At 68.7% G+C, this 56,987-nt stretch carries 53 protein-coding genes and 1 riboswitch (2 of these 54 only partly in view); of the genes, 25 read left to right on the top strand and 28 right to left on the bottom strand.

Annotated elements, in window-relative coordinates; all coding sequences use genetic code 11:
- The 4 genes in view from E4M00_RS16690 to der are tightly spaced (at most 6 nt apart) and all read left to right on the top strand, a layout consistent with a single transcriptional unit that may run on beyond the window.
- Positions 1-202 carry the 3' end of a pseudouridine synthase gene (locus E4M00_RS16690; RefSeq protein WP_240037244.1) on the top strand. The gene continues 638 nt to the left of window position 1, outside the view, so only the last 202 of its 840 coding nucleotides appear in the window; its start codon lies off the left edge, out of view; the stop codon is at positions 200-202.
- Positions 203-1,288: a prephenate dehydrogenase gene (locus E4M00_RS16685; RefSeq protein ID WP_135121602.1), complete on the top strand. Its 1,086-nt coding sequence runs from the start codon at positions 203-205 to the stop codon at positions 1,286-1,288.
- 6 nt (positions 1,289-1,294) lie between these two features.
- Positions 1,295-1,978: a (d)CMP kinase gene (gene cmk / locus E4M00_RS16680; RefSeq protein WP_135121601.1), complete on the top strand. Its 684-nt coding sequence runs from the start codon at positions 1,295-1,297 to the stop codon at positions 1,976-1,978.
- Complete coding sequence (der, locus tag E4M00_RS16675; protein WP_055902769.1) at positions 1,975-3,486, top strand: ribosome biogenesis GTPase Der; 1,512 nt, start codon at positions 1,975-1,977, stop codon at positions 3,484-3,486. Before cmk ends, der begins: the two co-directional genes overlap by 4 nt.
- 183 nt (positions 3,487-3,669) lie before the next feature.
- Here der and E4M00_RS16670 read toward each other — a convergent pair whose 3' ends face one another.
- From E4M00_RS16670 to E4M00_RS16660, 3 genes are all read right to left on the bottom strand, one after another.
- Positions 3,670-5,118 carry an MDR family MFS transporter gene (locus tag E4M00_RS16670; protein WP_135121600.1) on the bottom strand — a complete coding sequence of 483 codons (1,449 nt, stop codon included), beginning with the start codon at positions 5,116-5,118 and terminating at the stop codon, positions 3,670-3,672.
- Positions 5,119-5,250: 132 nt separating this feature from the next.
- Positions 5,251-5,559 (bottom strand): hypothetical protein, encoded by a 309-nt coding sequence (locus E4M00_RS16665; RefSeq protein WP_135121599.1) that lies wholly within the window; start codon positions 5,557-5,559, stop codon positions 5,251-5,253.
- A gap of 10 nt (positions 5,560-5,569) precedes the next feature.
- Positions 5,570-7,027 carry an MFS transporter gene (locus E4M00_RS16660; RefSeq protein WP_420813459.1) on the bottom strand — a complete coding sequence of 486 codons (1,458 nt, stop codon included), beginning with the start codon at positions 7,025-7,027 and terminating at the stop codon, positions 5,570-5,572.
- A 182-nt stretch (positions 7,028-7,209) separates the two neighbouring features.
- On the opposite strand from E4M00_RS16660, the gene E4M00_RS16655 reads away from it, so the two are divergent.
- A complete protein-coding gene (locus E4M00_RS16655; RefSeq protein ID WP_135121624.1) occupies positions 7,210-8,385 on the top strand; it encodes a thiolase family protein in 1,176 nt (391 codons plus the stop codon).
- 111 nt (positions 8,386-8,496) lie between these two features.
- Entirely contained in the window at positions 8,497-9,288 is a 792-nt protein-coding gene (locus E4M00_RS16650) for a 3-hydroxyacyl-CoA dehydrogenase (protein WP_135121598.1), read from the top strand.
- Between the two features lie 28 nt (positions 9,289-9,316).
- Here E4M00_RS16650 and E4M00_RS16645 read toward each other — a convergent pair whose 3' ends face one another.
- From E4M00_RS16645 to E4M00_RS16635, 3 genes are read right to left on the bottom strand one after another with little or no spacing between them, the layout of a single operon-like run.
- Positions 9,317-10,288 (bottom strand): hypothetical protein, encoded by a 972-nt coding sequence (locus tag E4M00_RS16645; RefSeq protein ID WP_135121597.1) that lies wholly within the window; start codon positions 10,286-10,288, stop codon positions 9,317-9,319.
- Complete coding sequence (locus E4M00_RS16640) at positions 10,285-10,626, bottom strand: PadR family transcriptional regulator (RefSeq protein ID WP_056164747.1); 342 nt, start codon at positions 10,624-10,626, stop codon at positions 10,285-10,287. The genes E4M00_RS16645 and E4M00_RS16640 overlap by 4 nt, the downstream gene beginning before the upstream one ends.
- Before the next feature lie 40 nt (positions 10,627-10,666).
- Positions 10,667-12,118 (bottom strand): helix-turn-helix domain-containing protein, encoded by a 1,452-nt coding sequence (locus E4M00_RS16635; RefSeq protein ID WP_135121596.1) that lies wholly within the window; start codon positions 12,116-12,118, stop codon positions 10,667-10,669.
- 124 nt (positions 12,119-12,242) lie between these two features.
- On the opposite strand from E4M00_RS16635, the gene E4M00_RS16630 reads away from it, so the two are divergent.
- Positions 12,243-14,114 carry a phosphoenolpyruvate carboxykinase (GTP) gene (locus tag E4M00_RS16630; RefSeq protein WP_135121595.1) on the top strand — a complete coding sequence of 624 codons (1,872 nt, stop codon included), beginning with the start codon at positions 12,243-12,245 and terminating at the stop codon, positions 14,112-14,114.
- A gap of 100 nt (positions 14,115-14,214) precedes the next feature.
- Here E4M00_RS16630 and E4M00_RS16625 read toward each other — a convergent pair whose 3' ends face one another.
- The 3 genes from E4M00_RS16625 to E4M00_RS16615 all read right to left on the bottom strand — a co-directional run bounded on the left by E4M00_RS16625 (position 14,215) and on the right by E4M00_RS16615 (position 17,548).
- Positions 14,215-15,123 (bottom strand): hypothetical protein, encoded by a 909-nt coding sequence (locus E4M00_RS16625; protein ID WP_135121594.1) that lies wholly within the window; start codon positions 15,121-15,123, stop codon positions 14,215-14,217.
- A gap of 187 nt (positions 15,124-15,310) precedes the next feature.
- Positions 15,311-17,257, bottom strand: a complete 1,947-nt coding sequence (locus E4M00_RS16620; protein WP_135121593.1) for an ABC transporter ATP-binding protein — start codon at positions 17,255-17,257, stop codon at positions 15,311-15,313.
- 75 nt (positions 17,258-17,332) lie between these two features.
- Positions 17,333-17,548: a hypothetical protein gene (locus tag E4M00_RS16615; RefSeq protein WP_056164738.1), complete on the bottom strand. Its 216-nt coding sequence runs from the start codon at positions 17,546-17,548 to the stop codon at positions 17,333-17,335.
- Between the two features lie 161 nt (positions 17,549-17,709).
- Here E4M00_RS16615 and E4M00_RS16610 point away from each other — a divergent pair, with 161 nt between their 5' ends.
- Genes E4M00_RS16610 through E4M00_RS16600 form a run of 3 tightly spaced genes read left to right on the top strand, consistent with a single transcriptional unit; the run spans position 17,710 to position 20,320 of the window.
- Positions 17,710-18,648: an ABC transporter ATP-binding protein gene (locus E4M00_RS16610; protein WP_135121592.1), complete on the top strand. Its 939-nt coding sequence runs from the start codon at positions 17,710-17,712 to the stop codon at positions 18,646-18,648.
- Complete coding sequence (locus tag E4M00_RS16605; protein ID WP_135121591.1) at positions 18,645-19,490, top strand: ABC transporter permease; 846 nt, start codon at positions 18,645-18,647, stop codon at positions 19,488-19,490. Before E4M00_RS16610 ends, E4M00_RS16605 begins: the two co-directional genes overlap by 4 nt.
- Positions 19,487-20,320 (top strand): ABC transporter permease, encoded by an 834-nt coding sequence (locus E4M00_RS16600; RefSeq protein WP_240037243.1) that lies wholly within the window; start codon positions 19,487-19,489, stop codon positions 20,318-20,320. The genes E4M00_RS16605 and E4M00_RS16600 overlap by 4 nt, the downstream gene beginning before the upstream one ends.
- A 59-nt stretch (positions 20,321-20,379) precedes the next feature.
- On the opposite strand, the gene E4M00_RS16595 is transcribed toward E4M00_RS16600, so the two are convergent.
- Positions 20,380-21,720: an MFS transporter gene (locus E4M00_RS16595; protein WP_135121590.1), complete on the bottom strand. Its 1,341-nt coding sequence runs from the start codon at positions 21,718-21,720 to the stop codon at positions 20,380-20,382.
- Between the two features lie 189 nt (positions 21,721-21,909).
- Between E4M00_RS16595 and E4M00_RS16590 the strand changes: the two genes are divergently transcribed.
- Positions 21,910-22,386: a DUF2269 family protein gene (locus E4M00_RS16590; RefSeq protein ID WP_135121589.1), complete on the top strand. Its 477-nt coding sequence runs from the start codon at positions 21,910-21,912 to the stop codon at positions 22,384-22,386.
- Positions 22,387-22,461: 75 nt separating this feature from the next.
- Here the strand turns inward: E4M00_RS16590 and ribH are convergent, their stop codons facing one another.
- The 5 genes from ribH to E4M00_RS16565 all read right to left on the bottom strand — a co-directional run bounded on the left by ribH (position 22,462) and on the right by E4M00_RS16565 (position 27,224).
- Entirely contained in the window at positions 22,462-22,938 is a 477-nt protein-coding gene (ribH, locus tag E4M00_RS16585; RefSeq protein WP_135121588.1) for a 6,7-dimethyl-8-ribityllumazine synthase, read from the bottom strand.
- A complete protein-coding gene (gene ribA, locus E4M00_RS16580) occupies positions 22,935-24,242 on the bottom strand; it encodes a GTP cyclohydrolase II (RefSeq protein WP_135121587.1) in 1,308 nt (435 codons plus the stop codon). The genes ribH and ribA overlap by 4 nt, the downstream gene beginning before the upstream one ends.
- On the bottom strand, positions 24,239-24,946 hold the full coding sequence (locus E4M00_RS16575; protein WP_135121586.1) for a riboflavin synthase: 708 nt from the start codon (positions 24,944-24,946) through the stop codon (positions 24,239-24,241). The genes ribA and E4M00_RS16575 overlap by 4 nt, the downstream gene beginning before the upstream one ends.
- 9 nt (positions 24,947-24,955) lie before the next feature.
- Positions 24,956-26,002, bottom strand: coding sequence for a bifunctional diaminohydroxyphosphoribosylaminopyrimidine deaminase/5-amino-6-(5-phosphoribosylamino)uracil reductase RibD (gene ribD / locus E4M00_RS16570; protein ID WP_240037241.1), 1,047 nt, complete (start codon positions 26,000-26,002; stop codon positions 24,956-24,958).
- Positions 26,003-26,077: 75 nt separating this feature from the next.
- Positions 26,078-26,201, bottom strand: a riboswitch (FMN riboswitch).
- 18 nt (positions 26,202-26,219) lie between these two features.
- Entirely contained in the window at positions 26,220-27,224 is a 1,005-nt protein-coding gene (locus tag E4M00_RS16565; protein WP_135121585.1) for a sugar-binding transcriptional regulator, read from the bottom strand.
- 109 nt (positions 27,225-27,333) lie between these two features.
- Between E4M00_RS16565 and E4M00_RS16560 the strand changes: the two genes are divergently transcribed.
- Positions 27,334-29,091 carry a glycerol-3-phosphate dehydrogenase/oxidase gene (locus E4M00_RS16560; RefSeq protein WP_135121584.1) on the top strand — a complete coding sequence of 586 codons (1,758 nt, stop codon included), beginning with the start codon at positions 27,334-27,336 and terminating at the stop codon, positions 29,089-29,091.
- A gap of 28 nt (positions 29,092-29,119) precedes the next feature.
- Here E4M00_RS16560 and E4M00_RS16555 read toward each other — a convergent pair whose 3' ends face one another.
- From E4M00_RS16555 to sdhC, 9 genes are all read right to left on the bottom strand, one after another.
- Positions 29,120-29,851 carry an HAD family hydrolase gene (locus E4M00_RS16555; RefSeq protein ID WP_193555604.1) on the bottom strand — a complete coding sequence of 244 codons (732 nt, stop codon included), beginning with the start codon at positions 29,849-29,851 and terminating at the stop codon, positions 29,120-29,122.
- Positions 29,848-30,426 carry a GNAT family N-acetyltransferase gene (locus tag E4M00_RS16550; RefSeq protein WP_135121583.1) on the bottom strand — a complete coding sequence of 193 codons (579 nt, stop codon included), beginning with the start codon at positions 30,424-30,426 and terminating at the stop codon, positions 29,848-29,850. Before E4M00_RS16550 ends, E4M00_RS16555 begins: the two co-directional genes overlap by 4 nt.
- On the bottom strand, positions 30,426-31,436 hold the full coding sequence (gene trpS / locus E4M00_RS16545) for a tryptophan--tRNA ligase (protein WP_135121582.1): 1,011 nt from the start codon (positions 31,434-31,436) through the stop codon (positions 30,426-30,428). The genes E4M00_RS16550 and trpS overlap by 1 nt, the downstream gene beginning before the upstream one ends.
- Before the next feature lie 37 nt (positions 31,437-31,473).
- Positions 31,474-32,307, bottom strand: a complete 834-nt coding sequence (locus E4M00_RS16540) for an exodeoxyribonuclease III (protein ID WP_135121581.1) — start codon at positions 32,305-32,307, stop codon at positions 31,474-31,476.
- Between the two features lie 50 nt (positions 32,308-32,357).
- Positions 32,358-33,629: a YihY/virulence factor BrkB family protein gene (locus E4M00_RS16535; protein WP_240037239.1), complete on the bottom strand. Its 1,272-nt coding sequence runs from the start codon at positions 33,627-33,629 to the stop codon at positions 32,358-32,360.
- Between the two features lie 123 nt (positions 33,630-33,752).
- Positions 33,753-34,520 carry a succinate dehydrogenase iron-sulfur subunit gene (locus tag E4M00_RS16530; protein ID WP_055902843.1) on the bottom strand — a complete coding sequence of 256 codons (768 nt, stop codon included), beginning with the start codon at positions 34,518-34,520 and terminating at the stop codon, positions 33,753-33,755.
- A 2-nt stretch (positions 34,521-34,522) separates the two neighbouring features.
- The gene (sdhA, locus tag E4M00_RS16525; RefSeq protein WP_135121580.1) at positions 34,523-36,337 is read right to left on the bottom strand and encodes a succinate dehydrogenase flavoprotein subunit; all 1,815 of its coding nucleotides are present in this window, start codon (positions 36,335-36,337) and stop codon (positions 34,523-34,525) included.
- A gap of 11 nt (positions 36,338-36,348) precedes the next feature.
- On the bottom strand, positions 36,349-36,813 hold the full coding sequence (locus tag E4M00_RS16520) for a succinate dehydrogenase hydrophobic membrane anchor subunit (protein WP_056164712.1): 465 nt from the start codon (positions 36,811-36,813) through the stop codon (positions 36,349-36,351).
- A gap of 11 nt (positions 36,814-36,824) precedes the next feature.
- Complete coding sequence (gene sdhC, locus E4M00_RS16515) at positions 36,825-37,244, bottom strand: succinate dehydrogenase, cytochrome b556 subunit (RefSeq protein ID WP_082510098.1); 420 nt, start codon at positions 37,242-37,244, stop codon at positions 36,825-36,827.
- Positions 37,245-37,447: 203 nt separating this feature from the next.
- On the opposite strand from sdhC, the gene E4M00_RS16510 reads away from it, so the two are divergent.
- The 11 genes from E4M00_RS16510 (at position 37,448) to E4M00_RS16460 (ending at position 49,064) form a co-directional block, all read left to right on the top strand.
- Complete coding sequence (locus E4M00_RS16510) at positions 37,448-38,560, top strand: mannose-1-phosphate guanylyltransferase (protein ID WP_056164709.1); 1,113 nt, start codon at positions 37,448-37,450, stop codon at positions 38,558-38,560.
- A 69-nt stretch (positions 38,561-38,629) separates the two neighbouring features.
- Positions 38,630-39,697: a BMP family lipoprotein gene (locus tag E4M00_RS16505; RefSeq protein WP_135121579.1), complete on the top strand. Its 1,068-nt coding sequence runs from the start codon at positions 38,630-38,632 to the stop codon at positions 39,695-39,697.
- Between the two features lie 186 nt (positions 39,698-39,883).
- Positions 39,884-40,981, top strand: a complete 1,098-nt coding sequence (locus E4M00_RS16500; protein WP_135121578.1) for a BMP family lipoprotein — start codon at positions 39,884-39,886, stop codon at positions 40,979-40,981.
- A 162-nt stretch (positions 40,982-41,143) separates the two neighbouring features.
- On the top strand, positions 41,144-42,664 hold the full coding sequence (locus tag E4M00_RS16495) for an ABC transporter ATP-binding protein (RefSeq protein ID WP_135121577.1): 1,521 nt from the start codon (positions 41,144-41,146) through the stop codon (positions 42,662-42,664).
- Complete coding sequence (locus E4M00_RS16490; protein ID WP_193555603.1) at positions 42,661-43,956, top strand: ABC transporter permease; 1,296 nt, start codon at positions 42,661-42,663, stop codon at positions 43,954-43,956. The genes E4M00_RS16495 and E4M00_RS16490 overlap by 4 nt, the downstream gene beginning before the upstream one ends.
- Positions 43,953-45,251, top strand: coding sequence for an ABC transporter permease (locus tag E4M00_RS16485; protein ID WP_240037237.1), 1,299 nt, complete (start codon positions 43,953-43,955; stop codon positions 45,249-45,251). Before E4M00_RS16490 ends, E4M00_RS16485 begins: the two co-directional genes overlap by 4 nt.
- Positions 45,248-45,670 carry a cytidine deaminase gene (locus E4M00_RS16480; protein ID WP_135121576.1) on the top strand — a complete coding sequence of 141 codons (423 nt, stop codon included), beginning with the start codon at positions 45,248-45,250 and terminating at the stop codon, positions 45,668-45,670. The genes E4M00_RS16485 and E4M00_RS16480 overlap by 4 nt, the downstream gene beginning before the upstream one ends.
- Before the next feature lie 100 nt (positions 45,671-45,770).
- Positions 45,771-47,069 carry a thymidine phosphorylase gene (locus E4M00_RS16475; RefSeq protein WP_135121575.1) on the top strand — a complete coding sequence of 433 codons (1,299 nt, stop codon included), beginning with the start codon at positions 45,771-45,773 and terminating at the stop codon, positions 47,067-47,069.
- Between the two features lie 124 nt (positions 47,070-47,193).
- Positions 47,194-48,309 (top strand): adenosine deaminase, encoded by a 1,116-nt coding sequence (locus tag E4M00_RS16470; RefSeq protein ID WP_056165014.1) that lies wholly within the window; start codon positions 47,194-47,196, stop codon positions 48,307-48,309.
- Between the two features lie 42 nt (positions 48,310-48,351).
- Positions 48,352-48,795 carry a PTS sugar transporter subunit IIA gene (locus E4M00_RS16465; RefSeq protein ID WP_135121574.1) on the top strand — a complete coding sequence of 148 codons (444 nt, stop codon included), beginning with the start codon at positions 48,352-48,354 and terminating at the stop codon, positions 48,793-48,795.
- A complete protein-coding gene (locus tag E4M00_RS16460; protein WP_135121573.1) occupies positions 48,792-49,064 on the top strand; it encodes a PTS sugar transporter subunit IIB in 273 nt (90 codons plus the stop codon). Before E4M00_RS16465 ends, E4M00_RS16460 begins: the two co-directional genes overlap by 4 nt.
- A 10-nt stretch (positions 49,065-49,074) precedes the next feature.
- On the opposite strand, the gene E4M00_RS16455 is transcribed toward E4M00_RS16460, so the two are convergent.
- The gene (locus E4M00_RS16455) at positions 49,075-50,769 is read right to left on the bottom strand and encodes a phospho-sugar mutase (RefSeq protein WP_135121616.1); all 1,695 of its coding nucleotides are present in this window, start codon (positions 50,767-50,769) and stop codon (positions 49,075-49,077) included.
- A gap of 8 nt (positions 50,770-50,777) precedes the next feature.
- On the bottom strand, positions 50,778-51,611 hold the full coding sequence (locus E4M00_RS16450) for a purine-nucleoside phosphorylase (RefSeq protein ID WP_135121572.1): 834 nt from the start codon (positions 51,609-51,611) through the stop codon (positions 50,778-50,780).
- Positions 51,612-51,766: 155 nt separating this feature from the next.
- Here E4M00_RS16450 and E4M00_RS16445 point away from each other — a divergent pair, with 155 nt between their 5' ends.
- Positions 51,767-53,206: an NAD(P)H-quinone dehydrogenase gene (locus E4M00_RS16445; protein WP_135121571.1), complete on the top strand. Its 1,440-nt coding sequence runs from the start codon at positions 51,767-51,769 to the stop codon at positions 53,204-53,206.
- Positions 53,207-53,312: 106 nt separating this feature from the next.
- Here the strand turns inward: E4M00_RS16445 and E4M00_RS16440 are convergent, their stop codons facing one another.
- Entirely contained in the window at positions 53,313-55,079 is a 1,767-nt protein-coding gene (locus E4M00_RS16440; protein ID WP_135121570.1) for an acetyl/propionyl/methylcrotonyl-CoA carboxylase subunit alpha, read from the bottom strand.
- A 100-nt stretch (positions 55,080-55,179) separates the two neighbouring features.
- Positions 55,180-55,827 (bottom strand): Maf family protein, encoded by a 648-nt coding sequence (locus E4M00_RS16435; RefSeq protein ID WP_135121569.1) that lies wholly within the window; start codon positions 55,825-55,827, stop codon positions 55,180-55,182.
- 37 nt (positions 55,828-55,864) lie between these two features.
- Between E4M00_RS16435 and E4M00_RS16430 the strand changes: the two genes are divergently transcribed.
- Positions 55,865-56,987: the 5' portion of a class I SAM-dependent RNA methyltransferase gene (locus E4M00_RS16430; RefSeq protein WP_135121568.1), read on the top strand. Its footprint extends 236 nt past the window's final position; the window shows 1,123 of its 1,359 coding nt (coding positions 1-1,123); its start codon is at positions 55,865-55,867; its stop codon lies beyond the right edge, outside the window.

Genomic DNA, 56,987 nt, shown 5'->3' with positions numbered 1-56,987 from the left:
CGACCTCGTGCGCCGCCAGTTCGGGCCGCTGCACCTCGGAACGCTGCAGATCGGACAGATCCGTCCGCTCACCTCGGCCGAGCTCGGCCAGGTGCTCACGCTCTCGCGGGACGGTGCCGAGAGGGGAGCCGAGAAGGGCGTCGGACAGGACACCGAGAACGGCGCCGATCAGGATGCCGAGAAGAACGCCGGAGGTCGCTGAGTGGTCGTGGAGTCCCGCCTCATCGGACCCGTGCGCGTCGTGGGTGCCGGCCTGCTCGGCACCAGTGTCGGCCTCGGCCTGACCGCACGGGGCATCGACGTGATCCTCGCCGACGCCTCGCCGACCCACGTGAGCATCGCCGTCGACCTCGGCGCGGGTCGCCGGGCCGCTGCCGGTGACGCACCGCAGCTCATCGTGGTGGCGACGCCGCCCGACGTGACGGCATCCGTCGTCGCCGCAGAGCTCGCCGCATTCCCCGACGCGATCGTGACCGATGTCGCCAGCGTGAAACTGGCTGTTCTGTCCGAGCTCGCCGAACTCGGCGCGGACCTCAGCCGCTACATCGGCTCGCATCCGATGGCCGGCCGCGAACGGGGCGGCCCGCTCGGCGGACGCGCCGATCTCTTCGTGGGACGCCCGTGGGTGGTCGCCGCACACGACGCCATCAGCTACCAGCGTGCCGGCGCGATCGACGACCTCATCCTCGACCTCGGCGCGACCCTCGTGGAGATGACGCCCGAGCAGCACGACGCCGGCGTCGCCCTCATCTCCCACGTGCCGCAGGTGATCTCCAGTCTCATGGCGCGGCGATTCATCGACGCGCCGAGCGCTGCGGTGAACCTCGCCGGCCAGGGCGTTCGCGATGTCACCCGCGTGGCCGCGAGCGACCCCGACCTGTGGGTTCAGATCCTCGGGGCGAACGCCGCGCCGGTGCGTGACATCCTCGTGGCCTACCGCGACGACCTCGACCGCTTCATCGGAGCCCTCGACGACCCCGAGGCGCCGGGGGCCCGGCGTCGCGTGGCCGAGGAGCTCGCCGGCGGCAACGTCGGCGTGGCCCGCCTGCCCGGAAAGCACGGCACCGACAAGCGCTTCACCACCCTGACCGTGATGGTCGACGACAGTCCGGGACAGCTGGCGCGCCTGCTCGCCGAGATCGGCGAGATCGGCGTGAACCTCGAGGACCTCCGCCTCGAGCACGCGCCCGGCATTCAGGTCGGCCTCGCGGAGATCGCCGTGCTGCCCGAGACCGTCGAACACCTCACCACCGAGCTGGCCGCCCGCGGCTGGCGGATTGCCGGATAGCCGAACATGAACTCCACTCCCACCGTCGCTCCCGTCGTCGTCGCCATCGACGGACCTGCGGGCAGCGGCAAGTCCAGCGTGAGCAAGGCCGTCGCACGGCGCCTCGGCTACGGCTTCCTCGACACCGGTGCCGCATACCGCGCCCTCGCGTGGCTCGCACTCGACCGTGGCGCCGACACCGAGAGTGCCGCATCCGTCGTCGCACTGCTCGACGACTTCGACTACTCGATCGGAACCGACCCCGACGGCTACAGCGTGCGGGTGGGGGAGGACGACGTGACCGAGGCCATCCGCGAGCCCCGTGTCGCTGCCGTCGTGAGCGCCGTCGCGCGGGTGCCCGAGGTGCGCGCACACCTCGTGGCCATGTTCCGGAGCATCGCCGCAGCTGTGGATCGGCCCGGAATCGTGATCGAAGGCCGCGACATCACCACGATCGTGGCCCCTGACGCCCCCGTTCGCATTCTTCTCACAGCCGATGAGACCGTTAGAATGGCGAGAAGGTCGGCTGAGCTGACCGATCTCGCCGCGGATTCCGTCGGTCGAGCACTGGCGGAGCGTGACAGGGCGGATGCCCGAGTCGTCGACTTCCTGAACGCCGCTGACGGTGTGACCACCGTCGATTCCACCCATCTGGATTTCAATCGAACTGTCGATGCCGTGATCACGGTCATCGAGGAGGCATCAACATGAGCACCGACGAAAACGACGACTACGAAGACGTCGACGGCGCCCTCGCCTCGCGTCTGGCCGACGTCGACGAGGAGGCGGCAGCCCAGCGCGCCGCGGCCCTCCGTCGCGGGCTCGACGCCTACGACCTCGAGGACGACGACTTCGACGTCCTCGACACCGTCACCGAGGACCCCGACGCCATCCGCTACCTGCCGGCGCTGCCGGTCATCGCGATCGTCGGGCGACCGAACGTGGGCAAGTCAGCGCTCGTGAACCGCATCCTCGGCCGCCGCGAGGCCGTCGTCGAGGACACCCCCGGCGTCACCCGCGACCGCGTGAACTACAAGGGCGAGTGGAACGACCGTCGCTTCACCCTCGTCGACACCGGCGGATGGGAGCCCGACGCCAAGGGCATCGACGCCTCCGTGGCGGCGCAGGCCGAGGTGGCCATCGACCTCTCCGACATCGTCATGTTCGTCGTCGACGCCACTGTCGGCGCCACCTCGACCGACGAGCAGGTCGTGCGCATGCTGCGCAAGGCCAAGAAGCCCGTCTTCCTCGTCGCCAACAAGGTCGACGATGTTCGCCGGGAACCGGATGCCGCAGCCCTGTGGAACCTCGGACTCGGCGAGCCCTACCCCGTCTCCGCCCTGCACGGCCGTGGCGTCGCCGATCTGCTCGACACCATGCTCAAGGTGCTTCCGGCCGTGTCGGCCGTCGCCAAGGACGAGGTGGGCGGACCCCGCCGCGTCGCGATCCTCGGTCGCCCGAACGTCGGCAAGTCCAGCCTGCTGAACAAGTCGGCCGGCGAGGAGCGCGTCGTCGTCAACGACCTCGCCGGAACCACCCGCGACCCCGTCGACGAGCAGGTCGAGCTGGGCGGCAAGGTCTGGCGCTTCGTCGACACCGCCGGCATCCGTCGCCGCGTCCACCTCGCCCAGGGTGCCGACTTCTACGCGTCGCTGCGCACCAGCGCAGCGCTCGAGAAGGCCGAGGTCGCCGTGGTCATGCTCGACGTCTCCCAGCCCATCAGCGAGCAGGACGTGCGCATCATCGACCTGGTGCTCGAGTCGGGCCGTGCGCTCGTGCTCGCGTTCAACAAGTGGGACCTGCTCGACGACGACCGCCGCCGCTACCTCGAGCGCGAGATCGAGCAGGACCTCGCGCACGTGGCATGGGCCCCGCGCGTGAACATCTCCGCCCGCACCGGACGCCACATCGAGAAGCTCGTTCCCGCCCTCGAGCTCGCGCTCGAATCGTGGGACACCCGCATCCCCACGGGCAAGTTCAATGCGTTCCTCGCCGAGCTCACGGCGGCGCATCCGCACCCCGTGCGCGGTGGAAAGCAGCCGCGCATCCTGTTCGGAACGCAGGCCGCGAGTCGTCCGCCGACATTCGTCGTGTTCACGACCGGCTTCCTCGACCCGGGCTACCGTCGCTACATCCAGCGTCGTCTGCGCGAGATCTACGGCTTCGAGGGAACGCCGATCGTGCTGAACATGCGCGTCCGCGAGAAGCGCACGCGCTAGCTCGCGCTCGTGTCGCGCCCTTCCGTGTGGAGGCATCCTCGGCCTGTCGCTCCCGGATCTCCGGGCTGCGGCGGGCCGTTGCTTCACACGGGGTTGGATCGCCTTCGCATGGTGGTGGGCGGCAGTTGTGCTCGGCGCACCGACTCGGCGCACCGACTCGGTGCAGCGGCTTGGCCGCACCGCTCAGGGGCCGGCGGTCTCCTCGGCCGGTGCCACGTACTCGAGGTCGTGAGCGCTCGCGCGGGGCATGGCCAGCGCGGCGATGACCGTGAGCGCCGCGGCCACCGTGACCGCGAGGAACACGGCGGTCGCGGCATCCGCCACCGCCGCCTTGTCGGCCTCGCCGTTCGGGGAGGCCGCGATGATGGTGTTCGCGATGGCGCCGAAGACGGCGACCCCGACGGCGCTGCCGGCCGAGCGGGCGAACATGTTCGTTCCGGTGATGACGCCGCGTTCGCCCCACGCCACCGATGACTGCGCCGCGATGAGGCTGGGCGCCGCCACCCATCCGAGCCCGAAGCCGATCACGAAGCACGACAGGGCGACGAGGATGGTGTTCGGATGCGGCGCCACGAGCGTGACGCCGATGGCGCCGACCACGGCGATGGCGATGCCGATGAGCACCGTGGACCTGAATCCGATGCGCAGGTAGAGACGCCCGGCGAGTGCCGCCGAGATGGGCCAGCCGAGGGTGAGCGCTGCGACGGCGAGGCCGGAGATGATGGGGACAACTCCCAGCGTGGTCTCGAGGTAGGTCGGCACGTAGGACGTGAGACCGATGAGGATGGCGCCGACGCCGAGCGAGATGAAGGTCGTCGTGACGATGAGACGTCGCGTGAAGATGCCGAGCGGGATGATCGGCTCGGCGGCGCGCTGCTCGATGAGCACGAACGCCACGAGGGCGATCGCTCCGACGCCGAACGCGGCGAAGCTCGGCACCGAGTTCCAGGCCCACGCCTGCCCGCCCTCGAGCAGAGCCATGATGATCGCCGTCAGGGCGATGGTGAGGGTGACGGCGCCGGCGTAGTCGATGCGGTGGCGGCGGGGCTCGATCTTCTCGTGGAAGGAGCGGATGAGGCGCCAGCCCGCGATGATGCACAGCGGGATGTTCACGAAGAAGATCCAGCGCCACGAGACGAACTGGCTGAACACGCCGCCGAGGGCCGGCCCGACCACGGAGGAGATCGCCCAGACGCTGGCGATGTAGCCCTGCACCTTGGCGCGCTCGGCGAGCGAGTACAGGTCGCCCACGATGGTGATCGAGGTGGGGAGCACCGCTCCGGCGCCGAGGCCCTGCACGGCACGGAAGGCGATGAGGGCGGGCATGCTCCACGCGAAGCCGCAGAGGATGGAGCCGAGCAGGAAGAGTCCGATGCCGACGAGGATGATCGGCTTGCGACCGACGGTGTCCGACAGCTTGGAGTAGATGGGCACCGAGACGGCCTGCGCCAGCAGGTAGATCGAGAACAGCCACGGGAACTGGGTGAAGTCGCCGAGATCGGCCACCACCGACGGGACGGCCGTGGCGAGGATGGTCGAATCGATCGCGATGAGGCCCGTCGCGAGCATGAGGGCGATGAGGATCGGCCCGCGCTCCGAGCGGAACCCCACCGACAGTGGTGCACTCGTCATTCTGAAGGCAACGTCATGGGGGCGAATTCATTCCTTGTTCCGGCCGCTGAGGACCGGACGAAGTCCGCGTTCGATGCGTTCTCAGTGCTGCGGCAGCGCCGATGCGCTTCGGCCGCGGACTTCGTCCGGGCCTCAGCGAACAGATATCGCGTCGACGAGGGCGACGTGGCTGGAGGCCACCCGCTGCGGAACGCCGTCGAACGCCGACTCGCGCTCGGGCGACGTCATGTACGTGGCCTCTGCTGCTGCGAAGCCCGCGGCATCCGTCGGCAGGCTCAGGGCCCAACTGAACTTGGACGCGTCACGATCGAGGTAGGCGAACTCGACGACGAAGCCGTGGGCCGCGCGGGCCGGGACGAGCCGGGCGTTCCACCATTCGATGAAGGCGTCGACCTCGGTCGGAACGAGGTCGTACAGGCGCAGCTGGGTCGTCGTGGTCATAGGCGCCATCCTATTGTTCGCTCGTGTCGGAGTTCACGCTGAGGGGCGTGGCGATGTCCTCCAGCGACCTGTTCTCGGCATCGACGCCGAGGAACACCTCGACGAGGCCGGCGGCGATCATGAGAACGGCGCCGATGTAGTAGCCGAACGCCACGGCCCCGATGCCGTCTTCGATGAACTGGCCGAACAGGATCGGACCGATGATGCCGCCGAGGCCGGTGCCGACGGCGTAGAAGAAGGCGATGGCCATGGCGCGGGTCTCCATCGGGAAGATCTCGCTCACGGTGAGGTAGGCGGCGCTGGCTCCGGCGGAGGCGAAGAAGAACACGATGACCCAGCAGACGGTGAGGGTGACGGCATCCAGGACTTCATTCTGGAACAGGATGCCGGTGACGACGAGCAGCACACCCGACCCGATGTAGCAGCTCGAGATCATCACGCGGCGGCCGATGGTGTCGAAGAAGCGGCCGAGCAGGAGCGGGCCGAGGAAGTTTCCGATGGCGATGGGCACGAGCGACCACGGAGCCACGTCGACCGGAACGTCGAACAGCTCGGTGAGCACGAGGGCGTAGGTGAAGAACACCGCGTTGTAGAGGAAGGCCTGGCCGATGAAGAGCGAGAGTCCGAGAACGAAGCGCTTCGGATACTTCGTGACGCCGACGCGTACGATCTCGCCGAAGCCCGTGCTCTTGCGCTGCTTGATCTCGAGGTAGTCGTCGACCTCCTCGAGCTTCTCGCCCGTCGACTCCGTGACCTGCTTCTCGACATCGTCGACGATCGTCTCGGCGCTCTTGAGATCGCGGTGGATGAACAGCCAGCGCGGCGACTCGGGAACGTTGCGTCGCACGAACAGGATGCAGAGGCCGAGCACCGCGCCCAGGCCGAACGCGATGCGCCAGCCGAGCTCGGGCGGGAAGATCGCCGTGTTGAGCAGGAACACCGACAGGATGGCGCCGAACGCGGTGCCGAGCCAGTACGAGCCGTTGATGGCGAGGTCGATCTTGCCGCGGTGCCGGGCCGGGATGAGCTCGTCGATGGCGGAGTTGATGGCCGCGTACTCGCCGCCGATGCCTGCTCCGGTGAAGAAGCGGCAGATGAAGAAGAACAGCGGGTTGAAGGAGAACGCCGTGGCCACCGTCGCGGCCAGGTAGACGCCGAGGGTGATGATGAACAGCTTCTTGCGGCCGAACCTGTCGGTGAGGTAGCCGAAGACCAGCGAACCCGTGCACGCGCCTGCCACGTAGATGGCCGCCGCGAGACCGATCTGGGCCGTCGTGAGGCCGAGTCCGCTGTCCTCCTCGGTGAGGCGGCCGGCGATCGATCCGACGATCGTGACCTCGAGGCCGTCGAGGATCCAGACGGTGCCGAGGCCGATAACGACCATCCAATGCCAGCGCGCCCACGGAAGCCGGTCCATGCGGCCGGGGATGTTCGTGCGGATGATCTTCGCGGTGTCGGTTGTCGTCATGCCGTTCTCCTTCGAACCACTCCACTTCGAACCACTCCACGGTAGGGAGGCGGAACGAGAGGATCGACCCCTTGCGCTCGTGCCCGATCAGGAGGAGCATCCGCCTCCGGCACCCGTGCCTCATGTCACGCCGCATCCGTCGCCCCTGCCGCCCCGATCGCAGGAATAGGCTGGGGGCCATGATGAGAGACGCCGTCATCGTCGACGTCGTGCGGACTCCGAGCGGGCGTGGCAAGCCCGGCGGGATGCTGTCGCACGTGCACCCTGTCGACCTCCTCGCCGGAGTGCTGCGCGAGCTCGTGGACAGGTCCGCCCTCGATCCCGTGCTGATCGACGACGTGATCGGCGGATGCGTCAGCCAGGTGGGGGAGCAGAGCTACAACGTCGTGCGGAATGCGGTGCTCTCGGCCGGATTCCCGGTGAGCGTTCCCGGCACGACGGTCGATCGCCAGTGCGGTTCGAGCCAGCAGGCAGCCTCGTTCGCGGCGCAGGGCGTGATCGCCGGTGCCTACGACATCGTGATCGCGTGCGGTGTGGAGTCGATGAGCAGGGTCCCGCTCGGCTCGTCGCTGGGCACCCAGTCGCCGTACGGCGCGCGCATGGCCGATCGCTTCCCCGACGGCCTCGTCGGACAGGGCGTCTCGGCCGAGCTGATCGCCGCCCGCCACGACTTCGGGCGCGACCACCTCGACGCGTTCTCGGCCGGGTCGCACGCCAAGGCCGCCGCGGCCGCGGCGCGGGGGGACTTCGACCGCGAGCTCGTCGCGGTGGGCGGCGTGGAGTCGCTCGTCGATGAGACCGTACGCGCCGGCACGACGGCATCCGGTCTCTCCGGACTGAATCCGGCGTTCCGCACGGAGGAACTGGCGGCTCGGTTCCCCGAGATCGACTGGCGCATCACGCCGGGCAATTCCTCGCCGCTGACGGATGGCGCCTCGGCCGCACTCATCATGAGCAGCGCGCGGGCCGCCGAGCTCGGCCTCACCCCGCGCGCCAGGTTCCATGCCTTCGCGGTGACGGGCAGCGATCCGCTGCTGATGCTCACGGGCGTCGTCCCGGCGACGCGGAAGGTTCTCGACCGGGCCGGCCTCACCATCGGCGACGTGGCCGTCTCCGAGGTGAACGAGGCGTTCGCGCCCGTGCCGCTGCTCTGGCTGGAGGAGCTCGAGGCCGATCCGGCGACGCTCAACCCCCAGGGCGGGGCCATCGCGCTGGGGCATGCGCTCGGATCGTCGGGCACGCGACTGCTCGCCACCCTCGTCAACTCCCTCGAGCGCGGCGGCGGTCGCTACGGCCTGCAGACGATGTGCGAGGGCGGCGGGATGGCGAACGCGACGATCATCGAGCGCCTGGGCTGACGGCCCGTCGTGGCCGGGACCAGCAGGGCCGCCAGGAACTTCGGGACCATCAAGACATCAGAACGAGCAGAACGAGCAGAACGAGCAGAACGATCAGAAGGAGAACAACGGATGCGGATCGACGGACTGTCGGCGCTGGTGACCGGAGGGGCCTCCGGCCTCGGCAAGGCGACGGCGACGGCGCTGCACGCGGCGGGGGCGAGCGTGGTGCTCGTCGACCTGCCATCGTCGCCCGGGGCGGCCGTCGCAGCCGAGCTGGGTGAGCGGGCACGGTTCGTCGCAGCCGACGTGACGAACGAGGCCGATGTGCAGGCCGCCATCGATGCAGCGCAGCAGCTGGCGCCGCTCCGCGTCGTCGTCAACTGTGCGGGCATCGCCACGGCCGGCCGCACCGTCGGACGCGAGGGACCGCTCGACCTCGGTACCTTCGAGCGCACCATCAGGGTGAATCTCATCGGCACCTTCAACGTCGTCCGGCTGGCCGCCGCAGCCATGGCCGCGAACGAGCCCGTGGCGGCATCCGCCCTTCCCGGAGTGCCCGAGACGGCGGAGCGCGGGGTCATCATCAACACGGCATCCGTCGCCGCGTTCGACGGGCAGATCGGACAGGCCGCCTACTCCGCGTCGAAGGGGGGAGTGGCCGCGATGACGCTGCCGCTGGCTCGCGACCTGTCGAAGCTCCTCATCCGCGTGATGACCATCGCGCCGGGCATCTTCGAGACCCAGATGATGGCCGGGATGCCGGACGAGGTGCGGGCGTCGCTCGAGGCGCAGATCCCGCATCCGTCGCGGATGGGGACACCGGCGGAGTACGCCGCTCTCGCCCGACACATCGTGGAGAACCCGATGCTCAACGGCGAGACCATCAGACTCGACGGCGCCATCAGGATGCAGCCGAAGTAGGACGGCGCTCGCCGGGGCCCCGGAGCTCTCAGGACGTCGCTGACAGGCGCGGGTGGCGCACCCTGTAGGCGTTGTAGAACCCGTCGATGACGTCCCAGGTCGCTATGACGACGAGGCTGACCACGACGACGATGCTCGTGATGTGCCACGCCTCGGCGAAGTTCTCGTCGGTGTGCTGGGCGACGGCGTCGACGAACTCCGGGTTCAGAAGGCCGCCGGTCACCCACAGCCAGACCGCCGGAACGGCGAAGGCGAGGTTCAGCAGCACGTTGACGCCGGCGAGCGGGTAGCTCCAGCCGCGGAAGTAGATGGCGAAGGCGAAGCCGATCTCGGCCACGATCAGGGCGATGAACCACGGGATCCAGAACGTCCAGAGGTCTTGGTTCAACACCGGGAGGACCTCGCCGGAGCCGGTCAGGTACGGGTTGAACTGCTGCCACACCAGGGCCACGAGGAAGAGGGTGAGGAATGCGACGCTCGCGATGAGCTGGCCGAGCGCCGAGTGCTGCGTCGGCGATGGCACCTCGGGCAGCTGATCGGGCGACCACGTCACGATCGGAGCGCCTCTGGTGCTGCGATCCATGATCACGAAGGCCACGGTGGTCCAGAAGCCGAGGTTGACGGTCACCTGGATCGCGCCGCCGATCATCGACCCGATGATGGCCCCGATGGAGGCGCCGGCGACGAACTGCCCGATGCCGATGCCGACGACGGCGAGAGGCACCACGATCGCCAGGAGCAGCTTCAACAGACGCAGCCAGAGCAGGTAGTACGCCGGGCCGATGAGGGTGAGCGGGCGATCGGCGTAGCGCGCGGCGAGTGCCAGCGGATCGCCGAGTTCGACGAGGGCGTCGCGCTCGGCTGTCGGCGAGCCCGCCTCGAGACGCGCGTCGATGGCGTCGGCCACCAGCCCGCGCACCTCCTGCTCGAGTTCGGGGCGCTGCTTCTCGGGCGCAGTGCGCACGACGGCCCAGACGTAGCGGTCGGTGAGGGTGGTCATGAGTCTTCTCCTCGGATGAGACGGCGGAGGGAGTCGTCGATGCGACCCCAGTCATCGGTGAGGGCTGATGCCATCTGCTCGCCCTCGGGGCTCGTGCTGTAGAACTTGCGCGGGCGGGACTCGTCGGTGTTCCACTCGCTCGTGAGCAGACCCTGCTTCTCGAGGCGACGGAGCAACGGATACAGCGTGTTGGCGTCGACGCTGAAGCCCAGCGTGTCGAGAGCCTCGAGCAGTGCGTAGCCGTAGTCGGGCGTGCGCAGGCGCAGCAGGCAGGCGAGGACGACGGTTCCGCGGCGCAACTCCTGGAGGTGTCCGGTGATCAGCTCGTCTTCGTCCATGCGTCACACCATACTGTGTGACACACACTATTGCAACAGGTCACGCCTCCCGGTCCACCGCGTGGGCCTCCAGGAAGGAGTAGACGGCGGCGTCGTCGACGCCGGGGAAGGTGCCTGACGGCAGGGGAGAGAGGATCTGCGCGTGCAGGCGGGCACTCGGCCAGGCCTGTCCGGCCCAGCGATCGGCCAATTCGGAGGGCGCGCGACGGCAGCACGACTCGTCGGGGCAGGTCGACACAGCGCGCACCGTGGTCTCGCGCCCGCGGAACCACTTCGCCTCGCTGAACGGCACTCCGAGCGTGATGGAGTACTCGCCGTCATCCGATCGGCCGGTCTGCGTCGCGCACCAGTACGTGCCGGCAGGGGTGTCGGTGTACTGGTAGAACTCCGTGGTGCGGTTGGTGTGGGTGAAGGCGTTGCGGGCGCTCCACTTCTTGCACACCCATTGGCCCTCGATGGAGCCGGTCACGTCTGTCGGCAACGGGATGTCGTCGTTCTCGTAGCCCTTCAGAAGCGCTCCGTCGCCGTTGACGCGCAGGAAGTGCATGGTCATGTCGAGGTGCGCGGTGCCGAGGTTGGTGAAGCGCAGGGCCGCGGCCTCGTGGGTCACTCCGAAGGCGTCGCGGAAGTCCTCGATGGCGAGGCGCTTCTCCTTCTTCGCGGCCTGCAGGAAGGCGACGGATGCCTCCTGCGGCATCAGGCAGCAGGCTGCGAAGTAGTTGATCTCGAGTCGCTGCTGCAGGAACTCGGCGTAGCTCGCCGGGCGTTCGTGACCGAGGATGCGGTGGGCCATCGCCTGCAGTGCCATCGACCGCAGTCCATGACCGCCGGGGATCGACGCCGGCGGCAGGTAGATCCGCCCGTTCGCGATGTCCGTGATGGACCGGGTGGAGTCGGGCAGGTCGTTCACGTAGATGAGCTGGAATCCCAGCTGCTCGGCCATCACGCTGACCTCGCGGTGGGTGAGGGCTCCCACCCTGTGCCCGGCCGCCTTCACGCGATCCTCGGCGAGCTGCTCGATCTCGGGGAGGTGGTTCTGCCTCTCCCGCATCCGCTCGCGCAGCTCGGTGTTCGCCCGCCGCGCCTCCTCGGGTGTCGCGATGGCCTCCGATGCCCGCCGCGCGAGCTCGCGGTGCAGGCCGAGCATGGCCTCCAGGGTCTCGTCGGTCGTGCCGCGGGTGGGCTTCACCGTCGGAAGTCCGAGAGCGACGTACAGGGGGTTGCGCTGCGCTTTGGCGAGCTCGATCTCGAGGGCGGCCCGTGTGTTCGGAGCCTCGGTCGCCAGCAGTGCCGTGAGATCGACGTCGAGGGCGCCCGCGATCGCCTGCAGTGTGCCGACCCTGGCCTCGCGCTTGCCGTTCTCGATGAGCGAGAGCTGGCTGCCGGCGATGCCGACGCGCTCGCCGAGTTGGTCGAGGGTGAGCCCGCGCTCGCCGCGGAAATGACGAATCCGATGGCCGAGGGTGGTGAGGTCAGAGCCGCGTTGCTTCATGACTTGAGAATAGCGAAAGTTTCACGATTCTTAACGGCTCGTTTGGGGCATCCGCAGGTCAGAAATGCGTGAACCTTAAGTAACCAGCGCCCCACCCCGCAGGATCAACCGAAAGGCGAGTGCCATGACCATCTCCGACATCGCAACGGGAACGGCATCCGACGGACGCGAGCGAGACGATTCCACACCCCGTGTCGGCACCACCGATCGGGGCCTGCGCACCTGGGTCGACGAGATCGCCGCGATCACCCTGCCGGACGCGATCGTGTGGTGCGACGGCTCGATGGCGGAGGCCGACAGGCTCACGAAGGAGCTCGTGGCGAGCGGGCGGCTGATCCGACTGAATCCGGAGTGGCGTCCGAACAGCTACCTGGCGCGCACCGATCCCGAAGACGTCGCCCGGGTCGAGGATCGCACCTTCATCTGCTCCACCTACGAGGAGGACGCCGGGCCGACGAACAACTGGCGCGACCCGCGCGAGATGCGGGAGGAGTTGCGGGGTGTCTTCACGGGCTCGATGCGCGGCCGCACGATGTACGTCGTGCCGTTCTCGATGGGCCCTCTCGGTGGTCCCATCTCGCAGCTGGGTGTCGAGATCACCGATTCGCCCTATGTCGTGCTCAGCATGGGCATCATGACGCGCATGGGCGACAGGGTCTACCGCATGATCGAGGACGGCGAGCCGTGGGTGCACACCGTGCACAGCGTCGGCTACCCGTTGCGCGACGAGCGCGGCTTCAAGCGCACCGACGCCGACTGGCCGTGCAACCCCGAGAAGTACATCGTGCAGTTCCCCGACACCCGCGAGGTGTGGTCGTTCGGGTCGGGCTACGGCGGCAACGCGCTCCTCGCCAAGAAGTGCTTCGCGCTGCGCATCGCCTCGGTGATGGGCCGCGACGAGGGCTGGCTGGCCGAGCACATGCTGCTCATCAAGATCACCTCGCCCGAGGGCAAGGCGTACCACGTGGCTGCTGCGTTCCCCTCTGCCTGCGGCAAGACCAACCTCGCGATGCTGCGTCCGTCGATCCCGGGCTGGAGCGTCGAGACCCTCGGCGACGACATCGCGTGGATGCGCCCCGGGGAGGACGGCCGTCTCTGGGCGATCAACCCCGAGGCCGGCTTCTTCGGCGTCGCGCCCGGAACCGGCGAGACCACGAACCCGACGGCGGTGCAGACGCTCTGGGGCAACACGATCTTCACGAACGTCGCACTTCGCCCCGACGGCGACGTGTGGTGGGAGGGCCTCACCGAGGCGGTTCCCGCCCAGCTCACCGACTGGACCGGTCAGCCGTGGACGCCGGATTCCGGCCGGCCCGCGGCGCATCCGAACTCGCGCTTCACCGTCGCGGCCGCCCAGTGCCCGACGATGGCGGACGACTGGGAGTCCTTCGCCGGGGTCCCGATCGATGCGATCCTGTTCGGCGGACGCCGCGCGACGAACGTTCCGCTGGTGGCGCAGGCGCGCACGTGGAAGCACGGCGTGTTCATGGGGGCGACGATCTCCTCCGAGAAGACGGCCGCAGCCGAGGGCACCGTCGGCGAGCTCCGCCGCGACCCGTTCGCCATGCTCCCGTTCTGCGGCTACAACATGGCCGACTACTGGGGCCACTGGGTGAAGATGGGGCGCACTCTCGGCACCCGGGCTCCGGCGATCTTCCAGGTGAACTGGTTCCGCAAGGGCGAGGACGGCGAGTTCCTGTGGCCCGGATTCGGCGAGAACGCGCGCGTGCTCGAGTGGATCATCCGTCGCCTCGAAGGCACGGCGGATGCCGTCTCGACGCCGATCGGACTGCTGCCCGCCGAGGGCTCCCTCGACGTCGACGGGCTCGACCTGTCGGCCGAGGCCGTCGACGCGCTCTTCGATGTGGATGCCGCGTCCTGGCTGGCCGAGTGCGACCTCACCGAGGAGTACTTCGACCTGTTCGGCAGTCGGGTTCCGGCAGCACTCCGCGCCGAGCTCGCGAGCATCCGGTACCACCTGATGCAGGAGGACTGACGTCGCGTCGCGCGTTTCCCCGGCGTCGCCCCAGTCGAGTTGCCCACTTCCGCTAGTCAGCGCAGCAGCGCACTAGCGGAAGTGGGCAACTCGGTGCGGGCTAGGGGCGCCAGCCGCGACGAATCAGCGCAGCGCGGACGCGGGCGACCACATCATCCAACGCATGCTCGCTCCCTATGCGCATGCTGTACCAGTCCTCGTCCTGGATGTCGTTGAAACGCGTCAGATCTCGATTCCACTGCTGGCGATCCACACGGTGGTGCTCTCCTTCGTAGTCGAGAAGCATCCGGAACTCGGGGTAGGCCAGGTCACCTCGCGCGATGAAGAGTCCAGATGAACTGAACAGCTCGTAGTTCAGTACCGGTCGTGGCAGGCCACCCGCAATCAGCGCCAGTCGAACTCGAGACTCTCGCGGAGACTCCGCGCGGTCGACGAGTTCAGGCAGCGCGGCTGTGAGCCGTGCCGAGCCCCGCTGCCGACGGTGGCGCGCCACTGCCGCAGCCAACTCCGCCAGATTCGTGAGTGAGTCCTTCCAGTAGAGGAGGCGGTCGCCCGCCACGATCAGATCGTTCACGTCAGTAAGGATGGAGCCGAGATCGCACCATGTGCGGGTGGGGGTCGTGAGCGGAACGTCCTGAAACCACTGCACATCGTCATCACTCAGCCGGATGCTGTGACCGCGGATGCCGCGGGCATGCTGGGCACGGGTGGGGGCGGCGACGCTGAGGTGGAGGAAATGCTCCTGCTCGAGCTTGGTGGGCAACGGGATGGCATGGAGCAATGCTGCCGTGGTGTGACTGATCACCGTCCCGGGTGGAAGCCTTTGCAGCACCGTGCGGCAGAGGTCGTGGAGGGTTAGCGGTTCATCGGCGTGAGCCCGCGTGCCCCAGAACGGACGAATTATGTCGGAGGCGCGAAGGCGGTGTTCAGACGCTCCTGCGGTGCGTCCGGTGCCGAAGGCGAAGGCCGAGTGCTGCAAGGCGATGGGGAGTGGAGCGCGACGTGTCATCCGAACAGGTTCGGTCGTCGCCTCGTCGATGGTCGGCCCGGATGGCGTTGGTTGCGCGTTTGCACGATCGGCGCCCGGGTGTGGAGGAGTGCGACAAGCGTCGAGTTGCCCATTTCCGCTAGTTGGCCGGGGTGGGCACTAGCGGAAGTGGGCGACTCGGCGGATGTGTCGGGGGTCGGGGAGGCGGCTAGACCAGGAGCTGGTGCCTCGCCAGGTCGCGGTAGAGCGGCGTCGATGCGACCAGCTCGGAGTGCGTCCCGGTGCCGATGACCCGACCGTGCTCGAGCACCACGATCTGGTCGGAGTCGACCACCGTCGAGAGCCTGTGCGCGATCACGATGAGCGTGCGGTCCTCGGCGACGGCGTCGATCGCGTCCCGCATCTTCTGCTCGTTGACGCCGTCGAGGCTCGAGGTCGACTCGTCGAGCAGCAGGATGGGCGACTCCGAGAGCAGGGCCCGGGCGATGGCGAGGCGCTGGCGCTCGCCTCCCGAGAGCATCACGCCGTTCTCGCCGACCTCGGCCGAGAGTCCGGCCGGGTCGCGGTCGAGCACCTCCGACAGGTTCACCGCCGCGAGCACCGTGATGCATTGCTCGTCCGTCGCATCCGGAGCCGACAGCACGAGGTTGTCGCGGATCGACCCGGCGAGCACCGGGGCGTCCTGCTCGACGTAGCCGATCTGGGCACGCAGGTCGTGACGATCGAGCGAGCGGATGTCGAGACCCCCCAGTCGCACCTCGCCGCCCGTGGGGTCGTAGAAGCGCTCGATGAGGGCGAGGATCGTGCTCTTGCCTGCGCCCGATGGCCCGACGAGGGCCGTGCGCTTGCCGCGCGGAGCGGTGAACGAGACGCCGCCGAGCACGGCCGGGCGGTCGACGGCCGGAGCATCGGCGTCGGCAGCGGCATCCGCGACGGCGTCCAGCGAACCCGTCTGCGAGAGCTCGTCCAGCTCGACGAGCGGATTCAGGGTGGCAGCAGGGGCCTCCGACGGCTCGACGATGACGGATGTCGCCGGATAGGAGAACCGCACGTCGCGGAACTCGATGGCGGGCGCATCGGGTAGCACGGCGTCGTTCGCGGCACCGATGATGACGGCGAGGGGGGCGAGGTCGCGGTCGTTCTGGTCCTCGGTCGGCAGGTCGATGATCTCCTGGATGCGACCGAGGGCTCCGAGCGCCGAGTTCACCGAGGTGAGCGCGCCGAAGGCGGATCCGAGCGGCGCGATGAGCATGAACAGCAGCATGATGAACGCGACGAGGCTGCCGATCTCGATATCGCCGGCCGCGACCCGGAAACCGCCGAGGCCCAGCACGACGAGGAGCGAGACCTGCAGGGCGATGCCGGCGACGGGAACGACCAGGGCCGAGATCCTGGCGACCTTGACGCCAGCCTCGTATGCGCCGACGGCATGCTGCTCGACCGTGGCGATCTCGCGGTCGGTGGCGTTCGAGGCGCGCACCGTGCGGACGGCGCTGATGGACCGCTCGACGCCGGAGGACAGCTCGCCCACCTTGGCCTGCGTCGCGTGACTGGCCTCGCGGATGCGGCCCGAGAGCAGCGTCACGACCACGATCGAGACGGCGATCACGAGCGCCGTCGCCCCGAGGAGCACGGGGTCGATGACGAGCATCGCGATGAGGGCGCCCACGAAGAGCAGCACTCCGCCGACACTGTCGACGAGCCCCTGGGTGAGCACGGCGCGCAGCAGCGTGGTGTCGCTTCCGACCCGGGAGACGAGGTCTCCGGTGCGGCGGCTGTCGAACTGCGCGATGGGCAGGTGCAGCATCCGTGCGATGAGGCGCTTGCGGCTGGCGAGCACGACGGATTCACCCGTGCGCTGCAGCAGGTAGTGCTGGTAGCCGCTGATGAGCGCCGAGATGACGACGAGGGCGATGAGGATCGTCACGAGGTTGCCGAGGTCGTCGCCGGCCTGCACCAGGGTGATGAGGTTGCTGACGAGCAGCGGCTGCGCGAGGCTCGCCGCGGCGCCGAGCACGCTCAGCACGATGACGGCGACGATCACGCCCTTCTGCTCGAAGATGTAGGGCAGCAGCTGGCTGAAGGTGGCGCGCGGGCCGTCCTTCGGGGTGGAACGGCGGCCGAGGCCGCGCGAGCGCGTGGTTGTTTCGCTCATGACTTCTCTCTGATTGCTGCGGATGTGCGTCTCACGCCTGTCGCGTCTGCCGCCATCCACGGGGGAACGGATGCCTCAACTGCGTCCGTACTTCTTGTGCACTGCCTGCTTGCTCACCTCGAGTGCGAGGGCGATGAGCTGCCAGCTGGCACCGCGGGCGCGGGCGCGTCTCACGGCGACGGTCTCGACCCTGTCGAGTTCGCGCTGCAGGCGGTGGATCGCGCGGAGCGACTCGATCGGGTCGTCTCCGCCCGCGCTGGCGGCGAGGGTGTGAATCGTGGTGACGTCCATGTCGTCAACCGTAGTTGACTCGTCCGGATTCGTCAATTCAGGTTGACGATTCGAATCGGTGGAGGTCATTCCTCCATTGTCACCCCGTTCGCGGTGCGAGTCGTGCCAGATGCGTCGGTCGGGAGCGGTGCAGCGTCGGCGGTCTTCGCTAGGTTGGACGGGTGCCAGCCCCCGTCATCGTCGCCCGTGACCTCGTCAAGAAGTACCAGGACTTCGCCGCCGTCGACGGCATCTCCTTCGAGGTCGCCTCGGGGGAGTCGTTCGGACTCCTCGGACCGAACGGTGCGGGCAAGTCGACCACCATGCGCATGGTGGGTGCCGTCTCGACCCGCACGAGCGGCGAGCTGGGCATCCTCGGGCTCGATCCCGACGTGCACGGCCCCGAGATCCGCTCGCAGCTGGGCGTGGTTCCCCAGTCCGACAATCTCGACACCGAGCTGCGCGTGCGCGAGAACCTGTTGGTCTACGGGCGCTACTTCGGTCTGCCGCGGAAGCTCGTCGCACAGCGTGCCGACGAACTGCTGGCTTTCGCGCAGCTCGAGGGCAAGGAGAAGGCCCGCGTCGACGCCCTCTCGGGGGGAATGAAGCGCCGGCTCACCATCGCCCGCGCCCTCATCAACGACCCCCGCATCCTGCTGCTCGACGAACCCACGACCGGGCTCGACCCGCAGGCGCGGCACATCCTCTGGGATCGCCTGTTCCGTCTGAAGGAGCAGGGCACGACCCTGCTGCTCACCACGCACTACATGGACGAGGCCGAACAGCTCTGCGACCGCCTCGTCGTCGTCGACAAGGGCACGATCATGGCCGAGGGGTCGCCGGCCGAGCTCATCCGGGCCCATTCCACCCGCGAGGTGCTCGAGGTGCGGTTCGGCAGCGATCACAACGCCGAGGTCGGGGCCCGGCTCGCCCGTGCGCAGGGCGCCGACGGCCACCGCGTCGAGGTGCTGCCCGACAGGGTGCTGATCTACAGCGACAACGGCGAGGCCGAGCTCGTGAAGATCACCGAGGCCGGGCTCCGGCCCGTCACGAGCCTCGTGCGCCGGTCGAGCCTCGAAGACGTCTTCCTGAGGCTCACCGGGCGGAGTCTCGTCGAATGAACGTGACCACCGGGCAGTCGACGGATGCCGCCCGCGCCATCGCGGCCGGTCGTCGCTCGCGCCGCTGGGGTGCCTGGTACGTGACCGAGCACAGGCTGCGCATGATGCGCACCTACACGGGCACCGTGGTGATCGCCGGCATCGGCAGCCCGCTGCTCTACCTCTACGCTCTCGGCGTCGGCCTCGCGACGATCGTCGATGCCAATATGGGGCCGGATGCCGTCGACGGAGTGAGCTACCTCGTCTTCGTCGCGCCGGCCCTTCTCGCGACCGCCGCCATCACCGTCGCCAGCGAGGAGTTCACCTACCCGATCATGCTCGGGTACAAGTGGAACCCGACCTTCACCGGCGCCGCGGCCTCTCCGATCCGTCCCGTGCAGATCGTCGACGGCGTCGTGTACTCGGTGATCATCCGCATGCTGGTGAACCTCGTGCTGTTCTACGCCCTGATGGTGCTCTTCGGAGCGGCTCCCTCGCCGGTTGGCTTCCTCGGCATCGTCGCCTCGCTTCTCGGCGGTCTCGCCTTCGGCACCGTGATCATGGGCTACACGTCGACGCTGCAGGAGGACACCGGGCAGCTCGCCATGGTGCAGCGTTTCATCGTGCTGCCGATGAGCCTGTTCTCCGGCACCTTCTTCCCGCTCGCCGTCTTTCCGATCTACCTGCAGTGGATCGGCTGGATCTCGCCGCTCTGGCACGCCACGGAGCTGGCCCGGGTGTTCTCCTACGGCTATGCGGAGCCCATTTGGCTGACGCTCGTACATGTCGCCTACCTGGTCGCCCTGATCGTGATCGGCTGGGCGTGGTCGCGACGCATCGCCGTGAGGAGGCTGAACTCGTGACCGGGGCGACGGAGCAGGACTTCGCCCCGAGCAGCATCCGCCCTCGTCCGGTGCGGTCGCTCTACGCGGGGAACGCCCGCGCCGTCATGCTGCGTGGCTGGCGGGCGACGGCGAGCACGAACTGGCTGGTGGTCGTGAGCGGCCTGTTCGAGCCGATCTTCTACCTCCTCGCGATGGGCATCGGGCTCGGTACCCTCGTCGGAGCCGTCACGTTGTCGAACGGGCAGGAGGTGAGCTACCCGGCCTACATCGCCCCGGCCCTGCTCGCCGTGGCCGCGATGAACGGCGCGATCTACGACTCCACCTGGAACGTCTTCTTCAAGATGCAGTTCGCGAAGCTCTACGAGGGCATGCTGTCTACCTCGCTCGGGCCGCTCGACGTCGCCCTGGGCGAGATCCTGCTCGCGTTGCTGCGCGGCGCGCTCTACGCGGTCGGGTTCCAGCTCGTGATGCAGGTGCTCGGGCTCAACCTGTCGTGGTGGGCCCTCCTCGCACTGCCGGCCGTGCTGCTCATAGCGTTCGGGTTCGCGAGCGCGGGCATGGCCGTCACGAGCTACATGAAGAGCTTCCAGCAGATGGACTGGATCAACTTCATCATGCTGCCGATGTTCCTGTTCTCGGCCACGTTCTACCCGTTGAGCGTCTACCCGCAATGGCTGCAGTACGTGATCCAGGCGATGCCGCTGTGGCACGGCGTCGAGCTGGTGCGCGGCCTCACGACGGGCGACGTGAACTGGGGTCTGCTCTGGCACGTGCTCTACTACGCCGTGATGATCGTGGTCGGCCTGGTGGTCACCACGAAGCGGCTGCGCGCACTCTTCCTGGACTGAGCACGACCCGCTTGCTGAGGCGCGGACTTCGTCCGGGCCTCAGCGAGCGTGGGCCCGCTCTACTTCGCGTTGTCCGTGTACGCCACGTCGCCGGTGTCCTTGCTGATGATGAGGGCCACCAGCGTGATCGCGCCCGCGAGGCTCAGGTAGACGCCGACGAGCACCGGGCTGCCTGCCGCGCCCTGCCAGAGCGCCACCGCGATGAACGGGGCGAGTGCCGCTCCCAGGATGGACGCCACGTTGTAGCTGATCGCCGAACCCGTGTAGCGCACGTTGGTCGGGAAGAGCTCGGGCAGGACGGCGCCCATCGGGCCGAAGGTGAGCCCCATCAGGGTGAAGCCGACGATGAGCAGTGTCATCACGCCGATGGTGCCACCGGCGAACAGCGGCACGAACAGCAGTCCGAAGACGATGATGCCGATCGTCGTGATGATGAGGGTGCGACGGCGACCGAAGCGCTCGGCCAGGGGTCCCGACACGAGCGTGAAGATTCCGAAGAACACCACACCGATGATGAGCATGATGAGGAACGACTCGCGGCTGTAGCCGAGACCCGCGACAGGGGCATCCGTCGCCGTGGTCCCGTAGGTGAGGGTGAAGGTCGTCATCAGGTAGAACAGCACGTAGGTGGCCAGCATGATGAACGTGCCCAGGATGAGCGGTCGCCAGCTGGTCCTGAAGACGCGCGCCAGCGGAAGCTTGGCGACCTCGCCCTGCTCGACGACCTTGGTGAAGGCCGGAGTCTCGATCAGCTTGAGGCGGACGTAGAGGCCGATGATCACGAGCACCGCACTGGCGATGAACGGTACGCGCCAGCCCCACGCGAGGAAGGCGTCGGCGTCGATGGTCGACGACAGGATGAGGAACACCCCGTTGGCGAGGATGAAGCCGATCGGGGCGCCGAGCTGCGGGAACGTTCCCCAGATGGCGCGCTTGCCGGCCGGGGCGTTCTCGGTCGCCAGGAGGGCCGCACCGCTCCACTCACCGCCGAGGCCGAGGCCCTGGCCGAAGCGCATGACGACGAGCAGGGCCGGTGCGAGGATCTCCCATCCTGGTGTGAGTGCCGTGGGCAGGATGCCGATGATGAAGGTCGCGATGCCCATGGTGAGCAGCGACGCCACGAGGGTGCCCTTGCGTCCGACGCGGTCGCCGAAGTGGCCGAACACGATCGACCCGATGGGGCGTGCGATGAAGGCGACTCCGAAGACCGCGAACGACTGCAGCAGCGCGATCGTCGGGTCGGCGTTGACGAAGAACAGCGTCGGGAAGACGAGCACGGCGGCCGTCGCGTAGACGTAGAAGTCGTAGAACTCGATCGAGGTTCCGATGAGGCTGGCGAGGATCACACGGCTGCGTGTGTTCGCTGGAGCGGCGGAGGTCTCGGCGACTGGTGCTGACATGATGGAGCGCTTTCGGTGCAGGGGGCGTCTGCTGCGCCGCGCAATGCGTCGGTCCGGCGCCAGGGCGCGCAGCTGGGATGTCGAAAGTCGCTTGTGGCAACCCTGCAACGCTACGCCCTCGTACCCCGCGATGGCCAATCGGGGGACGGATGCTGGCCCTCGAGCGACCGACGCTTCTAGGCTGGCGCCATGAACGAACTCTTCAACGTGCTGCACGTCGTCACAGCCGTCTTCATCGTGGGGCCGCTGGCGATCCTGCCGATGACGGCTCTGCGTGCCCTGCGCTCGGGCAATGGAGCCCAGGTCGCGACCCTCGCCACGTCGACGTCGATCTTCGGACGGCTGTCGATCCTCGTGGTGCTGCTCGGCTTCGCCGTGATGGGCACGAGCGACCCGAAGTACGGCCTGACCTTCCTCACACCCTGGATCCTCTGGTCGCTCATCCTCTGGGTCGCTGCCGCCGTCGTCAGTGAGGCTCTCGTGGTGCCGTCGATGCGGAAGGCCGCGGCTGCGCTGGGGTCCACCGCAGGCGGCGGGACTGCATCCGGAGGCGCCGCAACGCAGGGCGGAGCGGCGTCGCAGTACTACGGGCGGATCGCAGGCGGCAGTGGCGTGGTGTCGCTGCTGCTCCTCGCCGTCGTGGTGCTCATGGTCTGGAAGCCGTAGGCACGCTCCGTCCGGGCCTCAGCGAGCGGTGCTCCGATCGCTGAGGGCCGAGCGAAGCGACCGCCCGACGTGCTCTCAGCGGTCGGCGCGCAGCGCCTGCAGGACGCGTGCCGTGGAGATCGCCGCCTCGGCAGCCTCGGTCCCCTTGTCCTCCTTGGAGCCCGGGAGGCCGGCGCGGTCGATGCCCTGCTTCTCGTCGTCCAGGGTGAGCAGCCCGAAGCCCACGGGCTTGCCCGTGTCCAGGGCGACGCGCGTCAGCCCATCCGTCGCCGCGGCCGAGACGTACTCGAAGTGCGGGGTGCCGCCTCGGATGATGACCCCCAGTGCGACCACGGCATCGGCTCCGGCATCCAGGGCCGCCTTCGCGACGACGGGCAGCTCGAAGCTACCGGGAACCCGCACGAGGGTGTGCGATGCCCCGGCGGCCTCGAGGGTGCGCACCGCACCGGCGATGAGGCCGTCGGTGATCTCGGTGTGCCAGTGGCCGGCGACGATGACGACGTTCAGTCCGGTGCCGTCGATGTCGAGGGTGGGGGAGCCTGCTCCGCTCATGATGCGTGTCCTTCCAAGAGGGGTTCTGTGCCGGCGGCGGTGAGTCGCACGCTGTCGGCGAGTTGCTGATCGGCGATGGCGTGGCCCATGCGCTCGCGCTTGGTCTCGAGGTACGACTCGTTGAACGCGCCGACGCCGACGACGAGCGGAACCCGCTCGGTCACGGTGACGCCGCGTTCCTCGAGCTGGCGCACCTTCTCGGGGTTGTTGGTGAGGAGTCGCACCGAGGTGATGCCCATCTCATCGAGGATGGCCGTGGCCGCCCCGTAGTCGCGGGCATCGGCCGGCAGCCCGAGGGCGAGGTTGGCGTCGAGCGTGTCGAGGCCGTCCTCCTGTAGCCTGTAGGCGCGCAGCTTGTTGATGAGGCCGATGCCGCGCCCCTCGTGGCCCCGGAGGTAGATGACGATGCCGCCGTCGCGCTGGATGGTCTCGAGCGCCGCGTCGAGCTGTGGGCCGCACTCGCACTTGAGCGAACCGAAGGCCTCTCCGGTGAGGCACTCCGAGTGCACGCGAACGAGGGCTCCGGATGCCGCAGGCGTGCCGGCGACGATGGCCACGTGGTCGGCGCCGGTCTGCCGGTCGCGGTAGGCGCGCACCTTGAACGGTCCGTGCGTGGTGGGCACCGTCGTCTCGACCTCGAAGTCGACGCGCGAGCTCTCGGGGATCGGCGTCGCGATGGGAACGTCGGTGTCGCAGTGCCATTCCTGCAGGTAGTCGATGATGGCTGCGACCGTCGTCACCGGAAGGTCCTCGCGGGCGCCGAGCTCGATGAGGCCGGGCAGCCGCATCATCTCGCCGTCATCGGCGACGATCTCGCCGATCACGCCGACGGGGGAGAGGCCGGCGAGCTTCATGAGGTCGACGGCCGCCTCGGTGTGGCCGCCACGCTCGCGCACTCCGCCTTCCTTGGCGCGCAGCGGCAGCACGTGGCCGGGGCGGATGAGGCTGTCGGGCTGCGAGTTCGGGTCGGCCAGCACCCGCAGGGTGTGGGCGCGGTCGGCTGCGCTGATGCCCGTGCTGACGCGGTCGGAGGCGTCGACGGTGATCGTGTACGCAGTGCCGCGGGCGTCCTGGCTCTGCGTCGTCATGAGCGGCAGCTCGAGACGGTCGGCGTATTCGTCGGGCATCGGGGCGCAGAGGAACCCGGAGGTGTTGCGCACCATCCAGGCGATCCACTCCTGGCTGGCGAGCTCGGCGGCCATGATGGCGTCGCCCTCGTTCTCGCGGGCCTCGTCGTCGGCGACGATGACGGGCTTGCCGGCGCGCAGGGCGTCGAGTACTTCGGGGATGGTGGCGAGGCTCATCGTGAGCTCCCAACTGTCGTGGCGGATTCCGGAACGGATGCAGGCGAGCCGGCCGGCGCGATGCCGGGGCCGTCGGTGACCGAGGACGGGAGGGTGTGGTGCAGGCCGAGCGACAGCATCCGCTCGACGTGGCGGGCGAGGATGTCGGTCTCGATGTTCACGCTGTCGCCGACTGTGCGCTCCCCGAGGGTGGTCGCTGTGAGGGTCTCGGGGATGAGCGAGACCTCGAACCAGCCGTCGGTGAGGCCGCCGCCGACCGCGCTGACGGTGAGGGACGTGCCGTCGACCGCGATGGAGCCCTTGTCGACGACGAGCGGCGCGTGCTGAGGGTCGAGGCTGAATCGCACGACCCTCCAGGCGCTGCCGTCGGTGATGGAGAGCAGCGTGGCCGTGCCGTCGATGTGGCCCTGCACGATGTGCCCGCCGAGCCTGTCGCCGACCGCGGCCGCGCGCTCGAGGTTGACGGCGCGGCCCTCGGCGACTCCGGCGAGGGTCGACATGGCGAGGGTCTGGGCCATGACGTCTGCGGTGAAGGTCTCGGAGGTCGACGCGACGACGGTCAGGCACACGCCGCTCACCGAGATCGAGTCGCCATGGCGCGCATCCGAGACGACGAGTGGTCCGCGCACGGTGATGCGGGCGGCGTCGCCGGTCGTCTCGACGCGCTCGATGCGCCCGATCTCCTCGATGATTCCGGTGAACACTGCTGCCTCCTACGGCTTCTTCTTCAGGGTGGCGACGACCAGCAGGTCGTCGCCGAGCGTCTCGACGCTCTCGATGGAGAGCCTCAGGGCGTCGTCGATCGTCGTGATTCCGACGTCGCCGATGGCTGTACGCGGTCCGCCGAGGATCGCCGGGGCGAGGTAGACGAGCACCTCGTCGGCGAGGCCGGCGGCGATGAAGGCGCTGGCGAGAGTCGGTCCGCCTTCGATGAACAGGGAACGGATGCCGCGGGCGTGGAGAGCGCGCAGCTCGGCGGCGAGGTCGCCGCCGGTCGCGAAGATCGGCTCGTGCGTGCCCCGTCGAATGGCGGCATCCGTCGGCGTCTCGCGTGCTCCGAAGACCACGGGGATGGGCTGGGTCTCGTACAGGCCACCGTCGGCGAATCGCGCGGAGAGGGAGGGATCGTCTGCGAGTACAGTTCCGGTCCCCACACCGATGGCGTCGGATGCCGCACGACGGGCGTGCACATCGGCCCTGGCCTCGGGCCCGGTGATCCACTGGCTGGTGCCGTCGGCTGCGGCCGCCCGGCCATCGAGGCTGGACGCCCACTTGACCGTGACGACGGGGCGCTTGAGCCTCGCTGCCGGGAGCCAGTCGCCGAGGCGCGCTGTCGTCTCGGCGAGGAGCACCCCGCCGGCGACGTCGACGCCGGCCTCGCGCAGCCGCGCGGCCCCGCCGGACGAATGGTCGCCCGGATCGCTCACGCCGTAGACGACGCGGGACACCCCGGCGGCGATCAGCGCCTCGGAACACGGACCGGTGAGGCCCGTGTGGTTGCACGGCTCCAGCGTGACGACGGCCGTCGCGCCGTTCGCCTCGCCGGCGGCGAGCTTCGAGAGGGCGTCGACCTCGGCGTGCGGGGTGCCGGCGCCGCGGTGCCAGCCCTCGGCGAGGATGCTGCCGTCGGCCGCCAGGATGACGCAGCCGACCTGCGGGTTGACCCCGCGGGCCGGGCCGTTCGCGGCGATCTCGACGGCGCGCAGCATCGCGCGCTCGATCGCGTCCCCGCTCAGCCGCTGGGCCGTCGTGCTGGTCATCCCGGTCTCAATCCTGTTGAGCTCCGGGGTCTCGGGCATCGCCCGATTCCGCCATCCGGCGCGAACGCCGAACGACGCGTGCATCCTCCCATCCGGACTTTAACCGTCGGTCCCGGAATTCCACCAGGTCAACCGCCGGTGAGGGCGGGTCGCGGACTATCACCGCCGGTTCGGATTCTCACCGACCCCGGAGCACGTTCTTGTCTTCGATGATAGATCAACGCACAGACGCGCGTCCTATTCCCGTGTCATCGTGCGACGCGACCAGGAGTCGCGCCGTGCCCTCGTCGACGTACAGGTCCGTGATGAGTCCTGCGGCGATGGCGCCGCGGATGCTCGCCAGTCGGGCGGCCCCCGATACGACGCAGATGCGCCGCGGTGTTCGCCGGAGCACATCGAAGGCCGGGCCGCTTCCCCTGTCGTTGAGGCTGATCCCGTCGGTCGAGCCGTCGATCCGGTAGAAGACCGTCGCGACGTCTCCGACCACATTCTGCTCCTGCAGGCTCACGACGTCGTCGGGGTCGAGGAAGTTGCTCGAGTACACGTGGCTCGGAACCTCGGCGAACGGGGAGCCGACTCCGAAGAGGGCGACGTCGAGGTGCTCCTGCAGGGCCAACACGCGCTGCATGCTGCGCTCGCGCCAGAGCGCCTGCTTGGTGAGGGGGTCGTCGAAGAAGGCCGGCACGGGAAACTGCTGCACCTGGGCGTTGTAGGCCTCGCCGAACCTCCGCAGGATCTCGCTCGCGTAGACGATGCCCGTGCTGGTGAGGTTGCCCGCCCCGTTCAGCTGCACGATCTGGGTGTCGTGCACGGCCCGGGGGATGAGATGCCGCGAGACCGCGCTGACTGTGGCGCCCCAGGCCACTCCGAGAGTGGAGTTCGAGTCCACGTACTCGCCGAGCATCCGTGCAGCCGAGAGGGCGACGCGCTCCAGGCGGTCGACGTCGCTGGTGTGGTCGGGCACCGGAACGACGTGCGCCGTCACGCCGAAGGTCTCGAGGATCTGGCGTTCGAGGATGTTCGGCATCTCGCGGGGCGACCGCACCCTGATGTCGACCAGGCCGGTCTCGCGGGCGTGGCTGAGCAGCCGGGAGACCGAGGAGCGCGAGGTGCCGAGCTCGTGCGCGATGGCCTCCATCGTGAGGTCCTGCAGGTAGTAGAGCTGCGAGGCCCGGAGCGCGTCGCGGGTCCGGGTCGTGAGGTCGGGGTGATCTGTCGCCATCCGTTCATCTTGCACGTATGTGCAGTTCACTTGCAACAAGTTGCGACCACGCTGAGACTTGATGTGTCGGGACGAATGCGTGCCGACCAGCGAAACAAAGGGATGCACCATGGCGACGTCGTCGACGACTTCCACTTCCTCCTCCGGAGCCGATGCGCTCCGCCCCACCGTCGAGGCCCTGCGCGCGCGGCCCCACGCCGACGTCCTCGTGATCGGGGCCGGCATCAACGGCATCGCGACGTTCCGCGACCTCGCCCTGCAGGGCGTCGACGTCGTCATCATCGACCGCGACGACTTCGTCTCGGGCGCCTCGGCCGCGTCGTCGCACATGATCCACGGCGGCATCCGGTACCTGGAGAACGGCGAGTTCAGGCTCGTGCGCGAGTCGGTCGAGGAGCGCAACGCCCTCGTCAGGATCGCCCCGCACTACGTGCGCCCGCTCAAGACCACGGTGCCGATCTTCTCCACCTTCAGCGGCATCCTCTCGGCGCCGCTCCGCTTCCTCACGCACAAGGCGGGCAAGCCGACCGAGCGCGGTGCCGCCCTCATCAAGGTGGGTCTGACCGCCTACGACTCCTTCTCGCGCGACGGTGGCAGTGTTCCCCGCCACGAGTTCCACGGCCGCAAGCGCTCGCTCGCCGAGCTCCCGGCGCTGAACCCCGGCATCAAGTACACGGCCACCTACTACGACGCCTCGATGCACGATCCGGAGCGTCTGGCCCTCGACGTCCTGAACGACGGCCTGGCCGCCGGCCCGCACGCTCGCGCCGCCAACTACGTCGAGGCTGTCGGCGCGGATGGCGATGGCGTGACGCTCCGCGACAGCGTGACCGGCGAGGAGTTCGGCTTCACGGCATCCGTCGTCGTCAATGCGTCGGGACCCTGGACGGATCTCACCAACGAGGCTCTGGGAGGCGCCACCAGGTTCATGGGTGGCACCAAGGGGTCGCACATCGTGCTCGACCACCCCGAGCTGCTCGCCGCGACGGACGGACGCGAGATCTTCTTCGAGCACGAGGACGGTCGCATCGTGCTGATCTACCCGCTCAAGGGGCGCGTGCTCGTCGGCACGACCGACCTCGAGCACGACATGCGGAAGCCCATCCGCACCACCGAGGAGGAGGTCGACTACTTCTTCGACCTGATCTCGCACGTCTTCCCCGGCATCACGGTGAACCGCTCGCACATCGTCTACAGGTTCGCCGGAGTGCGCCCGCTGCCTCGGCACGACGAGACCCAGCCCGGATTCGTCTCCCGCGACTACCGGATCGAGGAGGCCACCGTGCCCGGCAGCGGCGGAGCGATCCCGTTGCTCAGCCTCGTCGGCGGCAAGTGGACGACGTTCCGCGCCCTCGCCGAGCACCTGGGCGACGAGGTGCTCGCCAAGCTCGGCCGCGCCCGCACGACGAGCACCGAGGGCCTGGCCATCGGCGGCGGCCGTGGCTATCCGACGACGGACGCCGCTCGCACCGTCTGGCTCGCCAGCCACGGCGAGGTCCTCGGCCGCACCCGTGCCGCTGAGCTGCTCGAGCGCTACGGCACCCGCGCCGAGTCGCTCATCGCCGACCTCGCCGAGAACGGAACGGACATCCCCCTCGTGTCGGTCCCGACCTACAGCGTCGGAGAGATCACGGCCCTGGCCCGCGAGGAGCAGGTCGTCCACCTCATCGACGTGCTGAAGCGCCGCACCAGCCTGGCCTTCGTCGGAGCCGTGACAGCGGACGTGCTGGCCGAGGTCGCCGATGTCGTCGGCGATGCCCTCGACTGGTCTGCCGCGCGTCGGGTCGGAGAGATCGAGCACGCGCGCGCAGAACTGCACGACGTGCACGGCGTCGCCATCGAGGAGCGCCGGATCGCGCACGCCTGAGAGGCGCCTCTCCGCTCGACCAGCGGAGTCAGCCCTCCAGCGCCCCCAGGAGCTCATCGAGCCCCGTGATCTCGAGCACTCCGCGATCGCGCGCCTCGGCGGCATCCGTCGGCTCGGGAACGACGCCGGTGCGATTCAGCCAGACGCCCGTCATGCCGGCCGCTGCGGCACCGATGGCGTCGGTGCGGAGCCTGTCGCCGACGTAGGCGGCATCGTTCGTGGCCACGCCGAGGTGACGGCAGGCGTGCTCGAAGATGCGCGGGTCGGGCTTCGTGATGCCGAGGGAGCCCGAGGCGACGATGCCGTCGACGAGACCGGTGAGACCGACGGCGTCGAGCTTGGACTGCTGGAAGACGGGATCGCCGTTGGTGATCACGCCGATCCGGATATCGTCACGAGCGGCGCGGAGCGAGGCCAGGGCCTCGAGTGCGTCGTCGTGCAGCACCCACGCGGCGCGGTAGTGCTCGAAGTAGTCGTCGAACCAGGCACCGGCCGCAGCCTCGGCGAGAACGACACCGTGAGCGGCGGCGAAGTCGCGCGCTCGCGCGCGTCGCTGGCCCTGGAAGTCGAGCGTGCCGGCCAGGTAGGAGTGGTAGTGCCGTTCCTCGAGGTCGTGCCACAGGGCGACGTCGCGGGCGTGGTCGGGCGACGAGAACCCCACGGCGTCCATGTGCACCACGATCGCGCGGGCCACGGCGCCCCGATGCGCGAACAGGGTGTCATCGAGGTCGAACAGCACGGCGGCTGGGAGGCCGCTCACAGGCGGGTCTCCTCGGGCCAGCTCGCCCGTGCCTGTTCGCCGTCGTGCGATCGCAGCAGCACGCCGTGCCAGCTCGGCACGTGCGAACCGTCGCGCACGGGGTGCGACGACGGTGCCGTGCCGGTGAAGGCGAAGCCCACGGCGCGTGCGACGGCGGCGGAGTCCCGGTTGCCCGCCATAGCCTCCCACGTGACCGCGTCCGTGCGAGGCACGTCGCCGCTCACGAACACCCACTGCACGACGGCCGCCAGGGCCTCGCGCATGTAGCCGTTCCCGCGCTGATCCGCTCCGAGCCAGAATCCGACGTCGCACCGCAGCGTGCGGTAGCTGATGACGCCGATCAGTGGCCCGTCGTCACGAGTGCGCACGGCCCAGGTCGCCTCGGTGCCCGTCGTCCAGCCGAGGGGCACAAGCGTCGCGACGAAGCCCTCGGCATGCCGAGGCTCGTAGGGCCACGGCGTGGTCAGCCAACGCTCGAACAGCGGATCGCGGCAGTACTCGGCGATGCTCGGGGCATCGGCCTCCGTCGGCTGGTCGAGCACCAGCCGCTCGGTGCGGAGGACGACGGGCTCCATCAGCGGCGCCTGATGAAGCCGATGCGGTCGTAGACCGTGGCCAGGGTCTTCTCGGCCGTCGCCGTGGCCTTGTCGGCGCCGACGGCGAGCAGCCTGTCGAGCTCGGCAGGGTCCTCCAGGAGCTCCAGCGTGCGGGTGCGCACGGGGGAGAGCGTGTCGACGACCACCTCGGCGAGGTCCTTCTTGAGGTCTCCGTAGCCGCGCCCGTCGTACTCCTGCTCGAGTGCGGTGATCGTGCGCCCGCTGAGCGAGGAGTAGATGGAGAGGAGGTTCGAGATGCCCGCCTTGTTCTCGGGATCGAAGCGCACCTCGCGGTCGGCATCCGTCACCGCGCTCTTGATCTTCTTCGCGGTGACCTTGGGGTCGTCCATGATGTTGACGAGGCCGGCCGGGCTGGCGGCCGACTTGCTCATCTTCGCCGTGGGATTGGCCAGGTCGTAGATCTTGGCCGACTCCTTCGGGATGTACGCCTCGGGCACGACGAAGGTGTCGCCGAAGCGGCTGTTGAACCGCTGCGCGAGGGTGCGGGTCAGCTCGAGGTGCTGACGCTGGTCCTCTCCGACGGGCACCTGCTCCGTGCCGTACAGCAGGATGTCGGCCGCCATCAGCACGGGGTACGTGAACAGGCCGACGCTGGTCGCGTCGGAGCCCTGCTTGGCCGACTTGTCCTTGAACTGGGTCATGCGTCCGGCCTCGCCGAAGCCGGTGATGCTGCCCAGCACCCACGCGAGCTCGGCGTGCGCCGGCACCTGCGACTGGATGAAGAGGGTGCACTCCGACGGGTCGATTCCTGCGGCGATGTACTGCGCGGCCGTCTGGCGTGTGTTGGCGCGCAACTCTTTCGGGTCCTGCGCAACGGTGATCGAGTGCAGGTCGACGACGCAGTAGTAGGCGTCGAAGTCGCGCTGCATGGCGACCCAGTTGAGCAGGGCGCCGATGTAGTTGCCCAGGTGCAGCGAGTCGCTCGACGGCTGCATGCCGGAGAACAGGAGGGGACGGGCGTCATTCATGTGAGGGGACCTTCGGCTGTGACGAGAGAGGAGGGGTTCAGATCGAGTAGTCGACGACGACGGGGGCGTGATCCGACCAGCGCTCGGAGTAGCTGGCGGCACGGTCGACCGTGTACGAGGTGACGGATGCCGCGAGCGCGGGCGTCGCCAGCTGGTAGTCGATGCGCCAGCCCGTGTCGTTGTCGAAGGCCTGACCCCGGGCGGACCACCAGGTGTACGGGCCGTCGACCTCGCCCGCGGCGCGGCGGCCCAGGTCGACCCATCCGAGTCCGGCGCCGGCGTTGTAGTCGGCATCGCGTTCGGCTCCGAGGATCCTGTCGAAGTAGGCGCGCTCCTCGGGCAGGAAGCCGGCGCGCTTCACGTTCCCCTTCCAGTTCTTGATGTCGAGGGTGCGGTGCCCGACGTTGAGGTCGCCCATGACCACGCTCAGCTCGTTGTGCGCGGCCAGCTCGGGCAGCCGCGCCTGCATGGCGTCGAGGAACTTGTACTTCTCGACCTGCTTGGGCGTGCCGGCCTCGCCGGAGTGCACGTAGGCGCTCACCACGGTGACGATGCGCCCGCCCACCTCGAAGTCGGCCTCGAGCCACCGACCGGCGCTGTCGAAATCAGGGGCCCCGAGCTCGACGCGGTGGATGGTGGCCGCTCCTCGGCTCGCCAGGGCGACGCCGGCGCGGCCCTTGGCCGTCGCGGCGTCGTGGAGCACGCTCCACTCGTCTCCGAGCAGCTCGGTGACGTGCTCGGTCTCGGCGCGCACCTCCTGCAGGGCGAGGATGTCGACGCCGCGGGCATCGAGCCATGCACCCATGCCGTTGCGGTAGGCGGCACGGATGCCGTTGACGTTGACGGACGCGATGCGGAGCGGTGTTGCCATGCCTTCGATCCTATGGGAGGCGTCCGACGTCGTCGGGTGCGCAGAGGCCGTCAGCGCAGGGTGGGAGGGGGCGCATCCGTCGTCGGAGAACGGACCACGGCGACATCAGACGCCGCCGCGTCCTGCAGGTCGTCGAGCTCCGCCTGCAGACGGGCGATCCGGCGGCGGAGTGCGGCTCGACGCACCCAGCCGACCCGTGCGGCCTCCTCGCGGGCCTCCCGCAGCGAGACCCGCGTCGCGAGGATGAGGGCTTCCCGCTCGGCCTGCCGCCGCTCGGCCTCCAGTTGCGCCGGGGTGACCCGACGCAACGACTCATTGCGATCGCTGGCGGCGACGTAGATCCAGGATGCGGCGACCAGCGTGACGATGGACGTCAGCCGGAACCACAGCAGCAGGCCGATGAAGACAGTGAACGTCGCGAACAGCGGGTTGTTGGTCGCGCTGCCGACGAGATAGCCGGCTCCGATCTGCAGTACGTACATCGCGACCCCGCCGAGAACGGATCCGCTCCACAGGCGGCTCCACTTCACGCTGGCTCCGGACAGGAAGCGGAACATGGCGAGGAGGACGGCCGTGTTGATGATCAGCACGACGAGGAAGCCGGCGCCTCCGATCGAGGCCTGCACCAGCCAGCCGTCCATGTCGAAGCCGAGCAATGTGAAGATCCAGGTCGCGGCCGCCGTGCTCGCCACCGACAACAGCGAACCGATGAGGATCATGGCGCCGAAGGCGAGGGCGGCCAGCAGGTCCCGGGCCTTGAGGAGCACGTAGGAGCGCATGTCCTTCGGCAGGCCGAACAAGCTGCGCACAGCTGTGCGCGAGTAGGTGATCCACCCGATCGCGGTCCAGATGAAACCTGCGAGGGCGACGGCGCCCGTCCACCCGAACAGGCTCGTCGACGAGGACGCGATCTCCTCCAGCTGCTCCGGCGTGATCGCTCCGCCCTCGGCTATGAGCCCGGGGACGTAGGTGTTGATCAGCGTGATGATGCCGTCGAGCGTCGCTGGATCGCCGCCGAGCCAGAGACCCGTCGCTGCGAAGAGGACGTAGACGGCGGCGAACACGGCGAAGAGCGCCTGATAGCTCATGCCGGCCGACAGCAGGAAGCCGTTCCGGAACAGGAACCAGCGCCAGACCCGCACGGGGAACAGCGCCATGGTCTTCTGCGTGATCGAGGTGACGGTCTGGATCGGCTCCTCGAAGCGCTCGCCGAGCGACTCGACGCGCTCGCGCATCTCGGCGCTCATGCGCTCGCCGCGGGTCGGAGGGTCGAGCGGATCCTCCGCCGGTGTCTCGGCCGGTGCCGTCCCTCGAGCGCTCACCCTGCCAGCGTAGGGGAGGAGAACGGGGTCGATCGGATGCCGCGTCCGCACGATGTCGTCGGAGATGCAGGAAGGGCCCGGATCGTGAGATCCGGGCCCTTCCTGCGCGGCGTCGGCCGATGCCTACGCGTGGCCTCGCATGAGGGCCTGCTTGACCTCGGCGATCGCCTGGGTGACCTGGATGCCGCGAGGGCAGGCGTCGGTGCAGTTGAAGGTCGTGCGGCAGCGCCACACGCCCTCCTTGTCGTTGAGGATGTCGAGGCGAACCTGCGACGCGTCGTCGCGCGAGTCGAAGATGAAGCGGTGGGCGTTGACGATGGCTGCGGGGCCGAAGTACTGGCCGTCGGTCCAGAACACGGGGCAGCTCGACGTGCACGCGGCGCACAGGATGCACTTCGTGGTGTCGTCGAAGCGGGCGCGCTCGGCGACGGACTGCACGCGCTCCTTGCCGGGTTCGGGCTTGGAGCCCGGGATGAGGAACGGCTGCACCTCGCGGAAGGACGCGAAGAAGGGGTCCATGTCGACGATGAGGTCCTTCTCCAGCGGCAGGCCCTTGATGGCCTCCACGTAGATGGGCTTCGAGATGTCGAGGTCCTTGATCAGGGTCTTGCAGGCGAGGCGGTTGCGGCCGTTGATGCGCATGGCATCCGAGCCGCAGATGCCGTGGGCGCACGAGCGGCGGAAGGTCAGCGATCCGTCCTGCTCCCACTTGATCTTGTGCAGTGCGTCGAGCACGCGGTCGGTCGCGTACATCTCGACGTCGAAGTCCTGCCAGCGCGGCTCGGTGTCGGTGTCGGGGTCGAACCGTCGGATGATGAAGGTGACGGTGAACGGGATGACCGACGGGTCGGCGTTGCCGGGTCGGTCGGCGGCGATGGTGGCGGTGGTCACCGTCAGTACTTCCTCTCCATGGGCTGGTACCGGGTCATGACGACGGGTTTCCAGTCGAGTCGGATGTGGTCTGCCGCGTCGGCGGAAACCGCGTCGCCGGACAGGTAGGCCATGGTGTGCTTCATGTAGTTCTCGTCGTCGCGCTTCGGGAAGTCGTCGCGCATGTGGCCGCCGCGGCTCTCCTTGCGGTTGCGGGCGGAATAGACGACGACCTCCGCGAGGTCGAGCAGGAAGCCCAGCTCGACGGCCTCGAGCAGGTCGGTGTTGAACCTCTTGCCCTTGTCCTGCACGGCGACGTTCTTGTAGCGCTCGCGCAGGGTGTGGATGGTCTCCGTGACCTCGGCGAGGGACTCGTCGGTGCGGAACACTTGGGCGTTGCGGTCCATGTGGTCCTGCAGCTCCTTGCGGAGCACGGCGACGCGCTCGGTGCCGGTGGAGCCCTTGATGTGCTCGAGCAGTTCGCGCACGGCCTTGGCGGGGTCGGCGGGCAGCGGCGTGAAGTCGACGTTCTGCACATAGGCGACGGCGTTGTTGCCCGCGCGCTTGCCGAAGACGTTGATGTCGAGCAGCGAGTTCGTGCCCAGACGGTTCGAGCCGTGCACCGACACGCAGGCGCACTCGCCGGCGGCGTAGAGGCCCGGGACGACGGTGTCGTTGTCGCGCAGCACCTCGGCCGAGACGTTGGTGGGGATGCCGCCCATGGCGTAGTGCGCCGTCGGCATGACCGGCACAGGCTCCGTCACGGGATCGACGCCCAGGTAGGTGCGGGCGAACTCGGTGATGTCGGGAAGCTTGGTCTCGAGCACCTCGGCGCCGAGGTGGGTGCAGTCCAGGTAGACGTAGTCCTTGTTGGGGCCGGCTCCGCGACCCTCAGCCACCTCCTGCACCATGCAGCGCGCGACGATGTCGCGCGGGGCGAGGTCTTTGATGGTGGGGGCGTAGCGCTCCATGAAGCGCTCACCGCTGGCGTTGCGGAGGATGGCGCCCTCACCGCGGGCACCCTCGGTGAGCAGGATGCCGAGCCCGGCGAGGCCAGTGGGGTGGAACTGGAAGAACTCCATGTCCTCCAGCGGCAGGCCCTTGCGCCAGATGATGCCGACGCCGTCGCCCGTGAGGGTGTGCGCGTTCGAGGTGGTCTTGTAGATCTTGCCGAAGCCGCCCGTGGCGAAGATGATCGCCTTGGCCTGGAAGACGTGCAGTTCGCCCGAGGAGAGGTCGATGGCGACGACGCCCGACGGCTGGTCGACGCCGTCGACGTTCGTCATCACGAGGTCGAGCACGTAGTACTCGTTGAAGAAGTTGATGCCGAGACGCACGCAGTTCTGGAACAGCGTCTGCAGGATCATGTGACCCGTGCGGTCGGCGGCGTAGCAGGCGCGACGCACGGGCGCCTTGCCGTGGTCGCGGGTGTGGCCGCCGAAGCGACGCTGGTCGATCTTGCCCTCAGGGGTGCGGTTGAACGGCAGGCCCATGTTCTCGAGGTCGATGACGGCGTCGATGGCCTCCTTCGCGAGGATCTCAGCGGCATCCTGATCGACGAGGTAGTCGCCGCCCTTGATCGTGTCGAAGGTGTGCCACTCCCAGCTGTCCTCCTCGACGTTCGCCAGGGCCGCGGCCATTCCGCCCTGCGCCGCACCCGTGTGGGAGCGGGTCGGGTAGAGCTTCGAGATGACCGCCGTCTTCGCGCCGGGGCCGGCCTCGATGGCCGCGCGCATGCCGGCGCCGCCGGCTCCCACGATCACGATGTCGAACTGGTGGTAGTGCACGCCGTCGACGACGGTGGACTCGGATTCAGGATTCACAGGTGCCGTACTCATATCTATTTCGTTTATCCGACCGGGCAGAAGGAGGGCAGCAGGTCGGCGGGGGATCCGGCCGGGCACGGCTCGAAGGTGAAGACCACGAGGGTTCCGAGCAGGATCAGCGCTGCGACGGCGACGAAGATGGCGCCCTTCAGGATGCGGCGGGTCGTCGGGAGCGTGGCGTAGTCGTTCACGATCGTGCGCATGCCGTTGCCGCCGTGGATGAGGGCGAGCCAGAGCATCAGCACGTCCCAGACCTGCCAGAACGGGGAGGCGTACTTGCCTCCGACGAAGCCGAAGTCGATGGCGTGCACACCGTCGCCCACCATGAGGTTGACGAAGAGGTGTCCGAAGATGAGCACGAGCAGGAGCACGCCGGAGACGCGCATGTAGATCCAGCCCCACTTCTCCCAGTTCACGCCGCGCTTGCGGGCGGGACGCGAGGGAGAGCGGGGCGGCTCGATGGCCGGGGCGTTGTCGATGGCGGTCACGTCAGTCCCTCCTAGTGTCCGAAGACGTTCATCAGGTGGCGGGGAGTGAAGCCCAGCATCGTGACGACCCACAGCCCGATCACGACGTAGAACATGACCTTCTGGTACCGCACGCCCTTCGACCAGAAGTCGATCAGGATGATGCGGATGCCGTTGAAGGCGTGGAAGACGATCGCGCCGACCAGGGCCACCTCGCCGAGGCCCATGATGGGCGTCTGGTAGGTGCTGATGACGGCGTTGTACGCCTCGGGGCTGACGCGGATGAGCGCGGTGTCGAGAACGTGCACCAGCAGGAAGAAGAAGATGGCGACGCCGGTGATGCGATGCAGAACCCATGACCACATGCCCTCGCGGCCCCTGTAGAGGGTTCCTCCCGGACGGGATGCGCGCTTGGTGTCTGCTGTCAGGGTTCCTGCCGTGTCCTGAGGCATGAACAACCCTCCCTGGCTGTGTCTGACGGTCGTGAGAACCACCGACCGGAACCGCTCGACGAGCGTGAGCCCAAGTCTATTCCTTTCATTTCGCCCAGTTCCCGTAAGGGGAACCTAAGTATCTCGACGTCGAGAGACCACTCCCGCGACCGCGACGGATGCCGACCCGCGGCCGCCCCGAGGCGGCAGATAGTCTGTGCTGCATGACTGCGATCGAGCGCTTCTACAGCGTCATCCCGGCCGGCGGCATCGGTTCCCGGCTCTGGCCCCTCTCCCGCGCCGATGCGCCCAAGTTCCTGCACGACCTCACCGGGTCCGGGCAGACGCTGCTCCGTGACACCTGGGACAGGCTCGCTCCCATCTCGGGCACCGACCGCATCATGGTGGTCACCGGCCGCGCCCACCGCGCAGCGGTCGAGGCCCAGCTTCCCGAGCTGGCCGACCACAACGTCGTGCTCGAGAGCGAGCCCCGCGACTCATCGGCGGCGATCGGCCTGGCCGCTGCGATCCTGGCGCTGCGCGAACCCGACGTCATCATCGGATCCTTCGCGGCAGACCACGTCATCAAGGGCACCGTCCTGTTCCGGCACGCCGTTCAGGAGGCCGCGGCCCTGGCCGACGCCGGCTACATCGCGACCATCGGCATCCGTCCCACCGAGCCGGCCATCGGATTCGGCTACATCCACACCGGGGGATCCCTCGAGGTCGCTGGAGCGCCGTCGGCGAGCATCGTCGATTCCTTCGTCGAGAAGCCCGACCTGGAGACGGCCGAGCGCTACGTCGCCGGCGGCAAGCACCTGTGGAACGCGGGCATGTTCATCACGCGAGCCGATCGCCTGCTCGAGGAGATCGCCCGCCACAAGCCGGAGCTGCACGCCGGGCTCATCGAGCTGGCAGCCGCGTGGGACGATCCGGCCACTCGCGGACCGGCCGTCGACCGCATCTGGCCGAACCTCGAGAAGATCGCGATCGACTACTCCGTGGCCGAGCCGGCCGCAGCCGCCGGGCGTCTCGCCGTGGTGCCCGCCCAGTTCGACTGGGACGACGTCGGCGACTTCGCCTCGATCGCCAAGATCCACTCGGGCGGTCGCAAGCACGACCTCGCCATCCTCGGCGCAGACGCCAGGGTGCTCGCCGACTCGTCCAGCGGCATCGTGGTGAGCCAGGGCGGCCGCACCATCGCCCTCATCGGCGTCGAGGACATCGTGGTGGTCGACACCCCGGACGCCCTCCTCGTCACCACGAGCGCGAACGCCCAGAAGGTCAAGTCCGTCGTCGACGCGCTCCGGCTCTCCGGCCGCGGCGACGTGCTCTGACGCGACGTGCGCTGACCAGACGTGCTCTGACCCGACCCGTTCCCCCACAGCCCCGAGAGGATCCCCATTATGGGAAACCGACTGCTCACAGCATCCGTCGTCGCCGTCATCTCCGTTGCAGCCCTCGTCGGCTGCGCCGAGGCCCCCAGCTCGACCGGGGCGTCGAGCGATGCCGCCGGCGACTACTGCGCTCGCATGGTGACGAACTCGGGCGGCCTCGAGGACCGATCGTTCAACCAGTCCAGCTGGGCGGGTCTGCAGAAGGCGGAGAAGGATGCCGGCATCGAGGTGCAGGCGCTGGTCTCCACCGGTGAGACCGACCTGGCGCCCAACGTGCAGCAGGCCGTCGACTCCGGCTGCCAGTTCGTGCTCACCGTCGGCTACGAGTTGGCGGATGCCACGACCTCGGCGGCCGCTGCGAACCCCGACGTGCACTTCTCCATCGTCGACGAGGTCGTCGACGCCCCCAACGTGAAGCCGGTCATCTTCGACACGGCCCAGGCCAGCTACCTCGCCGGGTACCTCGCCGCCGGCGTCTCGAAGACGGGGAAGGTCGCGACCTTCGGCGGCGGCAACCAGCCGCCGGTGACCCTGTTCATGGACGGCTTCGTCGACGGCGTCGCCGCCTACAATGCCGCTCACGGCACGCAGGTGGTGGCTCTCGGCTGGGACAAGGTCAAGCAGGACGGCACCTTCACCGGCGACTTCGAGGACATCAACAAGGGCAAGACGCTGACCGAGAGCCTCATCGACCAGGGTGCGGACGTGATCCTGCCCGTCGCCGGCCAGGTCGGAGAGGGGTCGGCAGCCGCCGCGCTGGAGAACCCCGGCGTCTCGGTCATCTGGGTCGACAACGACGGCTTCGACACCCTGCCGGCGAAGTACCACCCCGTGCTCCTGACGAGCGTTCTGAAGAACACCGAGGACGCCGTGGCGCAGATCGTCACCGATGACGCAGCGGGCACCTTCGACCCCGCCCCGTTCATCGGCACGCTCGAGAACGGGGGAGTGGGCCTCGCTCCCTTCCACGACCTCGCCTCCGCCGTTCCGCAGGAACTGTCGGACGAGATCGACGCGCTGAAGGCGAAGATCGTCGACGGGTCCGTCGTCGTCACGTCGCCGAGCACGCCGGAATAGTCCGCTGAATGGCCCTTTTCGCGCAGTTTTGTTGCGAGTTCGTCTCGTCGGATGCGCCCCGGGTCGCAGATTCATAACCATTCGCGCGCGCACCCCTTTTGCTCTTTTGAGCAAGGAAATATTCGGTAACGTGATTGCACATCCCGGCCCATCCATCCCTGTGGGCCTGCAATCTTGGAGGTCATCTTGACGATCACTACCCGCAAGGCCGCCATCGGCGGACTTGCCGCGCTCAGCGCAGCGCTCCTGCTGGCCGGCTGCGCCTCGGCGCCCGAAGAGGGCGGCGAGTCGTCCGGTGGCGCAGCAGCCTCCGACTTCGTGCCCTGCATGGTCTCCGACTCCGGCGGATTCGACGACAAGTCGTTCAACCAGCTCGGATCAGAGGGCCTCGAGAAGGCAGCCAAGGAACTCGGCGTCGAGCCGATCAAGGTGCAGTCCGACGCTGAGACCGACTTCGCTCCCAACCTGACGAACCTCGTCGACCAGGGCTGCAACGTCATCGTCACGGTCGGCTTCGCGCTCTCGGCCGCCACCATCGAGTCGGCCACGGCCAACCCCGAGGTCGACTACACGATCATCGACGACGCGGCTGACGCCGACTTCGACGGCAAGGCGGACGCCGACAACATCAAGCCGATCCTGTTCGACACGGCCCAGGCGGCGTTCCTCGCCGGCTACGCAGCAGCCGACTACTCGAAGACCGGCGTCGTCGGAACCTTCGGTGGAATGAACTTCCCGACGGTCTCCATCTTCATGGACGGCTTCAAGCAGGGCGTCGAGTACCACAACACCGAGAAGGGAACCGCAGTCAAGGTTCTCGGCTGGGACGGCACCGACGGCCTCTTCACCGGTGGCTTCGAGGCCAACGACACCGCTCGCCAGACGGCCCAGGGCCTCATCGACCAGAACGTCGACGTGCTCCTGCCCGTCGGTGGACCGATCTACCAGAGCGCAGCGGCCGCCATCAAGGACGCAGGTCGTGACATCGCCATGATCGGTGTCGACGCCGACTTCACCGTCACCGCTCCCGACGTGGCCGACCTCATGCTGACCTCGATCCTCAAGGGCATCGACGTCGGAACGTACGACGCCGTCCTCGCTGCGGGTAACGGCGAGTTCGACCCGACTCCGTTCGTCGGAACCCTCGAGAACGAGGGCGTCGGCATCGCGCCGTTCCACTCCTTCGAGGACAAGGTCGCACCGACCCTCCAGGGTGAGCTCGACACGATCAAGGCCGGCATCATCGACGGCTCGATCCCCGTCAAGTCCTACCTCGCAGGCTAAGACAGTCTCCGACGGAAGGGGAGGCCGGCGAGAGCCGACCTCCCCTTCTGCATGCCGGCGCTTCTGCGCAGCATCTGCAACATCTGAGCATCCGCCCCGAAGGTCGGCCCACCTTTGCGCACGCAGGGGCGCGGAATCACGTGAATAACTAGGATCGGGAGCATGAAGCTCGAACTTCGCGGCATCACGAAGACATTCGGTGCCCTGGTCGCCAATGACCACATCGATCTCACCGTCGAACCCGGGGAGATCCACTGTCTCCTCGGTGAGAACGGTGCAGGCAAGTCCACCCTCATGAACGTGCTCTACGGCCTGTACCAGGCCGACGGCGGCGAGATCCTCCTCGACGACGCCGTGCAGCACTTCGCGGGTCCCGGAGACGCCATGGCCGCCGGAATCGGCATGGTGCACCAGCACTTCATGCTCATCCCGGTCTTCACCGTGGCCGAGAACGTCATGCTCGGGCACGAACAGACCCGCGCCGGCGGACTGCTCGACCTTCCCGCGGCACGCGCCAAGGTGAAGGAGATCTCCGAGAGGTTCGGGTTCGACGTCGATCCCGATGCCCTCGTCGATGAGCTCCCCGTCGGTGTGCAGCAGCGCGTCGAGATCATCAAGGCGCTCTCCCGTGACGCCCGCGTGCTCGTCTTCGACGAGCCGACGGCCGTGCTCACCCCGCAGGAGACCGATGAGCTCATGCAGATCATGCGGCAGCTCCGCGACGCCGGAACCGCCATCGTCTTCATCACCCACAAGCTGCGCGAGGTGCGCGAGGTCGCCGACCGCATCACGGTCATGCGGCTCGGCAAGGTCGTCGGCGAGGCCCAGCCCACGGCGACGAACGCCGAGCTCGCCTCGCTCATGGTCGGCCGCGCCGTCGAGCTGACGGTGCACAAGGAGGAGCCCACCCTCGGCGAGGAGGCCCTCGTCGTGGAGAACCTCACCGTCGTCGACCACATCGGCCAGCTCGTCGTGAACGACGTGAGCTTCTCGGTTCGCCGCGGCGAGATCCTCGCCATCGCCGGCGTGCAGGGCAACGGCCAGACCGAGCTCACCGAGGCTCTCGTCGGGCTGCAGCCGCGCGTCACCGGCCGCATCAGCCTCGACGGTCGAGAGTTGACGGGTGCGAGCGTTCGGAAGATCCTCGACGCCGGTGTCGGGTTCGTTCCCGAGGACCGCAACGAGGACGGCCTGGTCGGTGAGTTCACCATCGCCGAGAACCTCATGCTCGACAGGTCGACGGGTAAGCCGTTCGTCAAGGCAGCGACGCTGCAGCTCGGCTATCGCGCCGATTTCGCCAGGGAGAAGGTCGCCGAGTTCGATGTGCGCACGCCGAGCATCGAGACCAAGGTGGGCCGTCTCTCCGGTGGAAACCAGCAGAAGGTCGTGCTCGCCCGGGAGCTCAGCCGCGACCTCACCCTCTTCGTCGCAGCCCAGCCGACGCGTGGCGTCGACGTCGGGTCGATCGAGTTCATCCACAAGCGCATCGTCGAGACCCGCGACTCCGGTGTCCCCGTGATCGTGGTGTCGACCGAGCTCGACGAGGTCGCGGCCCTCGCCGATCGCATCATGGTCATGTACCGCGGCCGCATCGTCGGCATCGTGCCGGGCAACACCCCCCGCGATGTCCTCGGCCTCATGATGGCCGGAGAGGCCCCGACCTCAGAAGGAGTCGCCGCATGAGCGACGAGAACCCGCAGAAGCCCGCCGCGCCGGCTCCGGCATCCGTCGCCCCCGACAGGGCCACCAGCGAGGCCATCGAACCGCCGTCGCGCTGGACGGTGGCGCTGCGCGAGATCGCCACGGGCAACGCCATCATCTCGGTGCTCGCCGTGCTGCTGGCCCTGCTCGTGGGCGCCATCATGATCGCATTCACCGACGAGAACGTGCAGAAGACGGCCGTCTACTTCTTCGCCCGTCCCGGCGACACCGTCGTGGCCGTCTGGCAGTCGGTGTCCGGAGCGTACTCCGCGCTGTTCCAGGGGTCGATCTACAACTTCCGCCGCCCCGGATTCGAGGCCGGCATCAAGCCGCTCACCGAGACGCTCACCTTCGCCACACCGCTGATCGCCGCCGGCCTCGGCGTCGGTCTCGCGTTCCGGGTCGGCATGTTCAACATCGGTGGTCGCGGCCAGATGCTCATCGCGGCATCCGTCGCCGGCTGGGTCGGCTTCGGCTGGGACCTGCCGTGGGGCATCCACATGATCGTCGCGGTTCTCGCCGGCATGCTCGGCGGCGCCCTGTGGGCCGGTATCGCCGGTCTCCTGAAGGCACGCACCGGAGCCCACGAGGTGATCGTGACGATCATGCTCAACTACATCGCCTACTACCTCGTGTCGTGGATGCTGCGCACCCCCGGCCTGTTGCAGGCTCCGGGCTCGAGCAACCCGAAGACTCCGGCGATCAAGGAGATGGCCGTCTTCATCAAGATCCTCGGCCCGCAGTACAACCTGCATTTCGGCTTCCTCCTCGCGATCATCGCGACGATCATCGTCTGGTGGATCCTCAACCGCTCCAACCTCGGCTTCCAGTTCAAGGCCGTCGGTGAGAACCCGAACGCCGCGCGCGTCGCCGGCATCAACGTGAAGTCGATGTACGTCTACGCGATGCTCATCTCCGGTGCGCTCGTCGGTCTCGCGGGGGTCGCCCAGGTGCTCGGCACTGTCACGACGGGCTTCAGCTCGGGCATCGACGCCGGCATCGGCTTCGACGCGATCACAGTGGCCCTGCTCGGCCGCTCGACGCCGTGGGGCATCTTCGTCGCCGGCATCCTGTTCGGTGCGTTCAAGGCCGGTGGATTCTCGATGCAGGCGGCAGAGGGCGTCCCCGTCGAGATCGTGCTCGTCGTGCAGTCGCTCATCGTGCTCTTCATCGCGGCACCCCCGCTGGTGCGCGCGATCTTCCGCCTGCCGTCGCCCGGTTCGCGACAGAAACGAACAGTTCCCAACGTCACGAAGGAGGTGGCGGCGAAGTGAGCACCACCACCGAGAACACCGCACCAGCACCGACGCCGGCCCCGGTCGTCGTGCTCGCCAAGACAGTCATCACCAGCTGGAAGGCGCCGGTCGCGTTCCTCGTCTTCACCCTGGCCATGTTCGCGCTGGCCATCTTCGGCGCCCGTCCCGGTGACACCACGTTCAGGCTGTCGAGCCCGGCGGATGCCATCCAGCTTCCCGAGGTCGTCGTGCCGTCGGCTCCCACCGTGTGGGTCGTCGCCATCCTCCTCGCCGTGGTGACCATCGTGAGTGCCGCCATGGTGCGCGCGCAGAAGAGGGTCCCGCTCTGGCTCATCGTGATCTTCGCCGTGCTGTTCATGTTCGGCTTCCTCACCTGGGCCGCCGCCGGTTCATCGCTGCCGATGATCGGGCTGCTGTTCGGCTCGCTCAGCCTCGCGGTTCCCCTCATCTACGGCTCCCTGGCCGGTGTCATCGGCGAGCGCGTCGGCGTCGTCAACATCGCCATCGAGAGCCAGCTCCTCGCCGGAGCCTTCACCGCCGCGGTCGTGGCGTCGGTCACCGGCAACCTCTGGCTGGGAGTCATCGCAGCGATGGTCGCCGGTGTGCTGGTGGCCATGGTGCTCGCCGTGTTCGCGATCAGGTACCTCGTCGACCAGGTCATCGTCGGTGTCGTGCTCAACGTGCTCGTCGTCGGCCTCACCAGCTTCTTCTACTCGCAGGTGCTGGTGCCGAACGCCGCCGTGCTGAACGCCCCGCCGCGCTTCGAGCGCCTGCCGATCCCGCTGCTCGGCGACATCCCGATCATCGGACCGGTGCTGTTCAAGCAGACGATCATCGTCTACATCATGTACGTGGCCGTCGCCGCCGTGTACGTCGGGCTGTTCCACACCAAGTGGGGTCTCCGCCTCCGCGCAGTGGGCGAGCACCCGCAGGCCGCGGACACCGTCGGCATCAAGGTCAACAAGACCCGGTTCTGGAACGTCGCGCTGGCCGGTGCCATCGCCGGCCTCGGCGGAACGTTCTTCACCATCGGAACCGGCATCGCCTTCAACAAGGAGATGACGGCCGGCGCCGGCTACATCGCCCTCGCCGCCGTGATCTTCGGCCAGTGGGACCCGATCAAGGCCACACTCGCCGCCCTGCTGTTCGGCTTCGCGTCGAACCTGCAGAACACCCTCAGCGTGATCGGATCGCCGGTGCCGAGCGAGTTCATGCTCATGCTGCCCTACGTCGTCACGATCTTCGCCGTGGCCGGGCTCGTCGGCAAGGTGAGACCGCCGGCGGCATCAGGAAAGCCATACGTGAAATCATGACCGAGCCCACAGCATCCGTTCCCGAGATCGACTGGGCAGCTCTGCGCACCGCCGCGGTCGAGGCCATGGGCAAGGCCTACGTGCCCTACTCGGAGTTCCCCGTCGGGGCCGCGGCCCTCGTCGACGACGGTCGCATCGTGTCGGGCTGCAACGTGGAGAACGCCTCATACGGCGTCACGCTGTGCGCCGAGTGCACCCTGGTCTCCGGCCTGTTCATGTCGGGCGGCGGCAGGCTCGTCGCCTTCACCTGCGTCGACGGCAACGGCGACACCCTCATGCCCTGCGGCCGCTGCCGCCAGCTGCTGTACGAGCACTCCACCGAGGGCATGCTGCTCGAGACCGTCTCGGGCATCCGCACCATCGACGAGGTGCTGCCGGATGCCTTCGGCCCGCGCCAGCTCGCGGAGTACCGGGGCTGAGAGCCCCTCCGACGGGACCCCAACTCCGACGACCGACCTGATGACGAGCATCACGGCAGGTCGTGCGGCAGCGATTCTCCGCAACTGAAAGAAGGACCCCATGGCCGTTGAAGCCTTCGACGTCGTCGACCTCATCCGCACCAAGCGCGACCACGGAACACTGTCGACAGCCCAGATCGACTGGTTGATCGACGCCTACACCCGCGGCTACGTCGCCGACGAGCAGATGTCGGCCATGACCATGGCCATCTTCCTCAACGGCATGAGCCGCACCGAGATCCGCGACATGACCATGGCGATGATCGCCAGCGGCGAGCGGATGAGCTTCGACGCCCTCCCGATGCCGACGACGGACAAGCACTCCACGGGCGGCGTCGGCGACAAGATCACCTTGCCGCTCATGCCCCTCGTCGCCGTGTTCGGCGTCGCCGTGCCCCAGCTCTCCGGGCGCGGCCTCGGGCACACCGGCGGAACCCTCGACAAGCTGGAGTCGATCCCGGGATGGCGTGCCAACCTCACCAACGAGGAGATGTTCGCCCAGCTGCGCGACCACGGCGGCGTCATCTCCGCGGCCGGGAGCGGCCTCGCCCCTGCCGACGGCAAGCTCTACGCGCTCCGCGACATCACCGGCACCGTCGAGGCGATCCCGCTCATCGCGTCGTCGATCATGTCGAAGAAGATCGCCGAGGGCACCGGAGCGCTCGTGCTCGACGTGAAGTTCGGCTCGGGCGCGTTCCTCAAGGACATCGAGCGTTCTCGGGAGCTCGCGCGCACCATGGTCGAGCTGGGGGAGGACGCCGGAGTGGCGACATCCGCCCTGCTCACCAACATGAACGTGCCGCTCGGCCTCGCCATCGGCAACGCCAACGAGGTGCGCGAGAGCGTCGAGGTGCTCGCCGGCGGCGGGCCGGCCGACATCGTGGAGCTCACGGTGGCCCTGGCCAGGGAGATGCTCGCCCTCGTCGGCCAGACCGATGTCGACGTCGAGGCCGCGCTGCACGACGGCAGGGCCATGGACAAGTGGCGCGACGTGATCCGTGCGCAGGGCGGGGACCCGGATGCCGCCCTGCCGGTCGCTCGGGAGACCCACACCGTCGTCGCCGACCGCGACGGCGTGCTCGTCGAGCAGCAGGCGCTGCCGTTCGGCATCGGCGCCTGGCGTCTGGGCGCCGGACGCGCCCGCAAGCAGGACCCGGTGCAGCACGCCGCCGGCATCGACCTGCACGCCAAGCCCGGCGACGCCGTGACCGCCGGCCAGCCGCTGTTCACGCTGTCGGCCGACGAGCCCGAACGCTTCGCCCGTGCCCTCGAGGCCGTCGAGGGCGCCTGGCGCATCGGCGACGTCGGTGAGACCGTGCAGGACGGCGGCCCGCTGATCGCCGAGCGCATCGGGCGCTGACGCGCGTCTCCCGCTCTCTGAGGCCCACGCGCGGCGCGCGGTCGAAGCGGACTCCGTCAGGCGCGCAACAAATCAGCGCGCACGGCGGCCCGGTCGCACCGGTAGATTTGAGGACGTGAACACGATTCCGACGGACTACCTGTTGCCTGGCGGTGGCACGAGCATCAACTCGCTGCCCAAGGTCTCCCTGCACGACCACCTCGACGGCGGCCTGCGCCCCCAGACCATCATCGAACTGGCCGATGCCATCGGCATCGACGTGCCGGAGACCGATTCCACGGCTCTGGCGACCTGGTTCGCCGATCAGGCAGACTCCGGGTCGCTCGTGGAGTACCTCAAGACCTTCGACGTCACGACGGCCGTCATGCAGACCACCGAGGGCCTCGAGAGGGTCGCCCGTGAGTTCGTGCAGGACCTCGCGGCCGACGGCGTCATCTACGGCGAGATCCGCTGGGCTCCCGAGCAGCACCTCGCTCGCGGCCTCACCCTCGACCAGGCCGTCGAGGCCGTGCAGGCCGGCATCGAGGCCGGAATCGACGACGTGGCCTCCGGCACGGGCAACGGCATCCGCATCGGACAGCTCGTCACGGCCATGCGCCACGCGAACCGCGGCCTCGAGATCGCCGAGCTGGCCGTGCGCCACCGCGACCGTGGAGTCGCCGGGTTCGACATCGCCGGTGCCGAGCTGGGCTTCCCGGCGCGCAACCACCTCAGCGCCTTCGACTACCTCGCCAAGGAGTTCCTGCCCGTCACAGTGCACGCCGGCGAGGCCGACGGCATCGACAGCATCCGCGGGGCGCTCTTCGACGGCCGCGCGCTGCGCCTCGGCCACGGCGTGCGTCTCGCCGAGGACATCTCGATCGAGCGCGAGGACGATGACAACACCTACGTGACCCTCGGCCCCGTCGCCCAGTGGGTGCGGGACCGCGAGATCGCCCTCGAGCTGTCGCCGTCGTCGAACCTGCAGACCGGTGCCATCGCGGCCTGGGGCGACGAGCTCGTCGACCACCCGTTCGACCTGCTCTACCAGCTCGACTTCCGGGTGACCGTCAACACCGACAACCGCCTCATGAGCCGCACCACCATCAGCCGGGAACTCGCACTGCTGGCGGATGCCTTCTCCTACGACCTCGACGACTTCGAGGTCTTCCAGCTCAATGCCGCCTCAGCCGCCTTCCTCCCCCTCGAGGACCGCGACGAGCTCATCGAGCAGATCAGTGCGGGATTCGACGCGGCCTGACCCGCGAGCTCCGCAGTTCCCCGAACGACAGAAGGCCCCACCGTGCTGCCCCCACTGCCAGAGAGTGCCATCAGGCTCGGCGCCGCCGCGACGGACTGGCAGGACGCCGTGCGCCTCTGCGGCGCGGCCCTCCGCGACTCCGGGGCGACGACGGATGCCTACACCGAGCGCATGATCAGCGTCATCGAGGAGTTCGGCGCCTACGTCGTCATCGCGCCGGGCTTCGCCCTCGCCCACGCCAGACCGGGCAGCGACGTGATGACCGACGGCCTGGCCGTCGTCACCCTCGCCGAGCCCGTGCGCTTCGGGCATCCGCACAACGACCCCGTGAGCGTCATCATCGGGCTCGCGGTGACCACCACCGACGAGCACGTCGGGGCCGTGGCGACGCTGGCGAACGTGTTCAACGACGGCGCGGTCATCCCCGCGCTGGCGGCCGCGAGCGACGACGAGACCGTCCGGGAACTGCTGGGGTACACATCATGAAGATCGTCGCCATCTGCGGTGCCGGAATCGGCACCTCCGCCATCCTCAAGCTCAACGCCGAACGCGCGCTCGAACGCCTGGGAGTCGAGGCACGGGTCTCGGCGACCGACGTCGCCAGCGTCGGCGCCGCGGCATCCGACGCGCAGGTGATCCTCACCTCGCCCGAGCTCGTGAAGCACATCGGCGCGACCAACGCCGACATCGTGGTGATCGACAACTACTTCGATCTCGACGAGATCACGGCGAAACTCGAGATCGCGGTCGGGTAGCCCCCGACCTCTAGCCGACGAGCTCCCGCATGCCGGCGTCGAGGGCGGCGACCGATGCCGATGCCGCCGCCGTGCGCTCGGCAGCGCTGCCCTCGTCGCTCGAGGAGTCGATGTAGACCTTGAGCTTCGGTTCGGTGCCGCTCGGGCGCACCATGATGCGCGAGCCGTCGGTCAACTGGATGCGCAGCACGTCGCTCGGCGGCAGGCCGCCGAAGCCGTCGGCCAGGTCTTCGATGCGGTCGACCCGGATGCCGCCGATCTGCGATGGCGGTTCATCGCGGAGTCGCTGCATGGTGCTGGCGATGCGCGCGAGATCCGTCACGCGGATGGAGATCTGCGAGGAGGCGAAGGCACCGAAGGTCTCGGTGAACGCCGCGAGGTGATCGGCGACGGTGCGACCCTCGGCCTTCAGCTCGCTGGCGAGCGACAGGAACGCGACGGCCGCGGAGATGCCGTCCTTGTCGCGCACGTCGTCGGGGTTGACGAGGTAGCCGAGCGCCTCCTCGAAACCGAACACCAGGCCGGGCGCACGGGAGATCCACTTGAAGCCCGTGAGCGTGTTGGAGAAGTGCAGGCCGTAGTGGCGCGCGATGGCCGCGAGGCCGGGGGAGGAGACGATCGAGCAGGCGAGGGTGCCGTCGCCGGGGGTGCGACCGGCGGCATTGCGTTCGGCGGCCCACCAGCCGAGCAGCAGCCCGACCTCGTTGCCGGACAGGCGCCGGTAGCCCCCGTCGGCTGAGGCATCCGGGATCGCGATGGCGAGACGGTCGGCGTCGGGATCATTGGCGATCACGAGCTCCGCCTGCCGGGCACGCGCCTCCTCGGTCGCCAGGTCCATGGCGCCGGGCTCCTCCGGGTTGGGGAAGGCGACCGTCGGGAAGGCGGGGTCGGGCTCGATCTGCGCGTGCACGATGTGCGGCTCATCGAATCCGGCGGCCGAGACGGCGCGGGCGAAGGTCTCCCAACCGACACCGTGCATGGCGGTGTAGACCACGTTCACCTGGGCGCGGGGTGTCGGGGCGATGGCCGCAGTGGCGTCGACATAGGCGTCGATGACGGACTCGTCCGCGGTCTCGAACCCGCCGCGGGGCAATTCGAGCACACTCGAGCCGGCGGCGATCAGCAGGATCTCCTCGGCGATCTCGACGTCGGCGGGCGAGACGATCTGCGAGCCCCTGTCGCGGCCGCCGAGGTAGACCTTGTAGCCGTTGTCGTTGGGCGGGTTGTGCGAGGCCGTGACCATGACGCCGGCGTCGACGTCGAGGTGGCGCACGGCGTAGGCCAGTACCGGCGTGGGCAGCAGGCGAGGCAGCAGGATGGCCCGGATGCCGGCACCGGCCATGATCTCGGCGGTGTCGGTGGCGAACACCTGCGAGTTCTTGCGGCCGTCGTAGCCGATGACGACGCTCGGTGCCTCTCCGATGGTCGCGTGGTTCAGCAGGAAGCGGGCGAGGCCGGCGGCGGCCTGCGACACCAGCACGCGATTCATGCGGTTCGAGCCGGCGGCGATCTCGCCGCGGAGGCCGGCGGTGCCGAAGGCGAGCCGCACGTCGAAGCGGGCGTGGAGCTCGGTGACGGCATCCGTCGACCCGGCTTCGGCCTCGTCGATCAGGGTGCGCAGTTCGGCCCGGGTCTCGACGTCGGGGTCCTGGGCGAGCCAGGCGCGGGCCTGATCGAGAACGCGGGCGGCTGCATCCGTCGTCATGGCGTCGTTCACAGGGCGTTCGCGATGCGGGCGAGCAGGGCGCTGATGACGGCCTCGGCGTTCTGGCCGGCCTCGATGACCTCGGCGTGGCTGAGGGGGGTCTTCTGGATCCCGGCGGCGAGGTTGGTGATCAGGCTCATGCCGAGGATCTCCATGCCGGCCTGGCGGGCGGCGATGGCCTCGAGCGCCGTCGACATGCCCACGATGTGGCCGCCGATGGTCTTGGCCATCTGAACCTCGGCCGGCGTCTCGTAGTGCGGGCCGCGGAACTGGCAGTACACGCCCTCGTCGAGCCCCGGGTCGATCGTGCGGGCGAGGTCGCGCAGGCGTCGCGAGTAGAGGTCGGTGAGGTCGATGAAGGTCGCGCCCTCGAGAGGCGAGTCCGCCGTGAGGTTGATGTGGTCGCTGATCAGAACGGGGGTGCCGGGCGTCCAGTGCTCGCGGATGCCGCCGGCACCGTTGGTGAGGATCATCGTGGTGGCGCCCGTCGCCGCAGCGGTGCGCACGCTGTGCACGACCCTGCGCACGCCGTGGCCCTCGTAGTAATGGGTGCGTGCTCCGATGACGAGGGCGTGCTTGCCGTTCGGCAGCGCGATCGAGCGCAGCATGCCGCCGTGGCCCTCGAGGGCCGGCTTGCTGAAGCCGCTGATCTCGTGCGCCGGGATGACAGCCGTGGTCTCGCCGATGAGATCGGCGGCCTTCCCCCATCCGCTGCCGAGGGTGAGGGCCACGTCGTGGCGTTCGACGCCGGTGCGCTCTGCGATCTGCTCCGCGGCCTGCCTGGCGACCTCGAACGGGTCGGTTCCGGGCTCGTCGAGGGGATTCGTCGTCGAATTCGTCATCCGTCCACTCTAGAGCCGGCACCCATGCGCGACCCAGCCGGTTGACGGCGAGCGGATGCGTCACTCGGGATGCGGGGAAGGGGCGGCATCCGCTGCTCATCTGCGCGACGCTCAGCGGATCTTGAGGTTCTCGTGCATCTGCGAGAATGGAAGGCATGGCCCACGAGTTCGAGACCACCCAACGGATCGCAATCCTCGGTGGAGGGCCCGGCGGTTACGACGCCGCCCTCGCTGCGGCCCAGCTGGGAGCCGAGGTCACCCTCGTCGAGCGCATGGGAGTCGGCGGATCGGCCGTGCTGACCGACGTCGTGCCGTCGAAGTCGCTCATCGCGACGGCGGAGGCGTCGAACGCCATCAAGGAGGCCGCCGATCTCGGCGTGCAGTTCTACGCCCGAGGTGAGTCCGGCAAGCCGCTCCGCCCCGAGGTCGCCATCAACCTGGCCGCCGTCAACAAGCGCCTGCTGCGGCTCGCCCGCCAGCAGTCGGAGGACATGACGGCCAACCTCGAGAAGGCCGGCGTTCGCCTGGTGCAGGGCGAGGGACGACTCGACGGCGCCGGAGCGATCATCGTGTCGACGGCCCTCGGCGATGAGGGCACCGACTTCGACCGCATCGAGGCCGACACCATCATCATCTCGGTGGGAGCGACCCCCCGAATTCTCGACTCGGCCGTGCCCGACGGCGAGCGGATCTTCACCTGGACCCAGCTCTACAACCTGAAGAGCGTTCCCGAGCACCTCATCGTGGTCGGTTCCGGTGTCACCGGCGCCGAGTTCGCCTCGGCCTACCGCGCCCTCGGCAGCGAGGTCACCCTCATCTCCAGTCGGGACCAGGTGCTGCCGGGCGAGGACGCCGATGCCGCCCGCGTGCTCGAGAACGCCTTCCGCCGCAACGGCATGACGGTGCTCTCGAAGTCGCGTGCCGACAAGGTCGAGCGCACGGCGACGGGCGTGAAGGCGACGCTGTCCGACGGTCGGATCGTCGAGGGCTCGCACGCCCTCATGGCCGTCGGCTCCATCCCCAACACGGCGGGCATCGGTCTCGAGGCCGCCGGCGTGCAGCTGACGCCGAGCGGACACATCCGCGTGAACCGCGTGGCACGCACGTCGGTGCCGAACATCTACGCCGCCGGAGACTGCACCACCTTCACGCCGCTGGCTTCGGTGGCATCGATGCAGGGCCGCACGGCCGTGTTCCACGCCATGGGCGACATCGTGAACCCGCCCGAGGAGCGCAACATCACCTCGAACATCTTCACCCAGCCCGAGATCGCGACCGTCGGCTGGACCCAGAAGCAGATCGAGGACGGCATCGCCCAGGGCGAGATCTACAAGCTGCCCCTCGCCACGAACCCCCGCGCCAAGATGATGGGCATCAAGGAGGGCTTCGTGAAGATCTTCGCCCGCACGGGCTCCGGCACCGTCATCGGCGGCGTGATCGTGGCGCCGAAGGCCAGCGAGCTGATCCTCCCGGTGGCGCTCGCCGTCGTGCACAGGCTCACGGTCGACCAGGTCTCCGAGGCCTTCCCGGTGTACCCGTCGCTGTCGGGATCCATCTCGGATGCCGCGCGCGCGATGCACATCGTCAACAGCTAGGGCGCCGCCGCGGAGGGCACACCAGTCTCCGTCAGTCCTCCGCTTCAGCGCGGTCGCTGCGCTCCCGTGCTTTTGCGAGCGGAGACGCGGGGCGCAGCGGTGCCGACTAGTCCGCGATGCTGAGCAACAGGTGGCCGGACGCGACCGTCGAGCCGACGGCGGCGTTGACGTTCTCGATGCGGCCGTCCTTGTGCGCCGTCAGCGGCTGCTCCATCTTCATGGCCTCGAGCACGACGATGAGGTCGCCCTTGACGACCTGATCGCCCTCGGCCACGGCCAGCTTCACGATCGTCGCCTGCATGGGCGCCTTCACCGAGTCGCCGGTCGAGGTGCTCACTGCGTGGTGCGTCGCACGGCGGCGTGGTGCGGGTCCGCCGGTCTTCTCGGCCGAAGAGCTCGGCAGCAGGCGCACGGGCAGGCTCACCTCGATGCGGCGTCCGTCGACCTCGAGGGTGACGGTGTTGCGCTGCTCGGGGGCGGCCGGGGTCTCGGCCTCTCCGCTCCACGCCTCGATGGTGTTGTCGAAGTCGGTCTCGATCCAGCGCGTGTAGATGGAGAACGGCTCGCCGTTCTCGGGTGCGAAGGCCGGATCGCGCACGATCGCCCGGTGGAAGGGCAGCACCGTCGGCAGGCCGGCGACCTCGAACTCGTCGAGCGCGCGACGGGCGCGCTCGAGCGCCTCCTCGCGGTCGGAGCCGGTCACGATGAGCTTGGCCAGCAGCGAGTCGAACGATCCGCTGATCACGTCGCCCGCCTGGATTCCGGTGTCGACACGGATGCCGGGACCGCTCGCGGGGCGGAACACGTGCACGGGTCCGGGGGCGGGCATGAAGCCTCGGCCGGCGTCCTCGCCGTTGATGCGGAACTCGAAGGAGTGGCCGCGCGGAGTCGGGTCGTCGTAGTCGAGGATGCCGCCCTCGGCGATGCGGAACTGCTCGCGCACGAGGTCGATGCCCGTCACCTCTTCCGAGACGGGGTGCTCCACCTGCAGGCGGGTGTTCACCTCGAGGAACGAGACCGTGCCGTCCTTGCCGATGAGGAACTCGCAGGTGCCGGCACCGAGGTAGCCGACCTCCTTCAGGATGGCCTTCGACGCGCGGTACAGCTCGGTGTTCTGCTCCTCGGTCAGGAACGGCGCCGGTGCCTCCTCGACGAGCTTCTGGTGACGGCGCTGCAGAGAGCAGTCGCGGGTCGAGACGACGACGACGTTGCCCTCGGCATCCGCGAGGCACTGGGTCTCGACGTGACGGGGCTCGTCGAGGTACTTCTCCACGAAGCACTCGCCGCGACCGAAGGCCGTGATGGCCTCGCGGGTGGCGGAGTCGAACAGCTCGGGGATCTCCTCCCGGGTGCGGGCGACCTTGAGGCCGCGACCGCCGCCGCCGTAGGCCGCCTTGATGGCGACGGGCAGTCCGTGCACGTCGACGAAGTCGAGCACCTCGGAGGCGTCCGAGACGGGGTTCAGGGTGCCGGGAGCGAGCGGGGCGCCCACCTTCTCGGCCACGTGGCGGGCCGAGACCTTGTCGCCGAGGCGCTCGATGGCCTCGGGCGACGGGCCGATCCAGATGAGACCGGCGTCGATGACGGCTCGGGCGAAGTCGGCGTTCTCGGCCAGGAAGCCGTAACCGGGGTGCACGGCATCGGCTCCCGACCGGCGGGCGATCGAGAGCAGCTTGTCGATGACGAGGTAGGTGTCGGCGCTCGTGCTTCCGTCGAGTCCGTAGGACTCATCGGCGAGGCGGGAGTGCAGGGCGTCGCGATCCTGGTCGGCGTAGACGGCGACGGAGCTGATGCCGCTGTCGCGGGCAGCCCTGATGACGCGGACGGCGATTTCGCCCCGGTTGGCGATGAGGACCTTGGAGATACGCGTCATGATTCACCAGCCTATTGCCGCGCCCCGCATCCCTTTTAGGCGTCTCCTCCAAAAATGCGGCGTGACCGCTTCGGAAAGGTACAAGCGGCGGACGGGTCCGTCAGGGGCGGGGGCGGTTCCAGAGAGACGGCCAGCCGACGCCGAGTTCGCGCACGAGGTCGCGCAGAGTCGACAACGACAGACCGATCACCGTGCTCGGATCGCCGTCGACGGAACGGATGAACGGACCACCGAGGCTGTCGATCGTGAAGGCGCCGGCCACCTTGAGCGGCTCCCCGCTGGCGACGTATGCGTCGATCTCGTGCTCGTCGACCTCGGAGAAGGTGACTCGGGCCGAGGCGACGGCGCCGACGGCGACATCCGCTCGCCCACCGCGGTGGTCGATCAGCCAGTGGCCGGAGTACAGCTCGCCGCTGCGGCCGCTCTGGCGCAGCCAGCGTTCCCGGGCGACCTCGGGCAGGTGCGGCTTGCCGTAGACGGCTCCGTCGAACAGGAAGGCCGAGTCGCCGCCGAGGATGAGCCCGTCGATCGGCTCGCCGTCCACACTGGCTCCGACGACGGCCTCGGCCTTCGCCCGGGCGAGGAGTTCGACCATCTCGGGTGCGGGCAGCGCGGCTCCCAGCTCGGCCTCGACGGAGGCGACCAGCGCCTCCTCGTCGACGTCGGGGGAGATGGTGATGGGCTCGATGCCCGCCGCACGCAGGGTGGCGAGTCTGGCGGGGGAGGTGGAGGCGAGGTAGAGGCGCATGATGCTTTCGTGCAGAGTCGTGTGGAATGCTCGGACGATGGCCCAGAACAGAAACCGCACCCCGTCCGCCGAGCCCTCCGGACGCCGCGGCGGGGTCCGGTCCGCGGCGGGGTCGGAGGCGGGAACCGGAGCGGGAACCACCGTCGAGCTCGACGTCACCAACGTAGCCCACGGCGGTGTCTTCGTCGCCAGACACGAGGGACGCGTGGTCTTCGTCAGCGACACCCTGCCCGGCGAGCGCGTCCTCGCCCACGTGAGCGACGATGCGCACGCGAGCTTCTGGCGTGCCGAGACCGTCGACGTCCTCACCGCAGCCCCCGAACGCCGTGACCACGTCTGGCCGGAGTCCTCCGTCGACCGGGCGCCGGCGGAGAGGGCCGGAGGCGCCGAGTTCGGTCACATCGACCAGGACTTCCAGCGCGAGCTCAAGCGTCGCGTTCTCACGGACTCGTTCTCGCGCATGGCGAAGATCGACACCGACGTCGAGGTCGAGGCCATTCCGACTGCTCCGGATGCCGGTCCCGACGCCGCGTCCACCGGAACGGGCTGGCGTACCCGGGTGCGCCTGCAGGTGGCACCCGACGGCCGCGTCGGCCCGTTCGCCGCACGCTCCCACCACGTCGTGCCCGTGACGTCGCTGCCCCTGGCCACGGCTGCGGTCGAGGCGATAGCGCCGCTCACGCAGCGCTTCCCGGGTGCAGCCCACGTCGACCTCATCGCGCCCAGCGATGCCGTCGCCCGCATCGTCGTGTCCGAGAACGATCGCCGCGGCAAGCCCAAGGCGCCGCCGCACGCCATCGTGCACGAGATCGTCGGGGAGCGTCGCTTCAGGCTCGAGGCCGGGGGATTCTGGCAGGTGCACGCCCGCGCGGCCGAGACGCTCAGCCGGGCCGTGCAGGAGGCCATCGACGGTGACGAGTTCGACCCGCGGGCCGCGAACCTCGACCTCTACGGCGGGGTCGGCCTGCTCGCCGCAGCCGTCGGGGACCGCTTCGGTTCCACCGTGCGCATCACGACGGTCGAGAGCGACGCCCGTGCCACCGATCACGCCGCCGAGAATCTCTCGGAGTGGCTGGGTGCCGCGGCCGTCACGTCTCGCGTCGACAGGTTCCTGCGTGAACTCGCCGAAGCCCCGGCAGCGGAGCGACGTCGGCTCGAGG

This window comes from Orlajensenia leifsoniae, from assembly GCF_004570845.1.
Taxonomy (GTDB): Bacteria; Actinomycetota; Actinomycetes; order Actinomycetales; family Microbacteriaceae; genus Orlajensenia; species Orlajensenia leifsoniae.
This window is presented reverse-complemented; position numbering and strand designations above follow the sequence as displayed.

Coding starts and splice junctions, on each gene's coding strand:
- E4M00_RS16670 (WP_135121600.1), bottom strand. CDS start 5,118: ATGACGAGTGCACCACTGTCGGTGGGGTTCCGCTCGGAGCGCGGGCCG.
- E4M00_RS16445 (WP_135121571.1), top strand. CDS start 51,767: ATGGCCCACGAGTTCGAGACCACCCAACGGATCGCAATCCTCGGTGGA.
- E4M00_RS16550 (WP_135121583.1), bottom strand. CDS start 30,426: ATGGAGCCCGTCGTCCTCCGCACCGAGCGGCTGGTGCTCGACCAGCCG.
- E4M00_RS16480 (WP_135121576.1), top strand. CDS start 45,248: ATGACCGAGCCCACAGCATCCGTTCCCGAGATCGACTGGGCAGCTCTG.
- E4M00_RS16510 (WP_056164709.1), top strand. CDS start 37,448: ATGACTGCGATCGAGCGCTTCTACAGCGTCATCCCGGCCGGCGGCATC.
- ribA (WP_135121587.1), bottom strand. CDS start 24,242: ATGAGCCTCGCCACCATCCCCGAAGTACTCGACGCCCTGCGCGCCGGC.
- E4M00_RS16590 (WP_135121589.1), top strand. CDS start 21,910: ATGAACGAACTCTTCAACGTGCTGCACGTCGTCACAGCCGTCTTCATC.
- E4M00_RS16660 (WP_420813459.1), bottom strand. CDS start 7,027: ATGACGACAACCGACACCGCGAAGATCATCCGCACGAACATCCCCGGC.
- E4M00_RS16605 (WP_135121591.1), top strand. CDS start 18,645: ATGAACGTGACCACCGGGCAGTCGACGGATGCCGCCCGCGCCATCGCG.
- E4M00_RS16455 (WP_135121616.1), bottom strand. CDS start 50,769: ATGACGACGGATGCAGCCGCCCGCGTTCTCGATCAGGCCCGCGCCTGG.
- E4M00_RS16505 (WP_135121579.1), top strand. CDS start 38,630: ATGGGAAACCGACTGCTCACAGCATCCGTCGTCGCCGTCATCTCCGTT.
- trpS (WP_135121582.1), bottom strand. CDS start 31,436: ATGAATGACGCCCGTCCCCTCCTGTTCTCCGGCATGCAGCCGTCGAGC.
- E4M00_RS16640 (WP_056164747.1), bottom strand. CDS start 10,626: ATGGACGAAGACGAGCTGATCACCGGACACCTCCAGGAGTTGCGCCGC.
- E4M00_RS16560 (WP_135121584.1), top strand. CDS start 27,334: ATGGCGACGTCGTCGACGACTTCCACTTCCTCCTCCGGAGCCGATGCG.
- E4M00_RS16495 (WP_135121577.1), top strand. CDS start 41,144: ATGAAGCTCGAACTTCGCGGCATCACGAAGACATTCGGTGCCCTGGTC.
- E4M00_RS16655 (WP_135121624.1), top strand. CDS start 7,210: ATGAGAGACGCCGTCATCGTCGACGTCGTGCGGACTCCGAGCGGGCGT.
- E4M00_RS16625 (WP_135121594.1), bottom strand. CDS start 15,123: ATGACACGTCGCGCTCCACTCCCCATCGCCTTGCAGCACTCGGCCTTC.
- E4M00_RS16630 (WP_135121595.1), top strand. CDS start 12,243: ATGACCATCTCCGACATCGCAACGGGAACGGCATCCGACGGACGCGAG.
- E4M00_RS16645 (WP_135121597.1), bottom strand. CDS start 10,288: ATGACCACCCTCACCGACCGCTACGTCTGGGCCGTCGTGCGCACTGCG.
- ribH (WP_135121588.1), bottom strand. CDS start 22,938: ATGAGCGGAGCAGGCTCCCCCACCCTCGACATCGACGGCACCGGACTG.
- E4M00_RS16475 (WP_135121575.1), top strand. CDS start 45,771: ATGGCCGTTGAAGCCTTCGACGTCGTCGACCTCATCCGCACCAAGCGC.
- der (WP_055902769.1), top strand. CDS start 1,975: ATGAGCACCGACGAAAACGACGACTACGAAGACGTCGACGGCGCCCTC.
- E4M00_RS16665 (WP_135121599.1), bottom strand. CDS start 5,559: ATGACCACGACGACCCAGCTGCGCCTGTACGACCTCGTTCCGACCGAG.
- E4M00_RS16650 (WP_135121598.1), top strand. CDS start 8,497: ATGCGGATCGACGGACTGTCGGCGCTGGTGACCGGAGGGGCCTCCGGC.
- E4M00_RS16565 (WP_135121585.1), bottom strand. CDS start 27,224: ATGGCGACAGATCACCCCGACCTCACGACCCGGACCCGCGACGCGCTC.
- E4M00_RS16440 (WP_135121570.1), bottom strand. CDS start 55,079: ATGACGCGTATCTCCAAGGTCCTCATCGCCAACCGGGGCGAAATCGCC.
- sdhC (WP_082510098.1), bottom strand. CDS start 37,244: ATGCCTCAGGACACGGCAGGAACCCTGACAGCAGACACCAAGCGCGCA.
- cmk (WP_135121601.1), top strand. CDS start 1,295: ATGAACTCCACTCCCACCGTCGCTCCCGTCGTCGTCGCCATCGACGGA.
- E4M00_RS16450 (WP_135121572.1), bottom strand. CDS start 51,611: ATGACGAATTCGACGACGAATCCCCTCGACGAGCCCGGAACCGACCCG.
- E4M00_RS16460 (WP_135121573.1), top strand. CDS start 48,792: ATGAAGATCGTCGCCATCTGCGGTGCCGGAATCGGCACCTCCGCCATC.
- E4M00_RS16620 (WP_135121593.1), bottom strand. CDS start 17,257: ATGAGCGAAACAACCACGCGCTCGCGCGGCCTCGGCCGCCGTTCCACC.
- E4M00_RS16540 (WP_135121581.1), bottom strand. CDS start 32,307: ATGGCAACACCGCTCCGCATCGCGTCCGTCAACGTCAACGGCATCCGT.
- E4M00_RS16595 (WP_135121590.1), bottom strand. CDS start 21,720: ATGTCAGCACCAGTCGCCGAGACCTCCGCCGCTCCAGCGAACACACGC.
- ribD (WP_240037241.1), bottom strand. CDS start 26,002: ATGACCAGCACGACGGCCCAGCGGCTGAGCGGGGACGCGATCGAGCGC.
- E4M00_RS16435 (WP_135121569.1), bottom strand. CDS start 55,827: ATGCGCCTCTACCTCGCCTCCACCTCCCCCGCCAGACTCGCCACCCTG.
- E4M00_RS16490 (WP_193555603.1), top strand. CDS start 42,661: ATGAGCGACGAGAACCCGCAGAAGCCCGCCGCGCCGGCTCCGGCATCC.
- sdhA (WP_135121580.1), bottom strand. CDS start 36,337: ATGAGTACGGCACCTGTGAATCCTGAATCCGAGTCCACCGTCGTCGAC.
- E4M00_RS16615 (WP_056164738.1), bottom strand. CDS start 17,548: ATGGACGTCACCACGATTCACACCCTCGCCGCCAGCGCGGGCGGAGAC.
- E4M00_RS16635 (WP_135121596.1), bottom strand. CDS start 12,118: ATGAAGCAACGCGGCTCTGACCTCACCACCCTCGGCCATCGGATTCGT.